This window comes from Cobetia sp. 5-25-4-2 (genome assembly GCF_013374075.1).
Lineage (GTDB): Bacteria > Pseudomonadota > Gammaproteobacteria > Pseudomonadales > Halomonadaceae > Cobetia > Cobetia marina.
Genome location: NZ_BLWK01000001.1, coordinates 114,986 through 171,549 on the forward strand (window position 1 = coordinate 114,986; position 56,564 = coordinate 171,549).

Consider the following 56,564-nt stretch of genomic DNA (forward strand, 5'->3'; position numbering starts at 1 on the left):
AAGTCTTCGGTGACAGCTGGTCACTGGAGTCCGCGCAGGGGGTGGTGGACTGGCAGGTGGATGATGCCGGCAGCCAGATCAGCGGGCGTGATCTGGATATCTCGCGTCATGGCGCCAGGGTGACGGGACGCTTCGGGTTGCAGATTCCCACGGATGATGCGGACCGCTTCCAGCTGGATCTGGACATGCAGGATGTGGATGCTCGCAGCATCCCGCTGGCGGACTGGTTGCCGCTCAAGGTACTGGACCCCTCCCTGCGTGAATGGCTGACGCGTGATGTGGCAGGTGTCGTGCCAGAGGGTTCTCTGCATCTGGAGCAGGTCTGGGATAAGGACAATGGCGAGAATGGCTACGGCCCCGGGGACGCGATGGATCTCGAGCTTGCCATCGAGAACGGGCGGCTCGGCTATGTCGAGGGCTGGCCCGCGCTTGACGGCGTGAAGGGCAATCTCGAGCTGCATGACAATGATCTCACGGCCAGCGTCGAGTCGGCGTACTCACGGCCGGTCGCGCTGGGTCGCGCGCAGCGTCTGTCGGTGGATCAGGCCAAAGTCGACATGCACGATGACACCCTGGATATCCAGGGGGATGTCACGGGCAGTGTCGAGGCGCTGTTCGATCTGCTCTCGCATGCACCGCTCGAGGACACCGCGGAGCTTTTGGCCGAGTGGCAGGGCAAGGGCTCCGTGGCGGCGGCCATGAAGATTCGCGTACCGCTTGAAGATGCCGAGCAGGCGCGGGTGGAGGTGACGGGTAAGGTCGGTGAGAAGCAGGCGGCAAGCCTGGCCTTCCCCGGGCCGGGCATCGAGATCGCCGGCATTCGCGGCCCGCTGGCATTCGTGCATGACCCCACGCGTCCTGAAGGACAGCGCGAGCAATTGACCGGCGACCTGTCAGGGCAGCTGTTCGGTGGCGCGGTCAAGGCGGCACTCACTATCGGTCAGGCGGATTCGGCCAGCAAGGGGGCGGTGACCTTCAGTGGCCAGGCGCCGCTGGCACCGGTGCTGAGCTGGCTGGGGGCTCCCGAGACGCTGCTCGGTGATGCGGCGCAGGATAGCCGTGCCGCACTGAATCAGGGAGATAGCCCGCGTGCGCTGGGCGGCACGTTCGATTATCAGGCGCGTCTGATGCTGCCCGAGGAGGGAGCCAGCCTGCAGCTGTCGAGTGATCTCAAGGGCGCGGCCATCAATCTGCCGGCCCCCTTCGGCAAGGCGCGTGATGAAACCGCGGCATTGTCGGTGGAGGTCGGGCTCGCCGAGGGCGGTGGCGATGTCGTGCTCGCCAATCGTGCCCGCGCTCGCTGGCAAGGCGGCAATACGCGTGATGATGGCAGCAAGGTGCCGATGACCGGCCAGCTGTGGCTGGAACGTTGGCCGAGCGACCCGCAATGGCCGTCCCGTACGGGGTGGGATATCGCCTGGCGGACGCCGACGCTGGCACCTGAGCTCTGGTCATCATGGGGCGGGGCGCTATCCGGCGCGAGTGGCGATGATGGAGCCAGTGGCAGCGGTGGCGATGCACTCAGCGAGCTGTCGCGGCTGCGCGTTGCCACCGATTGTCTGATGATCCAGGATCGGTGTACCGGCCCGATGACGCTTGAGGCAGCGCCTCGTCAGAGCTCTCAACAGCAAGCGCTGGGACTGGCGGCCACTCTGGAGGGCAGGCTCGCCAGTGGGGAGCTCGTCTGGCAGTCCGGGGCCGCGCGGCCGTTGATTCTGGATCTCGATCATCTTGATCTCGACGCGCTGTGGCCGCCACAGACCCGGGAAACCCCCGAGCCTGCGCCAAGCAACTTCACCGAGGCCGTGGCCACCGGGGTCGAGCCGACTCCCTACCCAGCGGCGCTGGCCGAGCTGCCGGCAGGCAGCCTGCGCCTGGCACGTCTCATCTGGCGCGAGCAGCAGCTGGGGCCCATCAGTGCAGAGTGGCAGTCGGATCAACAGCGGCTGGTGGTGTCCCCCCTCGCCATTACCGTGGGCGACATGACGGCCCAGGGCAACATCACCTGGGAGGATGCCGGTGCCAACAGTCTGACGCGCGCTCGTCTTTCCGCGGATGGCAGCGATCTGGGCGGGCTGCTGGAGCGGTTGTCCCAGCCACGCGGCATCGAGGCCGAGCGCGCACGCGCCGAGGCCAAGCTGGCCTGGCCGGGGGCGCCGCAGGACTTTGCGCTGTCGCGCTCCAACGGGCGGCTCGAGGTCAAGCTGGACGACGGACGTTTCCTGAATCTCGGCTCGGCGTCCGCGCGGCTATTGGGATTGGTCAACGTCGACAATCTGCTGCGTCGTCTGTCGCTGGATTTCTCGGATGTGACCGACAAGGGCACGGCCTTCGACAAGGTGCGGGGCGCCGCGACTCTCTTTGCGGGGCGTCTGGAAAGCGATGGCCCCTTGCGTATCGAGGCGCCGTCCACCACCGTGACGCTCAACGGGCAGGTTGACCTGCTTCGCGGTACCCTTGATCAACACATGGCCATCACGGTGCCGGTCAGTCAGAACCTGCCGTTGGCCGCCGTGCTGGCAGGCGCCCCCGCCGTGGGCGGTGCGCTGTTCGTGGCCGACAAGATCTTCGGTCGCTTCATCGACAAGGTGACGCAAATTCACTATCGGGTATCAGGCCCCTGGGGCGACCCGAACATTACTCTGGAAAGTGCCGAATGACGCAAAATGCGAGTTCCGGTCGCGTGCTCGACGATGCCGCGGCCCTGTTGCTGACCCCGGGCGGACTCAGCCTGGATGATCTGGATGCCGGCCTGGCACATGCCATGGGTCCGGGTACCGACTATGCCGACCTCTACTTCCAGCGTATCTGGCAGGAGAGCTGGGTGCTGGAAGATGGTGTCGTCAAGGACGCCAGCTACAACATCGATGGTGGCGTCGGCGTGCGCTCACTGGCGGGAGAGAAGACAGGCTTCGCCTATTCCAATCAGATCGATGCCGCCGCGCTTGCCGACACCGGTCGCACTGCCGCCGGCATCTCACGCAGTGGCAGCAATGGCACGGTCGTCCGTTCGATCATCACCGAGGCACCGTCCTTCTATTCCGGCATCGACCCGCTCAATGGCCTGAGTGCCGAGGACAAGGTCGCGTTGCTCAAGGAAGCGGACCGCATCGCCCGCGGCCTTGACCCTTCCATCAGTCAGGTCTCGGCCTCGCTGTCGGCGCTTTACGAGGTGGTGATGGTGCGTGCCAGTGATGGCACCCTGGCCGCGGACCTGCGTCCGCTGGTGCGCTTCAACATCAGCGTGATCGCGGTGCGCAATGGCCGTCGTGAGCGTGGCAGTGCCGGTGGCGGCGGACGCTTCCCGCTGACCCGTCTGCGTGACGACAACGTCGCCGAGCGCTACGCGCGGGAAGCCGTGCGTCAGGCACTGGTCAATCTCGAGGCCGTCGATGCGCCCGCCGGGCAGATGCCGGTGGTGCTGGGCAATGGCTGGCCGGGCGTGCTGCTGCACGAAGCGGTCGGGCATGGTCTGGAAGGGGATTTCAACCGCAAGGGCAGCTCCGCCTTCGCGGGGCGCATGGGCGAACAGGTCGCGGCGCGCGGCGTCACCGTGGTCGACGATGCGACGCTGGCGGACCGCCGTGGCTCGCTGTCAGTGGACGATGAAGGCACGCCGGGTCAGTACACGCCGCTGATCGAGGATGGCATCCTCACCGGTTACATGCAGGACAAGCTGAATGCCCGCCTGATGGGCATGGCGCCGACGGGCAATGCGCGTCGCGAGTCCTTTGCGCACCTGCCGATGCCCCGCATGACCAACACCTACATGCTGGGTGGCGATCGTGACCCGCAGGAGATCATCAAGAGCGTCAAGCGCGGCCTCTATGCGGTCAGCTTCGGCGGTGGCCAGGTGGACATCACCTCCGGGCGCTTCGTGTTCTCCGCAAGCGAAGCCTATCTGATCGAGGACGGCAAGGTGACCACACCGGTCAAGGGCGCGACCCTGATCGGCAACGGCCCGGAAGCCATGGGTCGCGTCTCGATGATCGGCAATGATCTCGAGCTGGATACCGGGGTCGGGGTCTGTGGCAAGGACGGTCAGTCGGTGCCGGTCGGAGTCGGCCAGCCGACGCTGAAGCTCGATGAGCTGACGGTCGGTGGCACCCAGTCATGAACCGGTGCGCTTGATCAGCAGAGAAGCGATATGACGACGCCGCCGTGGCAGGGCCGCGGCGGCGTCGATGAAGCGTGAGGTGTCAGAATTACAGATCGAGCTCGGCACGCAGCAGCCTGAAGAGCTTCTTGGCGCTGTTGGGCTGCTTGCCGGCATCACGCTCGGCGCGTGAATTGCGGATCAGCTGACGCAGTGCCTGGCGGTCCACCTCCGGGTAGTCCTCGACGAAGATCACGAAGGCTTCGTCGTCCTCGATCAGGCGATCGCGCCAGCGCTCCAGGCGCTGGAAGGAGGCATCCCGACGGATGCTCTGCTGCTCCATGCTCTGGAAGACGGCGTTGATGGCCTCGAGGTCTTCCTTGCGCATCAGCTTGCCGACGTACTGCATGTGACGGCGCAGGCCTTCATGACTGCGAATGCGTCCGCACTCATCGATGGCGGCCAGCATGTCATCGGAGAGCGGGAACTTGGCGCGCTGACCGGCCGGCATGTCGATGATCTTCTTGCCGAGGGCCTGAAGCTCGATCATTTCACGCTTCATCTGGGATTTGCTGGGACGCTCGACGAGCTCCTCAGGTCTTTCTTTACGCATGCCAATTCCAACGAGTCGGGGAAATTTGCGGCAGTATAGCACTGCCAGCGCCCCGTCTCCTCAGAAGGAGAACAACATGAGCCAGGCCTTTGATGCCGTTGCTCAGCAACAACTGCTGGAGCGCCGCGTCAGCGAAGCGCTCGAGCTGGCCCGCAGTCTGGGAGCCGATGCCTGTGAGGTGGGCGCCAGCGTCGATCAGGGCGTCAGCATCTCGGTGCGTGACGGAGAAGTCGAAACCGTCGAGCTGTCGCGTGACCAGGGGATCGGCGTGACCGTGTATCTGGGCAATCGCAAGGGCAGCGCGACCTCTTCCGACGCCGGTAGCGACTCGATTCGTGCCGCGGTCGAGAAAGCGGTCTCCATCGCTCATTACACCGGCGAGGACAGCTTTGCCGGATTGGCGCCGGCCGAACTGATGGCCACCGATTTCCCGGACCTTCAGGCGCATCACCCCTGGGCGATCAGCGTCGATGACGCGACGGATCTGGCGCTGGCGTGTGAGCGTGCCGGACTGGAAGTGGAAGGCATCGCGCAATCCGAAGGTGCCAGCTTCTCCAGTGGGGAAGGTGTGCAGGTCTACGGCAACAGCCACGGTTTCCTGGCCAGTCAGTGCGGCAGCCGACACTCGATGTCCTGCATGTTGATCGCCAGGGATGAACAGGGCATGCAGCGTGACTATGACTACACCAGCGTGCGCAACCCGGCCGACCTGCGCTCCCCGGAGGATGTGGGGCGTGAGGCTGCGCGCCGCACGCTGGCACGCCTCAACGCGCGCAAGGTGGCGACGGGGCGCATGCCGGTCATGTTCGACCCGCAGATGTCGGCAGGCCTGGTAGGGCACTATCTGTCCGCCATCGCGGGTGGCTCGCTGTATCGTGAGTCCAGCTTCCTGTGCGACAGCCTGGGTCAGCCGCTGTTCCCTGACTGGTTCACCCTCGGCGAGAAGCCGCGTGAGGTGGGTGGCATGTCGAGTGCCGCCTTCGACAACGACGGTGTCGCCACGCGTGACAATGTCTACTTTGCCGACGGCAAGGTGCAGAGTTACATGCTGAGCGCCTACAGTGCTCGTCGTCTGGGCATGCAGACCACCGGCAACGCGGGCGGTGCGCGCAACGTGCGCATCACCGCGCCGCTGACCTCACGTGACGAGATGCTCAAGCAGATGGGCACCGGCGTGCTGGTGACCGAGCTGATGGGGCAGGGCGTCAACGGCGTGACCGGTGACTACTCACGTGGCGCTTCGGGCTTCTGGGTCGAGAATGGCGAGATCCAGCACGCGGTCGAGGAGTTCACGATCGCCGGCAATCTGCGTGACATGGCCGCCAATCTGCTGGCGGTCGGTGATGATGTCGATACCCGGGGCAGCATCCACTCTGGCAGCTGGCTGATCGATGGCATGACCGTTGCCGGCATGTCCGAAGGTGAAGACGATGAGGTGGAAGGCTGATCGCTGACGCTTCTGTCTCTGCGCGAGAGTCCAGAAAACAACACGGCCGCTCCCTTGGGAGCGGCCGTGTTGTTTTCTGGAGCAGTCACTGGAATCCATCGGGCGTATTACAGATAGAGCCAGGTCGCCAGGCCCAGGAAGGCCATGAAGCCGATCACGTCGGTCACGGTGGTCAGGATCACGCTGCCGGAGAGGGCCGGGTCGATATTGAGCTTCTTGAGCAGTATCGGCAGCAATGTCCCGGTCACGGCCGCGATCAACAGATTGATCATGATGGCGGCACCGATGATGGCCCCCAGCTGGACATCACCGAACCAGACGATGGCGATCCCGGCGACCACCACCGCCCACAGCAGGCCATTGAGCCCCGCGACGATGATTTCGCGCTTGAGAAGCCAGCGCACGTTGCCACTCTTGACGTGTCCCAGTGCGATGCCGCGAATCAGTACCGTCAGTGCCTGTGAGCCGGCAATGCCGCCCATGCTGGCGACGATGGGCATCAGTACCGCCAGCGCGGTGATCTTCTGGATGGTGCCCTCGAACATCCCGATCACGGCGGACGCCATGAAGGCGGTCAGCAGGTTGATGCCAAGCCAGATGGCGCGACGCCAGGAGGTGCGCATCACCGGGGAGAAGGTATCTTCATCCTCGTCCATCCCCGCCATCGACATGACCTGGTGCTCGGCATCGCCGCGGATGACGTCGACCACGTCATCGATGGTGATGCGCCCGAGCAGATTGCCATCACCGCCGACGACAGGCGCCGAGATCAGGTCATGCTTCTCGAACAGCGAGGCGACCTCGCTCTCCGGCATCAATGCCGGAATCACCACGCTGTCGGTATCCATCACCTCGCGCACCGTGACACCGGGGTCAGAGACCAGCAGGCGGTTGATGGGCAGGGCGCCGATGAATTCATCGCGGCGCGAGACGACCAGCAGGGTGTCGGTGGAATCGGGAAGTCGCTCGTGACGGCGGATGTAACGCAACACGACATCCAGGGTGATGTCCGGACGGATGGTGATGGTGTCCGTGTTCATCAAGCCGCCGGCAGTGTCCTCGGGATAGGACAGCACCGTCTCGACCCGCTGGCGTTCCTGCGCCTCCATGGAGTCGAGGACTTCGAGAATCACGGCATTCGGAAGCCGCTGGAGGATGTCGGCGACATCATCCGGTTCCAGATTCTCGGTGGCGGCCAGGACGTCCTCGGCATCCATGTCCTTGAGGAAGTCGCTCTGGATATCCTCGCCAAGGTATTGGAGCACATCGCCCTGAAGTTCGGCGTCGACCAGCTCCCAGAGCAGGTTGCGCTCCTTGGGGGGGAGGATTCTAGCAAGTGGGCCACGTCCACCGGTGCCAGGCCGCGATTCAGCATGCGCCTTGCCTGATCCAGCTCGCCACTTTCCAGTGCCTGTGACAGGCGATCAAGTCTTGGCTTGAGTTTGCGTGACGTCTTGCTCATCTGTCGGCTTCCCCTGTCGACATGAAGGACAGCGTTGATTCTACCATTGGCGCAGGGGGGCGCGTCGACAAAAGAAAACACTGTTTCTTATCGATAGGGCAATCAGCGCGGAAAAAGTGGCAGAAAGCCGGCGGGCGGGGGATGTCAGACGGCGTGCGGCGGCGTCATTCTTCCTCTTCGAAGCGCGCCTCGAACAGGGACTCGATCGCAGACAGGGCCTCATCTGCCTGTTCGCCCTCGACATCGATGATCAGCGCCGTGCCACACGGGGCTGCCAGCATCAGCAGCGCCATGACGTTGGCCGCGTTGGCGCGTCGCTCACCGTGACTGACCATGACCGTGGCCTCGAAGGGCGCACAGCAGTTGACCAGCTTGGTGGCAGCGCGAGCATGCAGCCCGCGCTTGTTGGTCAGAACCAGTTCACGACTGGGCATCGTGTGACTCCTGACGGGTATCGCTGATCGCCAGGGCCGTATGTATCCCCAGTTCCCGGTGGCGTAGACGCACTTCCGGAAGCTGCTTGGCGAAATGTTCGGCCAGCTGCTCGCAGAGATAGACGCTGCGATGCTGGCCACCGGTACAGCCCACCGAAACGGTCAGGTAGCTGCGATTGCTGGCCTGATAGGCGGGCAGCCAGCGTTCCAGCCAGCCGGCGATGTCATCCTGCATTGCCTTGACGTCCGGGTAGCGCTGCAGGAATTCCGCCACGCTGTCATCACGACCGGTATCGCTGCGCAGATTGATGTCCCAGTAGGGGTTGGGCAGGCAGCGGGCATCGAACACCATGTCGGCATCGGTCGGCACGCCATGCTTGAAGCCGAAGGACTCGAAGGTGAGTGTCAGATGACGAGAGCTGTGCTGCGCGACCTGTTCGGTGATGCGCGAGCGCAGGTCATGCACGCTGAGGTTGGTCGAGTCGATGACCAGATCCGCCTTCTGACGAATCGGGGCCAGTGTCTGCTGCTCGATCTCGATGGCCTCGGCCAGCGTGCGGTCATTGTCACGGGTCAGAGGATGACGGCGGCGGGTCGCGGAATAGCGTTCGAGCAGGACACGGGAGTCCGTGGTCAGGTAGACGACCTGCACATCCATGCCGCTCTGACGAACGCTGTCGAGCAGTTCGGGGAAGCGACTCAGGGCATCGGGGAGGTTGCGCGCGTCAATGGAGACCGCGATGCGCCGGCGGGTGGGGCTGTCCTTTTCCAGCTGCTCGACCAATGGTGCCAGCAGCATGCCGGGCAAATTGTCGATGGCATAGTAGCCAATGTCTTCCAGCGCCTGGAGGGCAATCGATTTGCCGGAACCGGAGCGACCACTGATGATCACGATCTTCATGGAGTGCTCTCCCAGGGCGAGGTCAGCATGAGGTGAAAGCGGAGGGTGCCTGAGGCCAGTCAGCGACAAGCCCGGAGCGAGTCCGGGCTTGCAGGTTCAGCGCGCCGGCAATTCGGCGATGGCCGAGGTCAGGGCATCGAACAATGCTCGCTGACTGTCTGCCTGGCGCAATGCTGCCCGGTTGGTGGGCGAGTTGAGCAGTTCCGCCACCTGGCCGAGCAGAGTGAGATGGGTGTCATCTGCCTCCTCGGGGACCAGCAGCACGAACAGCAGATCGATGGGTTCGCCATCGATGGCATCAAAGTCGATGGGATCACCGAGCTTCATGAACGCCGCGATGGGGGTCTTGCAGTGTGGACTGCGTGCATGTGGCACGGCCACGCCGTGGCCGATGCCCGTCGAACCCAGTCTCTCGCGCCCGATCAGGCGCGAGAAGACTTCCTGGCTGTCCAGGCTGGGAATGTTCTGAGCAATGAAGGTGCTGAAGAATTCCAGCACCCGCTTCTTGCTCCCCCCGGGGACGCCGTAGAGCGTGCGCTCGGGGGGAAGGATCTGATCAAGTGTCATGGCAGAAGGTCAACGGGTCCCGGTGCCCTGAGAGCGAGCCTGGGACTTTTCCTTGTGTTTGACCAGCTGGCGGTCCAGCTTGTCGGCGAGCGCGTCGATGGCAGCGTACATGTTGGGGTCTTCTGCCAGGGCATGGAGGTCGGCGCCAGCGGCGTGCAGGGTGCAGGCAGCCTGTTGGCGTTCCTTCTCGATCGACAGTGTCACCTGAACATTGGTGATGTTGTCGTAATGCCGTTCGAGGCGAGCGAGCTTCTCGTTGACATAATCGCGGAGAGGATCGGTGAGTTCCACATGATGCCCGGTGATATTCACTTGCATGGACACGCTCCTTTATCCAGCGGGTTGCCTTTGAATTGTAACCCTTTTTGACTGCGAGCAAACCCTGATTGAACGCGCGGCCACTTTCTGACTCCGGCCATGGTCTCGTGGCGATCATCTGCTGGCGAGAGCGGCGGTGCCGGTGTACCGAGCGTCTACCCCGACAATGCCCAAGCTTTGAACAAAGATCAACGCTGCGCTGCATCGTGGGGCAAGGCTTGTCTTCAACCCAGCGAGGGATATCAGCAGGTTCTTCATGAGCATCGCCTCGCATCACGGACGGAATGGGGCTCGAGAAACCGGCCGTTTGTGGCCAATGTCAGCATTTACGTCGACGTTCGTGTGGCAGGAGTCGGTGGCGACCTCTGGCTATCTGTCCGTGGGATGTGAGGGAAAAAGAAAGCACTCTGGAGAAAAGTGGCTGGAAAAATAGGCAATTGGGGGCGTGAAGTCACTCACGCAGTCGCAAGGACAGGCATTGCCAACCGGTATTCAGACGACCGATTGGCAGATGATGCCAGGATGGCAGGTGCAAGGGGGCGAGCATCAGCGCTCCGACGTGTGGAGCCCACTGGCTTGCGGGTATCCGTTGTCGAGACTCACGCCAAGCGCTTGCGCTCGCTGGAGGAGGGGATGCCCATGGCCTCGCGATACTTGGCGACCGTCCGGCGCGCTACCTCGATGCCATCACTGGCCAGCAGATCCACCAGGCGTGAGTCGGACAATGGCTTGCGCGCCGGTTCTTCCGAGATCAGCTTGCGAATGCGCGCACGGATCGCGGTACTGGAGTGCGCGTCACCGTTGCCGCTGCCACCCACCTGACTCGAGAAGAAGAACTTGAGTTCGAACACGCCTCTCGGGGTGTGGATATATTTCTGGGTGGTCACCCGCGAGATGGTGGATTCGTGCATCTCGACCACTTCCGCGATGTTGGCGAGGATCAGCGGCTTCATGCCTTCTTCCCCCTGCTCGAGGAAGTCGATCTGGCGCGCCATGATCTCGCGGCCCACCTTGAGCAGGGTGTCATTGCGTGAGGACAGGCTCTTCATCAGCCAGCGGGCTTCCTGAAGATTGTCCTTGAGGAAGGTGTTGTCCGCGGACTTGTCGGCCCGCTTGATGAGGGCGGCATATTCCGGCTGGATACGCAGCTTGGGCAGCGCTTCCGGGTTGAGCTCGACCTGCCAGCCGTGACGCGTATGACGGACCAGCAGGTCCGGGATGACGTAATCACTGGCAGGCTCGCCCCAGGCGGACGCCGGGCGCGGGTCGAGCGCCCGTACCAGACGAATGACGTGATCCAGCTCATCATCATCCAGGCTCAGGCGACGCTTGAGCAGCTTGCGATCGTCATTGCCCAGTGCCTCGAGGAACTGCCGCACCAGACGGCGGGCCTGGGCCAGCAGCGGCAGATCGTCCGGCAGCAGGGCCAGCTGCAGCAGCAGGCATTCGCGCAGGTCTCGAGCGAACACACCGGTGGGATCGAACTGCTGAAGGCGCAGCAGGACCTGCTCGAGTTCCGACGCCTTGAGGCCGGGCAGTCCCTGACCTCGCAGGCCATCGACCAGTTCGTCCAGGCTCATGCTCAGGTAGCCGGCCCCATCCACCGCATCGATCAGACTCTCCGCCATCTGCCGTTCACGCGCATCGAGGTCCGTCATCGCCAGCTGCCAGCGCAGATGGTCCTGCAGGCTTTCGACACTGGTGTTGCGATCGAAGTCCGGTCCGTCCTCGCTCGAGCTTCCGCTGCCGGAACTGGTCAGGCTGCCTGCGTGATCCTGGTAGAGGTCCGACCAGTCACTGTCGAGAGGGTATTCTTCAGGAATCTCGCTGTTGGTCTCGGAGGTGGAGATCTCGCTCTTGTCCTGTGTCTCCGCGACATCCAGCGACTCGTATTCCTCGTCAAGCTCCAGCATGGGGTTTGACTCAAGCGCCTGCTGTATCTCCTGACGCAGGTCCAGCGTCGACAACTGCAGCAGCTGGATCGCTTGCTGAAGTTGCGGGGTCATGGTCAGGGAAGTGCCGAGTCGAAGCTGCAAGGTGGGTTTCATGGGGTCTGTCATTCACGGCAAAGGAACGTGCATCTACGCTATACCGTGGGTCGGGGCACTGACAAGGGGCAGTCGAGAATATTCAAGCAACTTGCATGCCATGTTGCCACCAAGGTGGTATGGACGTCATGCATTCGAGTGAGGTGTGGCAGAGCAGGAGGGTTCACGGGGAGATCACGCAAGCGCATGTCGAGGCGCTTGCGTGAGGGGGGCGGGGAATGAGACCCCGACAGTGAAGCAGGAAGTGGCGGTTGCTGGTGAGAGCAGGGGAGGTCGGACAGCTCTCGTCAGGCTGACGGCTCTTACCAGGCTGACGGCACTCTCGGGCTAGAGCTTGAACTCATGGCCCAGGTAGACATCACGCACCTGCTGGTTGGCGAGGATGGTGTCGGCGTCGCCATGCGCGATGATCTGGCCATCGCCCACGATGTAGGCGGTATCGCAGATGTCGAGTGTCTCGCGCACGTTGTGATCGGTGATCAGCACCCCGATGCCGCGGTCACGCAGCTGGCGCACGATGCTCTTGATCTCGCCCACCGAGATGGGGTCCACGCCGGCAAACGGCTCATCGAGCAGCACGAAGTCCGGCTCGGTGGCCAGTGCGCGAGCGATCTCCACGCGGCGGCGCTCCCCGCCGGAAAGGCTCATGCCGGCACTGTCACGAATATGCGTGATGCTGAACTCGTTGAGCAGCTCCTCCAGGCGTGCCTTGCGTCCGTTGCGATCCAGGTCCTTGCGCGTCTCGAGGATCGCCATGATGTTGTCGGACACCGAGAGCTTGCGGAAGATCGAGGCTTCCTGGGGCAGATAGCCGATGCCGGCGCGAGCCCGCTGATGCATGGCGGCGCCGGACAAGTCGTGGTCATCGATGGTCACGCTACCGGCATCCGAGCGCACGAGGCCGACGATCATGTAGAACGAGGTCGTCTTGCCGGCCCCGTTGGGGCCCAGCAGGCCTACGATGTCACCCTGGCGGATTTCCAGCGAGATGTCCTTGACGACCTTGCGACCCTTGTAGGCCTTGGCCAGATGACGAGCGCTGAGGGTACGTGGGCTGGCAGCAGTCATGCTCATTGGTCCTTGCTGGCATTGGCGCCACGTGGCGTCAGGGTCATGTGGACGCGTGACCCCTCGGAGGATGAGGCATCGGTGCCATTGCTGGCATTGACCTGGCGCTTGTCCAGGAAGTATTCCACGTAGCCGCCTTCGAAGGTGTCGTCGCCTTTCTCCAGACGGGCATCGCCGACCAGTTCCACCCGGCGCTCCAGCGCGTGGTAGCGAATGGTATTCGCCCAGCCCTTGACCAGTCGCTCGTCGGTATCGGGTTTCTGCTCCATGTAGGCGCGCTGGCCGGTGGCCTTGACCAGGGAAATCTCGCCGCTGTCGGCGCGACTGATGTCAACGCGCGCGGCATCCAGCTTCATGCTGCCCTGGCGCATTTCCACGCGACCGGTATAGGTGGCCGTGCCGGCCTTGTCATCCAGTGACAGTGAGTCGGCGGCAATGTTGATCGGCTGGTTGGCATCGCTGTCCAGCGCCAGTGCGGTCGGGGAAAGCGTCGTCATGCCAAGTGCCAGGCCAAGGGCCATGACACCGGGTCTGAGTGTCTGGCGCCAGACCGTCAAGGGCGTGAGAGTCGTTGAAGTCATGGAGTGCTCCTTGGCAGAACTGGTAAGGCTTCACGATCACTCAGGCCATCGTGAAGCGGAAATCGGGGAGAGAGGATTCGGCGCATGCAGGGGTGCGCTCACTGATCCTTGGCCGGCGCGGCATCGAAGGTGCTGGAGACGCGGCCATCATCGTCACGGGTGGTGTCATTGCCGGTGTCGAGAGTCTCGGCTTCCCGGGCGGCATCGCTCTTGCCCTTGCCGGGTTGCAGGGTACTGCGGACGCGGCCTTCCAGCTGGGCGGAATCCTGAGAGAGGTCAGCGCTGAAGCGGTCACTCTCGACGCGTTGACCATTCTGGGTGATCACCACCGGCACGTCACTCCAGGCACGGTTCTGCTCACGACTGTAATGCAGCACGTCGGTGTCCAGTGTCCAGGCATCCGAAGGCTGGCGCAGTCTGGCATTGCCCTCGAGGGTGAAGGTGTCGCCGCCGGCGCTCAACACGCCACTGTCACCCGTGGCGTACCAGCGACGGTCTTCGCTGTCGTTGGTCCGGATCTTCGGTGCCTGCGCACGCGTCACGTCATCGCCTGGCGTGTGTTCGATGTGCGGGGAGGTCATCGACTGGATCGACACTCCCCGCGCATCGAAGCGTGTCATGTCAGCCCCGTCGAGATAGTAATCCGGCTCATCACTGCTGGCGTCGACATTCACTGTCGACTCCAGACTGTTGCGCTGCTCGATCAGGGCCATGACGCCGCCGACCAGCAGGAGCAGCAGCATCAGCCACAGGCGCGGAGAGGGACGGGGCAGACGTGGCATCAGGCGCGCGACTCCTGCAGGTAGGTATCCAGCACCGAGGCCCAGTGGCCCTGTGCCTTGAGCAGCAGATCACAGATCTCGCGCACGGCACCATCACCGCCCTGACGCGTGGTCACCCAGTTGGCTTCGCTCATCACATAGGGCATGGCGTTGGGAACGCTGACCCCCAGGCCGACGCGACGGATGGCTTCGCGATCCGGCAGGTCATCTCCGCAGTAGGCCACCTCATCCAGCGCGATATCGTGCTCGCGACACAGGTTGGTCAGCGCGACCAGCTTGTCCTCGCGGCCCTGAATGACGTCCTGGATACCCAGCTCCTTGGCGCGACGTTCCACCATCGGCGAGCTGCGACCCGTGATCAAGGCGACCCGGATACCGCTGCGCAGGATCAGCTTGAGGCCGTGGCCATCCTGGACATGGAAGCTCTTGGTTTCCACGCCATTGGCATCGTACTGCAGCCGGTTGTCCGTCAGCACGCCGTCCACATCCAGCGCCAGCAGGCGCACGCGACGTGAGCGGTCGATGATGTCCTGGGGGTAGTCCTCCGCCAGGGAAGTGATGTCATTCATGGTCTTTCTCCTCGCATTCCGTGCATGCGTGACGCATTCCTGTAGGCGACGACCGCCAACGGCTGCGTGCTGCCCTCGCCAGACTCACGGGACTGTCGTGCAGAGACAGCAATCCCGCGGGGGAGTTCAGATCACGCCGCTGGCCAGCAGGCCGTGCATGTGGATGGCGCCGATCGGGTGCTCATCCTCGTCACAGACTACCAGAACGCTGATGCGGTTTTCTTCCATGATGCGCACCGCCTCGGCGGCCAGCATGCTTGAGCGGATGGTCTTGCCACCGCGCGTCATGACGTCATCGACCTTGAGCGCACGCAGATCGCCGTGCTGATCCAGGGTGCGGCGCAGATCCCCATCGGTATAGACGCCGACCAGATGCTCGTCCTCGTCGATCACGCAGGTGAAACCCATGCCCTGGCGGGTGATCTCGAGCAGCGCATCGCGCAGCGGGCTGCCCAGCGCCACGCGTGGCAGGGCATCGCCTTGATGCATGACGTCCTGCACGCGCAGCAGCAGTCGCCGCCCCAGACTGCCACCGGGATGAGAGAGTGCGAACTCCTCGGCGGTGAAGCCGCGGGCTTCCAGCAGTGCCACGGCCAGCGCATCCCCCATCACCAGTGCGGCGGTCGTGGAGGCCGTCGGTGCCAGGTTCAGCGGACAGGCCTCCTGGGCGACGCTGGTGTCCAGGTGTGCGTCTGCATCACGCGCGAGCGTCGAGCCGGGCTTGCCGGTCATCGAGACCAGCGGCGTCCCCATGCGCTTGAGCAGTGGCAGCAGGGCGGTGACTTCGGCGGTTTCACCGGAATTGGACAGTGCCAGCACCGTGTCCGACGAGGTGATCATGCCGAGATCCCCATGGCTGGCTTCGCCGGGATGCACGAAGAACGCCGGCGTGCCGGTGCTGGCCAGAGTCGCCGCGATCTTGCTGGCGATATGGCCGGATTTCCCCATGCCGGTGACGATCACCCGGCCCTTGGTCGCCATCATCAGCTGGCAGGCACGATCGAACTCTGCATCCAGCTGGTGCTCCAGTGCCGCGATGGCGGCGCCCTCGATCGCGAAGGTGCGTCGGGCGCTGGCGCGGAAATCCGCCTGCATGGCGGCGTGATCGCGGCCGCTGGAGGGCGAATCATCGGCAGTGGAAGACATGTCGGAGGTGGCGGGCTGGATTCTGGAGGACTTGGTCATGTTCAGATTGTTGCCTGTGTGTGGCCAGGACTCAAGGTACGTGAGAGAGGCGTCACTCACGCGCTGCAACGGCTCGGGCGTGATGCTGACACGGGGCGGATGGCCTGATCGTTCCGGCCTGTCCGCCCACAGGCGTCAGCGAGTCAGGCTGATGGCAAGCCAGGCCGTGTAGCCGAGGTAGCAGGCCAGCAGCACCAGCCCCGGACCACGGCCGATGCGGCCGCGACGCTGCCAGATGAGCAGGGCAGCCAGCATCAGGGTCAGGCCGAGCATCACCGGGTAGTCGCGACTGATGGCGCTGCCATCCACCGGCCCCGGTGCCAGCAGGCCCGGTACCGGCAGGACAGCCAGGATGTTGAAGAGGTTGGAGCCGATGACGTTGCCGATGGCGATGTCGTGATGGCGCTTGAGTGCGCTGGCCACGCTGGCCGCGAGCTCTGGCAGGCTGGTGCCGATGGCGATGACGGTCAGGCCGATGATCAGTTCGGGGACGCCGAGTGCCTGGGCGATATCGGTGGCGCCCCAGACCAGCGCGCGTGAGCTGGCGATCAACACCGCCAGACCGAAGAGCAGCCAGAAGATGGCGCGTCCGGCGCTCATCTCGGGGACGTCATCCTGACTCTCGGCGTCACTCGGCGAGTCGACCTTGAACAGCCAGACAAGCGTGAACACCAGCAGTGCCAGCAGCAGGAGGCCATCCAGACGCTCGAGCCCGCTGTTGGAGAGGGCATAGCCCCCCAGTGCCGTCGCGGCCAGCAGCAGCGGCAGTTCACGGCGCACCAGGCCGAAATGCACCGGGATGGGAGCGATGAGCGCCGTGACGCCCAGCACCAGACCGATGTTGGCGATGTTGGACCCCAGAGCATTGCCGGTGGCGATGTCGGGGGTGCCGTCAAGCGAGGCCATGATCGAGACCACGATCTCCGGCGCCGAAGTGCCGATGGAGACGATGGTCATCCCGATGAGCAGCTTGCTCATGCCAGCTCGCCATGCGGTAGCGGCGGCGCCTTCGACGAAGCGATCGGCGCTCCAGACAAGACCTATCAGGCCAAGGATGACAGCGAGGATGGGATATAGCATCGGAACTCTCGGGGCAGGAGGCAGGGCAGCGGCTTGTCGCCAGTGACCGCGCCATTAAACGCATCCCCCCAAGGCATTGCAAGGCAAGGGATCGCATCTGCGGGATGCGATGGACCCTGCAACGGACTGGTAGTGAGGGGGCGGGTTCGGATACGATGTTCGCTAACTAACTTGATTCCCGAATGACGTGATCCATGAACTCCAAGATTCGGACTCGCGGCACAGTGCCAGGCGACGGATTGCCCATGGCCAGTGTCGTGACTCCCTCACAGCGGATGCTTCTATGACTGAATTACCCGGTCAGGCTGCTACAGCGACCGCTACGGCCGGCGCTGATGCATCGCCATCCTCTCGCCGTGGCTCCGCTGACATCGACCTCGACGACGCATTGATTCGTGTCGAAGGCCTGCGCTTCACCCGTGGAGAGCGCGAGATCTTCTCCGGGATAGACCTGAAGATTCCGCGTGGCAAGATCACCGCCATCATGGGGCCCTCCGGTACCGGCAAGACGACGCTGCTCAAGCTGATCGGGGGGCAGTTGACCCCGTCCGCCGGGCGTGTGGATATCGCCGGTCACCATGTGCATGCCCTGTCGCGGCGCGAACTGTTCCGCATGCGTCGTCGCATGGGCATGCTGTTCCAGAGTGGTGCGCTGTTCTCGGATCTCAGCGTGTTCGAGAACGTGGCCTTCCCGTTGCGGGTCCATACCAATCTCCCCGAGGCGATGATCCGCGACATCGTGCTGATCAAGCTCGAGTCCGTCGGGCTGCGTGGGGCGCGTGAACTGATGCCCGCCGAGCTCTCCGGTGGCATGACGCGGCGTGTCGCGCTGGCACGCGCCATCGCACTGGATCCGGACCTGATCATGTACGACGAGCCCTTCGCCGGTCAGGACCCCATCTCGATGGGCGTGCTGGTCAATCTGATCCGTCGCCTCAACGATGCGCTGGGCATGACGGCGGTGGTGGTCTCTCACGATATCAAGGAGACGCTGACCATCGCCGATTACGTCTATGTGATCGCCGATGGCAAGGTCATGGCGCAGGGCACGCCACAAGCCCTGAACGCCGAGGCGGACCCGCGCGTGGCCCAGTTCATCCACGGCAAGCCGGATGGACCGGTGCCGTTCCACTATCCCGCGCCGGATTTCGCCGGCGACATTCTCGATGGCAGAGAAGCGGCCAGTGGCACTTCACAGAGAGGGCAATCAGCATGAGCGGTCTGAATCGTGGCCCGCTGGGGGCCATCACCTCGCTGGGGCGCAGCACCATCGAGGTGATCTCTGCCATCGGCCGCGCCGGCATGCTGCTGGCGCAGGCGGGCGTCGGCCTGCCATCCCGTGAGGGGTTCTCCCTCTGGGTGCGTCAGATGCACTTCGTCGGCGTACTGTCACTGGCGATCGTGCTGGTGTCGGGGTTGTTCATCGGCATGGTGCTGGCCCTGCAGGGCTATACCATTCTGGTCGGGTTCGGTGCTGAGGAGGCGCTTGGCCAGATGGTGTCGCTGTCGCTGCTGCGCGAGCTGGCCCCGGTCGTGGCGGCGCTGCTGTTCGCCGGGCGCGCCGGCTCTGCCCTGACGGCCGAGATCGGCCTGATGAAGGCGACCGAGCAGCTCACCAGCATGGAAATGATCGGCGTGGATCCCCTCAAGCGGATCGTCGCTCCGCGGCTGTGGGCCGGTTTCGTGTCCCTGCCGCTGTTGACCATCGGCTTCAGCGTCGTGGGGATTCTGGGTGGCAAGCTCGTGGGTGTCGATTGGCTCGGCATCTACGAAGGGGCCTACTGGAGCAGCATGCAATCGAATGTCGACTTCGTCGGGGATGTCATGAACGGCGTCGTCAAGTCACTGGTCTTCGGGCTGGTGGTGAGCTGGATCGCTGTCTTCCAGGGCTATGACCTGATCCCGACCTCGGAAGGCATTTCACGCGCGACCACACGTACTGTGGTTTATTCATCGCTGGCGGTGCTGGGACTCGATTTCGTCCTCACAGCCGTCATGTTTGGAGATATTGGATGAAACGTACCCGTATGGTCGAGTTCGGCGTGGGCCTGTTCGTACTTGCCGGTTTTCTGGGCATGGTGTTTCTCGGGCTGCGCGTCAGTGGCGTCACCTTCCAGCAGGCGGATGACACCTTCGTGCTCAATGCCAACTTTTCAGGGATAGGAAGCCTCAAGCCGCGGTCCAAGGTGACCATGGCGGGCGTGGCGATCGGCAGTGTCGAGAAGATCGAGCTGGATCCCAAGTGGTTTGACGCCCGTGTCACGATGAAGCTGGACAGCAGCCTCAAGGGCAAGTTGAGCAAGGACACCACGGCTGCCATCCTGACCTCCGGTCTGCTGGGCGAGCAATATGTCGGCCTGACCACCGGGGGGGATCCGGAAACGCTGGAGGATGGCGACACCATCCGGGATACCCAGTCGGCACTGGTACTGGAAGAGTTGATTCAGCAGTTCGTCTCCAATTTCTCGAAGAGCTGACGCAGGCCTGACTCGCCGTTGGCGCGATGCACATTTTCAAGGAGCAAATCCGATGACCCATATCCTCAAGCAGCTGATTCGTCCACTGAGCGTATTGAGCCTGTCTGCCATGATGGCGATGAGCCCGCTGGCCTCTGCCGCTTCCCAGGAACCGGACGTGCTGCTGCGTGATACCGTCGAAGGCCTGACCACCAAGATCGACAGCCGCGAAAGCTATTACAAGGATCACGTCGACGAGCTGGAAGCGCTGGTCGACAACTCCCTCGAGCCGGTCGTGGATTACCGCTACATCGCGGCAAGCGTGATGGGCAAGTACTTCAAGGGTGCCTCTCCTGAGCAGCGTACCGAATTCTCCAAGGTCTTCCATGACACCCTGATCGGTACCTACGCGAAGGGCCTGGTGAGCTTTGACTACGCCAAGCTCGAAGTGAAGGACAGTGAAGGCGAGCGTCGTTATGAAGATCAGGACACCGTCTACATGGACGTGATCGACACCAAGGGCAAGGTGTACCCGGTGGCCTATTCCATGCGTCTGCGCAATGACGAGTGGAAAGTGGTCAACGTGATCGTCAATGGCGTCAATCTGGGCCTGACCTTCCGCAATCAGTTCGACCAGGCCATGCGTGACAATGGCCGTGATATCGATGCCGTCATCAAGGGCTGGCAGCCGGATGTCGACCTGGAAAAGGACAGCGGGGAGAGCGCGGGCGACAGCGACAGCTGAGCCTGACCACTGGCGATATGACCATGAAAACACTCTTCGATGATGATGACGTGACCCTGAGCGCCGGCGATGGCTGCCTGACGCTGAGTGGTCAGCCGGATTTCGATCACGCCTCCGAGCTCGCTGAAGTGGGCTGCAAGTGGCTCGGGCAGCATGCAGAGGGTATCGAGATCGATCTCTGTGGCGTCGGTGGCGCAAGCACCGCCACGTTGAGTGTCCTGCTGGAGTGGCAGCGTCATCTGGCGCGCCATTCGGGTCATGTCACGCATCTGCGTCTATCGCCTGCGCTCAAGCGTCTGGCCTCCGTCTCTGGCCTCGATGTCCTGTTGCCGGGACTGGAGGTCACGGATCAGGCGTCGGATTCGGCGCCTCGCCCTGAGGTCGATGCTGTCTGATCGTGCTCCGGCCAGGCTGCCCAGCCGCTCGATCACCACCACTGCGCGCGGGAACGTGGGAGGCAGGAGGCTGCCGCCAATCGCGTTCCCGCGCGCTTTTGATTACCATGTGCGGTCATATCTCCCAGGTCGAAGCGCAGCGTAATGTGCCTGGCCCGGACATGTACCGCGAAGGAGTCATCGCCCGTCATGCAACCGAATGATGTCAAGGCCCTGCTCGAGGCTCGAATCGAGAACGTCGATTTTCATATCCAGGGTGAAGGATGCAACTTCCAGGTCGTCGCCGTGGGCGAGGTCTTCGCTGACCTCAGTCGCGTCAAGGCCCAGCAGTTGGTCTACGCCGCACTCAATGACGAGATTCGCTCTGGCGCGCTTCACGCCATCAGCATTCGTACCTATACCCCGGCGCAGTACGATGCTGCCGTCGGCAACGCCCAGAGCTGATCGGAACATTTCATGGACAAGCTGATTATCACCGGCAACGGGCCGGTCAACGGGGAAGTCTGGGCCAGTGGTGCCAAGAATTCGGCCCTGCCCATCCTGGCAGCGACACTGCTGTCCGAAGGTCCCGTGACCATCAGCAATCTGCCGCACCTGCAAGACATCACCACCAGCCTGGAATTGCTCGGGCGCATGGGAGTCGAGCCGGTGATGGGCGACAACATGACCGTGCAGCTGGACGGCTCCAAGGTCGAGCACTGTCATGCGCCCTACGAGCTGGTCAAGAAGATGCGCGCCTCGATCCTGGTGCTGGGCCCGCTACTGGCTCACTTCGGCAGTGCCGAAGTCTCGTTGCCGGGCGGTTGCGCCATCGGCTCGCGCCCGGTGGATCTGCACATCCGCGGCCTGGAAGCCATGGGCGCGGAGATCTCGGTCGAGAACGGCTACATCCGTGCCAAGGCGCCGGGTGGCCGCCTCAAGGGCGCTCGCATCGTCTTTGACGTGGTGACCGTCACGGGTACCGAGAATCTGCTGATGGCCGCGACGTTGGCCGATGGGCGCACCGTGCTGGAGAACGCGGCACGCGAGCCGGAAGTCGTCGATCTGGCCGAATGCCTGATCGCCATGGGCGCCAGGATCACCGGCCACGGCACCGATACCATCGTCATCGAAGGGGTCGAGAGACTGCACGGTTGCGAATACTCCGTGATGCCTGATCGCATCGAGACCGGTACCTTCCTGGTCGCGGCAGCGGCCTCGCGTGGCAAGGTGCGCGTCACCCGTACGCGCGCCGATACCCTCGATGCGGTGCTTGCCAAGCTGGAAGAAGCCGGTGCCACCATCACCACGGGGGATGACTGGATCGAGCTGGACATGCAGGGCAAGCGTCCGAAGGCGGTCAATATCCGCACGGCGCCGTATCCGGCATTCCCTACGGACATGCAGGCCCAGTTCGTGGCGCTGAATGCCGTGGCCGAAGGCACCGGTACCGTGATCGAGACCATCTTCGAGAACCGCTTCATGCACGTGCAGGAGCTCAACCGCATGGGCGCGCACATCGCCCTGGAAGGCAACACGGCGGTGGTGACCGGTACCGAGCGCCTGTCGGGCGCCCCGGTGATGGCCACGGACCTGCGTGCCTCGGCCTCGCTGGTGATCGCGGCCATCGTCGCCGATGGCGAAACCATGGTGGATCGCATCTACCACATCGATCGTGGTTATGAATGCATCGAGGAGAAGCTCTCCGGGCTGGGCGTGATCATCCGCCGCTCCGCCGGTTGAGCCGAGTCCTGCCTCCATGCGCTGCCGGCCATCGCAGGTCGGCAGCGTCTGCTGAATTCTTACGCACAAGCACGGGCGAATACCCCATGAGCAAGCAACTGGTCGTCGCCCTTTCCAAGGGGCGTATCCTCAAGGAAACCCTGCCGCTGCTGGCGGATGCCGGCATCGAACCGCTGGAAGATCTGGACAAGAGCCGCAAGCTGCTCTTCGATACCAATCTGCCTGACGTCAAGCTGGTCATCATTCGCGCCACCGATGTGCCGACCTATGTGCAGCTGGGAGCGGCTGATCTGGGCATCGCCGGCAAGGACGTGCTGCTCGAGCATGGCGCCGAAGGTCTCTATGAGCCTCTGGATCTGGAGATCGCGGCCTGTCGTCTGATGACGGCCGGGGTTGTCGGTCAGCAGCAGCAGGGCGCGCGTCGTCGCGTCGCCACCAAGTTCGTCGATGTCGCGCGTCGCTACTACGCGGAGCAGGGCATCCAGGCCGAAGTCATCAAGCTGTATGGCGCGATGGAGCTGGCCCCGTTGATGAATCTGGCCGATGAGATCGTCGATATCGTCGATACCGGCAATACCCTGCGTGCCAATGGCATGGAGCCGCGTGAGCTGATCACCGACATCAGCACGCGTCTGGTGGTCAACAAGGCCGCCATGACCATGAAGCATGATCGCCTCAAGCCGTTGATCGACCGCCTGCGTCAGGCGGTGGAAGCACGTCGCGACGCATGAATGACCAGGTCCCGGCCTCGTGTCACGCGGCGGGACTCGTCAGCAACGACATCACTCAAGATCGCAGAGACGATCTGGCAGCAGCGCCCGTCCGGCTCAGCCCTCACTGCCAATGACATGACAAGAGGTTCGCATGGATACCCTGATCAACCGGCTCGATAGCCGCGATACCGATTTCACTGCCCGCCTGGATGCATTGCTGGCCTGGGAGGGGGTGTCCGATGCCGAGGTACAGCATCGTGTCACCGACATCCTTTCGCGCGTCAAGCAGGAAGGCGATGCCGCGCTGGTGGAGTTTTCCAATCGCTTCGACCGTCTGAGTGTCTCCAGCATGTCGGAGCTGGTGATCGACGCCGAACGTCTGGCAAAGGCCTACGCCGATCTGCCGGCGGATCAGCGCGAGGCACTGGCGGTCGCGGCGGAGCGTGTGCGCGTCTATCACGAGCATCAGAAGCCGGAAAGCTGGTCCTTCAAGGACGAGCATGGCAGCTTGCTGGGGCAGAAGGTCACGCCGCTGGATCGCGCTGGCATCTATGTCCCGGGAGGCAAGGCCGCCTATCCCTCTTCCGTGCTGATGAACGCGATCCCCGCGCATGTCGCCGGTGTGCGCGAGATCATCATGGTCGTGCCGACCCCCGATGGCGTGGTCAATGAACTGGTGCTGGCCGCGGCTCACCTGGCGGGTATCGATCGGGTCTTCACCATCGGCGGCGCCCAGGCCGTCGCGGCACTGGCCTATGGCACCGAGACGGTGCCGCGCGTCGACAAGATCGTCGGTCCCGGCAACATCTATGTGGCCACTGCCAAGCGGGCGGTGTTCGGTCAGGTCGGCATCGACATGATCGCCGGACCGTCCGAGATTCTGGTGGTCAGCGATGGCGTGACCGATCCGGACTGGCTGGCGATGGACCTGTTCTCGCAGGCCGAGCATGACGAGGATGCCCAGGCGATCCTGATCAGTTGGGATGATGAGCACCTCGCTGCGGTCGAGGCATCAATCGAACGTCTCGCGCCGACCATGGAGCGTGCCGAGATCATCAAGACCTCGCTGCGCGAGCGTGGCGCCCTGATTCGCGTCAGCGGGCCGGAGCAGGCGCTGGAACTGACCAACCGTATCGCGCCGGAGCACCTGGAGCTGTCGGTGGCGGATCCGGAAGCGTGGGTCGAAGGTGTCCGCCATGCGGGCGCCATCTTCATGGGCTCCCACACCTCCGAGGCACTGGGCGATTACTGTGCCGGCCCGAATCACGTGCTGCCGACGTCCGGTACCGCGCGCTTCTCCTCGCCGCTGGGAGTCTATGACTTCCAGAAGCGCTCCTCGTTGATCCAGTGCTCGGCCGAAGGTGCCTCCATCCTCGGGCGTACCGCATCGGTGCTGGCGCGGGGTGAGTCGCTGACCGCTCACGCCCGTAGTGCCGAGAATCGCATCATCGAGTGAGCATGGTGAAGTTCATGAGCATGGTGTAGTTCATGAGCATGGTGTAGTTCATGAGCATGAAAAAGCCCGCCACGGTTTCCGTGGCGGGCTTTTCTGGTTCTGGTTCTGGTTCTGGTTCTGGTTCTGACTCTGGTTCTTGCGTGAAAGCCGTTGGCCAGTCCGGCGGCCATTGTCAGCCGGGGGATGAGACGCCCGGAGCTGCGGCGGCAGGAGAGGGCGTGCTATCGGGAATCGGCCGCTCACCGACCTTGACGCTGACCTCCATGGGCTTGCCATCCCGCAACAGATTGAGTTGCAGGGTGTCGCCCGGCTTGACCGCGGCGATGTCGGCCATGGCAAGGCGTGCATCGATCAGGCGCTTGCCGGCGACTGCCGTCAGGATGTCACCGGGACGCAGGCCGGCCTGCGCCGCGGGGCCATCCCGCAGCACGGCGGCGACCACCACGCCTTGCGGAGCGCTCAAGCCGAAGGAGTGCGCCAGCGACGGCGTCAGCTCCTGGACTTCCAGGCCCAGCCAGCCGCGAATCACCCGGCCGTGATCGACCAGTGATTCGAGGATGTCACGTGCCAGGTTGGCGGGGATGGCGAAACCGATGCCCTGCGAGCCACCGGAGCGGGAGTAGATGGCAGTATTGATGCCGACCAGTGAGCCATCGGTATTGATCAACGCTCCACCGGAGTTGCCGGGATTGATCGCGGCATCGGTCTGTATGAAGTCCTCGTAGGCATTCAGGCCAAGATGGTTGCGTCCGGTGGCCGAGATGATGCCCATGGTGACGGTCTGACCGACTCCGAAGGGGTTGCCGATGGCCAGCGAGACATCCCCGACGTGGACCTGGGTCGAGTCGGCGATCGCCACCGTCGGCAGATCTTCAAGATCGATCTTCAGCGCCGCGAGATCGGATTCGGGGTCGACCCCGACCACCTTGGCCAGTGTCTCGCGGCCATCACGCAGGGCGACCTGTATCTGGTCCGCGCCCTGAATGACATGGTTGTTGGTCAGGATATAGCCGTCGCTCGAGAGAATGACGCCGGAGCCCAGGCTCGACAGCATGCGCTGGCTGCGCAAGGCATTTTCCCCGTAGAACTGGTTGAAGAAGGGGTCGGACATCAGCGGGTGCTTGCTGTCGTCCTCGATCTTGCGCGAGGAGTAGATGTTGACGACGGCGGGGGCGGCGGCGTCCACGGCGGTCTGGTAGCTGGCCGGCCCGCTGTTGCGCTGCAGTGGCGGCGCTTCGCGCAGTACCGGATTGGCGGATTCCTCGCGCTGTTCGGCGGAGAGGGTCAAGGCGGGAGATGGCAACACCTGCTGATCTCGAGAGACGATCGCGCCGCCCTGTTGGCCGCCCTGTTGGCCAACCTCGGGCGCCGGCTCGGAATGTCCAAGTTCAGGGAAGCGATCCAGCACCACGATGGCAAGCAATACCCCGGTGACCACTGGCCAGAGAAGGGGGAGCAATGAACTGCGAAGGGGGCGTCGCGTCTGAGGCATCAGGAGTCCTGGTGAATGATCCATGGTCCTGCCGGGCCGTCAGCTTTCCTGAGGGCAACCGCCGTGGGGCGGTCGCCATCCGCAGGGTTGCTGCTGGCAGGCGGAGGGTGAAGAGGAAGATTGATGACGTGCTCAAGACGTGTCACCCATGTCTCGGTACCCGGCGAAGCTGCCATGCGCTTACATGGTGAGGCTTCGCCGTTACAATGGCAGCCAGTGTAACACTCGATGAATCTGACTGCTGGAGGCTCAATGGCTGATCGTGACGTGCTGGTCGAGGCGCTGGATGGCTGTCTGGAGGCGCAGGCCTTCAAGGATTACACCGTCAATGGACTTCAGGTCGAGGGGCGGCGCGAGGTCCGCAGAGTGCTGACGGGCGTTACCGCCAATCAGGCGCTGCTGGATGAAGCCGTGGCATGGCAGGCGGATATGGTGCTGGTGCATCACGGCTATTTCTGGAAGAACGAACCCGCTCGGATCACGGGCATGAAGCGCCGTCGTCTCAAGACACTGCTGGCGAACGACATCAATCTGGCGGCGTATCACCTGCCGCTGGATGCCCATCCGACGCTGGGCAACAATGTCCAGCTGGCCGAGCGCCTGGGGTTGGTCAGTGAAGGATGCCTGGATGGCGTCCCCGGGCGTGGACTGGTGCATGTCGGGCGTCTCGCAGATGAGCTTGCGGCAGGCGGTGAGCTGGACAGTGCCGCGTTGGGGGCCGAGTTCAGTCGCCGTCTGGGGCGAGAGGTGCTCGTGATCGCCGGGCATGATCGGCCGATCAAGCGCATTGCCTGGTGCACGGGAGGGGCGCAGGACTATATCGGTCTGGCCATCGAGGCGGGAGTCGATGCCTTCCTCTCCGGTGAGATCTCGGAGCGGACCACGCACAGTGCGCGCGAAGAGGGGGTGACCTACCTGGCGGCAGGGCATCATGCGACCGAGCGCGATGGGGTTCGGGCGCTGGGCGAGTGGCTGGCGGCCGAGCATGGCGTCGAGCATCGCTTCGTGGATATCGACAACCCTGCTTGAGTCAGCTCATGGTCGCCCTGTGACGGCCTGAGTGATCCTTGCCAACGACAACGGCCACCCCTGGAAGGTGGCCGTTGTCGTGTCCAATGGCCGTGAGGGAACTCACGGCAGGCGGAGGTTGCTCAGATGCGCGGCGGGTTGGCGCTCTGCGCTTCGCCTTCCGCGGGTTGTGGCTTGAGACCGAAATCCTCTGACAGCGTGCCGCGATTGTCGGCATAGTCACGTGGCAGGTCGACCTTCTCGCCCATGTCTTCTTCAAGCGTGGTGTCAGTATCCAGCAGGCGGCGCTTGAGCTGGCTGTCATCGCACAGTGAAGAGGCACCGCTGGCCAGGTGCTGGCGCAGCTCGTTGCCGGCACGTTGGATCTGATCCGTCAGATCACTGGCCTTGGAGAAATGATCATTCAGGGCGTCACGGAACTGGGTCAGTTCCAGCTCACGCTCCGCCAGCTTCTGGCGGGTCTTCTGATTGCGGGCCACGTTGGCATTCAGGAGGTGGTAGCACAAGGCGCCGATACCGATGCCAGCCAGAAAACAGGCGATGGCCAGGATCCAGTCAATATTGCTCTCGTTCACGTCGCTCTCCTTGTGTCACGACTGCGGTGATCTTCACCGCCGGGGCAGGCCATCACGATGATGTGCTGCCAATGTCCAGACTCTTGCAGTGTGTCCAGCGACGCTGGCCATGAGGCAAAGAGTGCCTGTATTTCAAAAGCGTACGCACTCCATTATATCGATGGGTTGGCGCGTCACGTCAATTCGTCATGAGAGAGACCTTGGTCGCCCCGAAGCAAGGGCGCCATTCGCCATCGAGGCGCGTCATGGCACTGAAGGGCCTGGGAAGCAGGACTTCCCGTCGGGTGTGGTGGGTAAAGTTGCACTCAGGGCGTATAATGCCGCGCAATTTCGTTCTTGCCTGATTGTCAGCCATGCTGGCGCAGGCGTGACCTCGTTTCACTTCGCGCCAGATGCAGCCCAGTGCTGAATCTGGCCTGCACCGGGTTTCTCCATGCCAGCACCTACGCCCCTCGAGAAGTACCAGGCAGACCTCAAGCGTGATGACTTTGCCTACGATGCCGCCCAGGAAGATGCCGTTCGTCACCTGCAGCGCCTTTATGACGATCTGGTGCGTACTCCGCGCCAGACGCCTGACAAGGTCGAAGATGTCACGGGCAATGGCGGGCTTGGCTCCAAGGTGCGTCGATTGTTCGGCAAGCCGTCGCGGCCGGCCGCCGTCGACAGGACCCCGGACATCATGGGGCTGTATTTCTGGGGTGGCGTGGGGCGCGGCAAGACCTATCTCGTCGATACCTTCTACGAGAGTCTGCCCTTCGCGGACAAGATGCGGACGCACTTCCACCGCTTCATGCAGCGCGTCCACAACGAGCTTGGCCATTACAAGGGCGAGAAGAACCCGCTGACGCTGGTGGCGGCCAAGTTTGCCGTGGAAGCGCGCGTGATCTGCTTTGACGAATTCTTCGTCAAGGACATCACCGATGCCATGATTCTCGCCACCCTGTTCGAGGAGTTGTTCAAGCAGGGCGTGGTACTGGTCGCGACCTCCAACATCGTGCCGGATGATCTCTACAAGGATGGCCTGCAGCGTGCGCGCTTCCTGCCGGCTATCGACCTGGTCAAGCGCCATTGCACCGTAGTCAATGTGGATTCGGGGATCGATTATCGCCTGCGCGCTCTGGAGCATGCCGAGCTGTTCCACAGTCCGCTGGGTGACGAGAGCGGTGCCAGACTAGCGCGTGAGTTCCGCTCCATTGCCGGAGCCGAAGGTCATGCCGATGAAGGCTTGAGCATCAATCACCGCGTGCTGCATGCCTTGCGTCGCCACGAGGATGTGGTGTGGTTCCATTTCGATGAGCTGTGCGATGGCCCGCGCAGCCAGAATGACTACATCGAGCTTGCGCGCGAGTTCCACACCGTGCTGGTGTCGGAGGTGCCGCAGATGGGGCGTGATAGCGATGATCAGGTGCGCCGCTTCATCAACATGGTCGATGAGTTCTATGACCGTGGCGTCAAGCTGCTGATGAGTGCCGAGACACCGGTCGAGCAGCTCTACACCGGCGGCAACCTCGACTTCGAATTCGAGCGCACCCTGTCACGCCTGCAGGAAATGCAGTCGCGTGAATACCTGGCGCTGCCTCACAAGCCATGAGGCGATGTCGGAAGACGAAATAGCCTTTGTGGTGCGGGCGTCTGGCATGTACAATGCGCGCTCGCTCGAATTGTTGTCCGGTCCACGAGTCGTCCTGGGTCAATCACCCTTGATGGGCGTGGGCAGTCTGGGGTCGAGTCGGCGGTGACCGCGCAAGCGGCCTGCCACTGACTGCCAAGCGTCGGACAACCAAGAAAAATAGGGATTGGTCGCGCACTCAAGTGCAAGACCCGACTATAGGTGATTCATCCATGAAGACGTTTACTGCCAAGCCGCAGTCCGTCCAGCGTGACTGGTTCGTCGTCGACGCAGCCGGCAAGACGCTGGGCCGTATGGCTACCGAAATTGCTCGTCGCCTGCGCGGCAAGCATAAAGCCGAGTACACTCCGCACGTTGACACTGGCGACTACATCGTCGTCATCAACGCCGAGAAAGTCGCTGTGACTGGTCGCAAGGCAGAAGCCAAGACCTACTACCGTCACACCGGTTACCCGGGCGGCCTGCGCTCCATGAACTTCAACCAGATGATCGAGCACAAGCCTGAGCGCGTGATCGAGCTGGCGGTGAAGGGCATGCTGCCGAAGGGCCCGCTGGGTCGTGCCATGCAGTCCAAGCTGAAAGTCTATGCTGGCGCCGAGCATCCGCACGCTGCGCAGCAGCCGCAAGAACTGAACATCTGAGGGAAGCATCGCCATGACACAGCAGCACTACGGTACCGGGCGCCGCAAGACTTCTACCGCGCGCGTCTTCCTGAAGCCGGGCACCGGCAAAATCACCGTCAACCAGCGTGACCTGAACGACTACTTCGGTCGTGTGACAGGTCGCATGGTTGTTCGCCAGCCGCTCGAGCTGACCGAAACTACCGAACAGTTCGACGTCTACGTCACTGTCGCCGGTGGTGGTGGTTCCGCTCAAGCTGGCGCCATCCGTCACGGCATTACTCGTGCCCTGATGGCTTACAACGAGGACTTCCGTCCGGCACTGCGTGCCGCCGGCTACGTCACTCGTGATGCTCGTGAAGTCGAGCGTAAGAAAGTCGGCCTGCGCAAGGCCCGTCGTCGTCCGCAGTTCTCCAAGCGTTAAGAGAACAGGCGTCGACCACAAGAACGTCCAGTACCCGAAAGGGTACTGGGCGTTTTTTTTGCGATCTTGATAGGGGCGTCAAGCGCATGGTGCGAGCGCAATTGAAGAAAGCCGCTTCTGGTAAAGTGATTTTCTTGAGTTGTGAGCGGTGGGTTCTTGCCCTTTAATACAGTCAAGCGTCAAGTGCCCGGCAAGGGAATGGTCTGGCAGCATGCGGTGGTGTTCGGGAGACAATAACAATATGGCTAATCGAGGTGTGAATCGAGGGCGGCGCCGCTTCCTCGTCAGTGCGACCAGTGTCGTGGGGGCGATAGGCGCCGTTGGCATCGCGACGCCCTTTCTGGCTTCCTGGCAGCCGAGCGCACGGGCAAGAGCGGCAGGTGCACCTGTCACGGCGGATATCTCGCGCCTGGCACCGGGTCAGCAGATGACCATCGAGTGGCGCGGCAAGCCGGTATGGGTGGTGCGTCGCACCCCCGAGATGATTGATGACATCCGGGCCATCCCGCACGCCGAGTTGCAGGACCCCGAATCACGCCGTCCCCAGCAGCCAGCCTATGTGGATGCTGTCCTGCGCTCCATCAAGCCTGAGTACGTGGTACTGGTGGGAATCTGCACCCATCTGGGCTGCTCGCCGGGTTATCGACCCGAGATGGGGGCCGCGGATCTTGGCGCTGACTGGCCGGGTGGCTATCTGTGTGCCTGTCATGGCTCGAAATTCGACCTCGCGGGTCGCGTGTTCACCGGAGTGCCGGCGCCCTCGAATCTCGAGGTGCCGCCGCATCATTATGAAAGCGAGCAGGTGCTGGTGATCGGCGTCGATGAGGAGACTGTGTGATGGGGAATCCAGAACGTGCCAAGGCGTCGCGAGGCATCATGCGCTGGATCGATGATCGCTTTCCGGCCACCCAGATGCTGCAGGACCATCTGACAGGCTACTACGCGCCCAGAAACTTCAATTTCTTCTATTTCTTCGGCTCGCTGGCGCTGCTGGTGCTGGTCAATCAGATCATTACCGGTATCTGGTTGACCATGAGCTATACCCCGACCGCCGAAGGGGCCTTCGCCTCGATCGAATACATCATGCGCGATGTGGAATATGGCTGGCTGATCCGTTACATGCATTCCACGGGGGCGTCCGCATTCTTCGTCGTCATCTATCTGCACATGTTCCGGGGGCTGATCTACGGCTCCTACCGAGCGCCGCGTGAGCTGGTGTGGATCTTCGGCATGTGCATCTATCTGGCGTTGATGGCCGAGGCCTTCATGGGGTATCTGCTGCCCTGGGGGCAGATGTCCTACTGGGGGGCGCAGGTGATCATCTCGCTGTTCACGGCGATCCCGGTCATCGGAGCGGATCTGGCGCAGATGATCCGTGGCGACTACCTGGTGTCCGGCATTACCTTGAATCGCTTCTTTGCCCTGCATGTCATCGCCTTGCCACTGGTCATCGTCGGGCTGGTGGTGCTGCATCTGGTGGCGCTGCATGAGGTGGGGTCGAACAATCCGGATGGCATCGAGATCAAGGACAGGAAGGATGAGGCGGGCCAGCCGTTGGATGGCATTCCGTTCCATCCCTACTACACGGTGAAGGACCTGGTGGGTGTCGGTGTGTTCCTGTTCGTGTTCTGTGCCGTGATCTTCTACTTCCCGGAAGGGGGCGGCTACTTCCTCGAGACGCCCAATTTCGAACCGGCCAACTCGTTGAAGACACCTGAGCATATTGCCCCTGTCTGGTATTTCACGCCGTTCTACGCGATGTTGCGGGCCGTGAACTATCCCTTGTTCGGGGTCGATGCCAAGTTCTGGGGCGTGGTGGTGATGGGGTTGGCGATCGCCATCCTGTTCGTGTTGCCATGGCTTGATCGTTCTCCTGTGCGCTCCATCCGTTACAAGGGCTGGCTATCGCGTATCGCGATACTCGTGTTCGTGGTCAGCTTCGTGACCTTGGGGGTGCTTGGCGTGATGCCGCCGACGTTCGAGCGCACGATCATCGCGCAGATCGCGACGGTGGCGTACTTCGCCTTCTTCATACTGATGCCGCTGTATACGCGATTCGAGAAGACGCGAGCGGTGCCGGACAGGGTGACAGGCCGATGAGCGGGCAAAAGGGTGGGTCAAGGGACTGGCTGAGGCATGTACTGGCTGCAGGCGTGGTGGTGGCCGGCCTGCTGGGGGCGGGAGCTGTCAGCGCGGCAGGGGGCGAGGCAGTGCGTGAGTCGATGCAGCCGGATCTGCATGACAAGCCCTCGTTGCAGCGCGGCATGCAGCTCTACACCAATTATTGCCTCGGCTGTCACAGCCTGCAGTATCAGCGCTATTCGCGTGCCGCAGAGGACCTGGAGATGCCCGAGGATCTGGTCGAGCGATATCTGATTTTCTCGCCAGAACTCAAGATCAATGACACCATGCGCATCGGGATGAAGACTGAGGACGCCGCGAGCTGGTTCGGTACGCCGCCACCGGATCTGTCTCTCGAGGCGCGTCTGCGCGGGACGGACTGGATCTACTCCTACCTGAAGAGCTTCTATCGCGATCCCGAGCGCCCCTGGGGTGTCAACAATGCTGTCTATCCGCTGGTGGCGATGCCCAATGTGCTGGAGACATTGCAGGGCGTTCAGGAAAAGGTCTGCGCCCAGAGCGACCTGGTGCCTCCGGGAGCGGAGCTGAACCCGGCAACGGGGCACTATGACTCCTGCGACGTGCTGGAGATCACCTCGCCGGGCAGCATGACAGCAGAGGAATTCGACCAGGCCGTGTGGGATCTGACCAACTTTCTGGCCTATGTGGGCGAACCATCGCGACTCAAGGCTGAGAGCATGGCCCCCAAGGTGTTAATATTCATCCTGATCTTTACTCTGCTGGCATATCTTCTCAAGAAGGAATACTGGCGCGACATTCATTGATGGCTCCCGGAGTGGCGCTCATTGATAATGGCGTGCAGGCAGTGACGGGCGCACGGCTGATCGGTCGTGCGCCCGCTTGCGTCGCTTGCGGGTGACGCAAGGTTGACCCTCTGGGCGCGTCACGCAGTTGATGAGGCGCCCAGAGGAAACTTATTCCCGTTCGTCAGGCCAAAAGCTGACGCGGGCATGGCTCGAACAGATGCGAGGACAGTTTCATGGGTGTTGTGGCCAAGCGTTCATCGATGACCTTCTACTCCGGTGGTGACGACCACTTCAGCCACCGTGTACGGATCGTGCTGGCCGAGAAGGGTGTAGCAGTCGATGTCATTGATGTAGATGATGACAACCGTCCGGCCGAGCTGGCTGATCTGAACCCGTACAACAGTGTGCCGACGTTGCTGGACCGTGACCTGGTCCTCTACGAGTCCAAGGTGATGATGGAGTACCTGGACGAGCGCTTCCCGCATCCGCCGCTGTTGCCGGTGTATCCGGTGGCGCGCGCCCAGAGCCGTCTGTGGATGCACCGCATCGAGCGCGAGTGGGTGCCGATGATGGAAACCATCCAGAATGGCACCAAGAAGGAAGCCGACAAGGCACGCAAGGAATTGCGCGAGAGCCTGATCGGAATCGCGCCGATCTTCGATGACATGCCGTTCTTCATGAGCGACGAGTTCTCTCTGGTCGACACGTGCATCGCCCCGATTCTGTGGCGTCTGCCGACATTGAACATCGAGCTGCCGGAGAAGCAGGTCAAGCCGCTGCTGAACTACATGGAGCGTCTGTTCGATCGTGATGCCTTTAAGGCGTCTCTCTCCGAGGCAGAGCGCGAGATGCGTATCTGATTCGCTTGAGCAATCCCGAAAGGGGTGCTTGAGTCGCTGGAACCCACCCCGGGGTGGGTTCCGGGCTCGGATCACGAGGCGGGGAGGGGCCGAGGTCAGGTGTCTCGACCGTCACGTGGTGTCAGTGCCCGCAAGCTGTAGCTCGGCGTCGCAGGACGTCGGTCATCGTGACATCCATTGCAGTTCAAGAGGTTCTCTCATGCTTTCCAGTCGCCCTTATCTGGCACGTGCGCTCTACGAGTGGCTGCTGGATAACGACAATACGCCGTACATCGTGGTGGATGCCGAGCAGGATGGCGTTCAGGTGCCGCGTCAACACGTGCAGAATGGCCAGATCGTGCTGAACATCGCGCCGGGTGCCGTGCGTGATCTGCTCATCGCCAATGAGGGTGTCAGCTTCAATGCCCGTTTCGGTGGTCAGCCGATGCACGTCAGCGTGCCGACGCCGGCGCTGGTGGCGCTGTACTCTCGCGAGAATGGCGTTGGCATGGTGTTCGGGCATGAGCCTGTCATGCCGGGTGCGGATGACCTGGCCTTCGGTGAGGCAGCCTCGGATGAGGCGACCTCCGGTGAGGAGGCTCAGGCGCCTTCACGTCCGACTCTGGCCAGTGTCGGTGGTGCCAGCAGCGCTGCTGATGATGAGCAGGGTGAGGAGGCGTCACGGGGTGATGCGGCGGCCGATGAGGTCGCGAGTGCCGAGGAGCAGGAGGGCGGCAGCATCTCCTCCTCCGATGAGGAAGGCGGCGATGATCAGCCGAAGCCTCCCCGCAAGGGGCGTCCGTCGCTGCGAGTCATCAAGTAAGCGGACACTCCTCTTCAGTCCTCTTGGGCTGATAACGACGACGCCCCACAGGCCAGGCCTGTGGGGCGTCGTCGTTTTCACCCATACGTCAGGGAGTGCGGTCTACGTCAATCAAGATACTCGAAGACCTTGGCGATACGCTGGATGCCACCGACTTCCGAGACCTTGCTGACGATCTGGTCGGCCTCCGAGCGGGTCACGATGCCCATCAGGTAGACGCTGGCATTCTCGGTCAGCACCATGATGCGCCCGGAATCGATGTTGGCATCGGCCGCGAGAGTCGCCTTGACGCGGGTGGTCAGCCAGGTGTCCTGGACGCGCTGGCTGGTAGGCGCATTGGCGCTGACTTCCAGGGCGTTGTGTACCTGGCGTACGCGACGGACATCCTTGGCGACTTCCGCGGCGCGTTGCTTGAGCTCATCGCTGGGCACTTGCCCGGTCAGCAGGACCATGCCGTTGTAGGCATTCACGTTGACATGGGCGTCATTGAAGCGCGCATCGATCTTGCCGAGATTGACTTCGATCTTGGTCTCGATGCTCTCGTCTTCCACTTGAGCGCCCAGAGTGCGATCACCGTAGTCCTCGTCAATGGGACCACTGTGAGTCAGGTCGGCCACGGTGGTACAGCCCGCAAGGGATAGAAAGCCGGCGGTGGCCATGAGGGAAAGCAGGTACTTTGGCGTCATGCCTTAATCTCCTGGTGAGCGCCGTGTGTCGCAAGGCGTTATTCGTTGCTGCCGAACAGCTGGTGATCGATCAGATCACACAGGCAATGAATGGCCAGCAGATGGACTTCTTGAATGCGCGCGGTGGAGGTCGCCGGTACGCGGATCTCGCAATCTTCGCTGCCCAGCAGGGATGCCATGTCGCCACCGTCGCGACCGGTCAGTGCCACCACGCGCATGTCGCGGTCATGGGCCGCCTGGATGGCCTGTACCACGTTGGCGGAGTTGCCGCTGGTGGAAATGGCCAGCAGGATGTCGCCGGGCTGGCCCAGGGCGCGAATCTGCTTGGAGAACACCTCGTTGTAGCTGTAATCGTTGGCGATGGACGTCAACGTCGAGGTGTCGGTGGTCAGGGCGATGGCCGGCAGGCTCGGGCGTTCACGCTCGAAGCGATTGAGCAGCTCTGACGAGAAGTGCTGGCTGTCACCGGCGCTGCCGCCGTTGCCGCAGGCCAGAATCTTGCCGTCATTGACCAGGCTCTGGACCATCATCTGACTCGCCGCTTCGATGAAGGGCGGCAGCACTTCACTGGCGTATGTCTTGGTGTCGATGCTGGCGTTGAAGTGGCCGAGAATACGAGATTGGAAATCCATGATGGCTCTTGGTCGTTGGCTTCAGAACGCTTCGAATGCGTGGCGTATCCAGTGAATGGCGAGAGGGGGAGGACCCTCCACGCCGACCACGTCGAAGCGGCAGGAACATAATAGCCCGTGATGGGCCAGATAAAAACGCGCGGCCTTGATCAGCCGGCGTTGCTTGGTGGCGGTCACGCTTTCCAGTGCGCTGCCGAACCGGGAGCTGGCGCGGTAACGCACTTCGATGAACACCAGGGTGTCACCATCACGCATGATCAAGTCGATCTCGCCGCCCTTGGCATGCGAATTGCGCGTGACAGGCACGAGACCTCTGGCTGACAGCCATTTCTCGACCTCGGCTTCGATCACGGCACCGCGCGCTCTCGCGCGACGCTGTGGTGGCTCCTGCCCGGTCGTTCCAGGGCGCGCCATGTCAGGGCGTGTAGGCTTCGACGGTGCGGCTGCTGGCGCCTTTCAGCGGCGGGCGTGGTACGCCGCCTCTGAACTCCGCCCACGGCAGCGTGCGTTCGATGCGTCCATCATGACGCGGGAATAGACTGCCGGTCGCTCCGAAGAGTTCCCCGCCGGCACCGGCCAGCATCAGCGGAACGCGCTGTGCCAGGCGATAGGCATCGACGCCCATGGCATTGAGCTTGAGCATGCGCGGAGAGGCATCCGACAGGGCGCGATAGGTATCGGCTTCCGGCAGAGTGGCCTTGCCGCCGGAGGAGGCCTGCGGCACTTCCCAGGGGATGTCGACGAAATTGACGCCATTGAGGTCGCCATCCTGAGCGGGCTGGGGGGAGCCTTCATAAAGGTGTGAGGTGCCGTAGATCGGCAGGTTGCCCGCGTAGTAGAAGTCCAGCATCGGCGGCACCTGACGAGCGTAGCTTGGCAGTGCCAGCAGGAAGATCATGTCGATGTTGCCGGAGTGGGCGCGGCCATACTTGCTGCCGGATTTCTTGGCGGATTTCATGCGCGCCTGATCCTGGCTGGAGACGGAAAGCAGATCCTTGACCGCTTCACTGACCGGGCCCTTGGGGTTGTAGCGCTCGATGGAAACGATGTCGCCACCTTCCTGCTCGAAGCGATCACGGAAGGCGCTGTAGACGCGCTGACCCCAGGCATTGTCGGGAATCATGGCCGCGGCACCACGATGACCGTCAAGTGAGGCGCGCAGTGCGACCTGGCGCGCTTCGTCTTCGGCGGACAGGCCGTACTGGAAGAGATTGTCGGCCTGATTGCGCTCATGGGTGCCGTAATTGAGGGCCAGGGTCGGCAGCGGCAGACTGCTCTGGGTCTCGAGCTGGCTGACCAGCTGCTTGTCCAGCGGGCCGAGCACGACCTGAGCCCCCTCCATGGTCGCGCGGGCATACAATGTCTTGAGATCGGCGCTTGAGGTATCGAAGAAGCTCAGCTGTGGCGTGGCTTCGGCATTGTCGATGGCGCTGCGATGGCGTGCCTCGATGCCTTCACGAATTGCCTGCGCGATACGCTTGAGTGGGCCGGACTGCGGAAGGAAGACCGCGATCTTGCGAACTTCCTGGCCGGAGAGCTCGCGCAGATCGAGGATGCCCTGCGGCATCTGGCGTGCGGCCGGATGCTGCGGATTGGCATCCGCCCAGTCGTTGATGGCGGAAAACATCTGGTCGATGTTGCCGCCGAAGCGCCGCTGCAGACGCAGCAGGTCCGTCCAGCCGCTGGCAATGGCGTTGGCGCTGGCCAGCTCGCCGAGCTGGCTGGGAGACAGGCGCGTGAGCTGTTCCCACAGGGTGTCATTGATGCTGAGGTCATCAGTGTCCGCCTGCAGGGCAATCAGCGTCTGGGCACTGGCCAGAGGTTCGCCGACCATGCCGAGCGCCAGTCCGCGACGCTTGCGCAGCGTGCGCTGATCGTCGCTGGACATCGTGATGTCGTCTTCCAGCACGGACGTGGCGAGTATCGTGTTCCAGCCATCCTGCTGCTCGAGGGCGATGCGCGACAGCAACAGGGCCCATTGCACGCGTTGCTGGGGTTCCAGACTCGCGGGGTCGATGTCCGAGGTGATGGTGATCGCCTGCGCGTTGTCGCCACTGCGTGCTAGGATATCGGCGGCCTGCAGTCGGGTGCCGGCGGCCTGTTGGCCCTGTTGTTGCTCCGCTTGAGCCAGCAGCGCGTCCGCCCCCGGTCCGCTGGGACGGGAGGACTGCCCGGCACACCCGGCCAGCAGCAGTGCCGCGATGGCCATGCCGGCCAGTCCGCGCAGGCTGGTGCGTGGGAGGCGCAAGCTCTTGTGCCGAATGGTTGACGCAGTGCGCAGCACGTTGTCAGGCGCACGATTCCATGTCTGGCCCATGTACGACGGTCCCTTGGCTGATGGGCGAGGAGGCCGTGGCCCGCGTCGCCGCTGCTGTAATGACGGATGAATACTGCAATGTCGAATGAGACGGGTCTCGGAGTGGCTGCTCGTGCGGGCATGTCTGCCGCAGGTGGTCAGGCCACTCGGCTGTCTCTGACGTCCATATCTACCACTGAGTTCAACGAGTCGAAGCATTGAATGTCTGAGTCTTCTGAAGGCGTATTGTACGTGGTCGCCACGCCGATTGGTAACCTCGATGACCTCAGCCCACGTGCCGCGCGGGTGCTGGGCGAAGTGGACCTGATCGCGGCTGAGGACACCCGCCACAGTGCCCGTCTGCTGCGCCATCTGGGGCTGGAAGTCCCCATGATGTCACTGCATGACCACAATGAGCGCGGGCGGGTCGATCAGCTGTGCCAGGCCCTGGAGGCGGGGCGGCGTGTCGCGCTGGTCTCCGACGCCGGGACGCCGCTGATCTCTGATCCCGGCTTCATCGTGGTGCGGGCGCTGCGGGAGCGCGGATTCAAGGTAGTCCCGCTTCCCGGCCCCTGCGCGTTGATTACCGCGCTCAGCGCTGCTGGCCTGCCGACGGATCGCTTCACTTTCGAGGGGTTTCTCGCTCACAAGGGTGGACCACGTCAGGCGCGCCTCACGGCACTGCGTGAGGATGGCGCGACGCATGTGCTTTATGAGTCGCCTCACCGTATCCAGGCGTTGTTGAGGGATATCCACGACGTTCTCGGGGCGCGCCGAGTCGTGTTGGCACGTGAGCTGACCAAGACCTTCGAGACCTTCCTGGACGGGACGGCTGCTGAGCTGCTGGCGATGATGGAGGCGGATGGCGATCAGACGCGCGGTGAATTCGTGGTCATGATCGAAGGGGCTCCGGCACGTGAGGGCGACGAGGCTGCCAGCGTCGAGGGTGATGCGCTTCTCAAGGTGCTGTGGGAAGAGGGGGTCGGCGTCAAGCAGATGGCGGCGATCGCCACTCGTCTGGTCGGCGGGCGCAAGAAGGCCTGGTATGCCAAGGCACAAGCCCTGAAGGATGCGGCGGAACCACGAGAAGCGTAAGCGAGAGGTGTTTTCCAAGTGCTTGGCGTATCTGGCTTTTCGGCGTTCCTCCGGGCCAGGTGCACTGCAGCGCCAGCTTGTGGAAACGATGTGACACTGATAGTCTTGCGCGCTTGGGAGATGGCCAGACAGTCGCCGCCAGCGTGAGCTGGGGGAGGAAAGTCCGGGCTCCATAGGGCAAGGTGCCAGATAACGTCTGGGCGGCGTGAGCCGACGGCAAGTGCAGCAGAGAGAAGACCGCCTACGTCAGCTTCGGCTGGCCGGTAAGGGTGAAAGGGTGCGGTAAGAGCGCACCGCGCGTCTGGTAACAGTTCGCGGCGAGGTAAACCCCACCTGGAGCAAGACCAAATAGGCCCCCTATGCTGCTGCCCGCAGTGGGGGCGGGTTGGTTGCTTGAGCCCTGAAGTGATTCAGGGCCTAGATGAATGACTGTCCACGACAAGACCCGGCTTATCGGCCGTCTCCCGCCTAATATTGAAGATGTCAGCCCTGTGATGCGAAACGCGCAGTTCAGGGCTGACATGTGACACCGCATGACCGGCGCCGTCCGCTCCGTGCTCCGTGGCTGGCCATTTGCAATGGCGGCGGACATGAAGTCGTGACCGGCGCCGGTTGTCGATTGTGCCATCGATAATCATGCGAATGTCTCTGCTTTCCTGCGGTCTACCGCCAGACGACTGGCGTCCGCCTTTACTGCCCGCAACGCGTGCCAAGGTCCCGAATTTCGTCATGTCCAAGCCCAGCGCTCCCTCCGTTCCCGAATCAGCCGCTGCCATGTCAGCCGCCGAATCCGAAGCTGCGGATCGCTTCGCGCATGTCAGTGTCATGCTCGATGGCGCGGTGGATGGGCTGATTCAGGACGTCTCCGGTGTCTATTTCGACGGTACTTTCGGGCGCGGCGGTCACTCACGCCTGATCCTGTCGCGTCTCGATGACGGTGGACGTCTGATCGCCTGTGATCGCGACCCCCAGGCATTGGCGGAAGCCGCCACCATCGAGGATTCTCGTTTTTCCATTCACGCCGGTGAATTTGCCCGCCTGGGCGAATATGCCGAGCGGGAAGGCGTGCATGGTCAGCTCGATGGCATTCTGCTGGATATCGGCGTGTCCTCGCCGCAGCTGGACGATGCCGAGCGTGGCTTCAGCTTCATGAATGATGGTCCGCTGGACATGCGCATGGACCCCACCAGTGGCGAGAGTGCCGCTGAGTGGTTGTCACGTGCCAGTGCCGAGGACATGGCGTGGGTCTTCAAGACCTACGGTGAGGAGCGCTATGCCAAGCGTCTCGCACGTGCGGTGGTCGAGCGTCGCGCCGAGCGTCCCATCACGCGGACCGGTGACTTCGCCAGCCTGATCAAGGACGCGCATCCCAACTGGGAGAAGCACAAGCACCCGGCGACGCGTGTCTTCCAGGCGATCCGCATCCATGTCAACGGCGAGCTGGATGAGTTGACCCGCGCCCTGGATGCTGGCCTGGAAGCCCTGAAACCAGGGGGAAGGCTGGTGGTGATCAGCTTCCATTCGCTGGAAGACCGTATCGTCAAACGCTTCATGCGCGACAAGGCGCGTGGCGATCAGGCGCCGCGTGGCATGCCCATTCGCGAAGATCAGCTCAACAAGCGCCTCAAGCTGGTCGGCAAGGCTCAGAAGGCCTCCGAAAGCGAGGTGCAGGCGAACGTACGCTCACGCAGCGCCGTGATGCGCATCGCCGAGAAGCTGAAATAACGCCCGGTTCGTGGCGTGTATCGTGGTCATCCCAGCGCCTGCCTTTTGGCAGGCGCGTTCGCAAGGGGACGCAGCGTTGTGCGACATGTGTGTCGGTGCCTCGCAACGCTTAACGACCAACGCCACAAGCTGACATAATGCGCCGGTCGTCGCCTGATGGTACCGCTGGTCATCACGAGTGATGTGTGGCCGGCATGTTGCGGCGATGAACAGGACAAGCCGTCAGCCATCGGGTGTTGCATGCCTGACATGCATGGATTGACGGGTCATCCCGCAGGGATAAATCGTGGTGCAGATCACCGCGTTCAGAGTGATAAGGGAGTCAGCATGGCGGGACGCAAGCAGCAGGGCAGCTGGAGAGGGAACTGGCCGATCAGGTTCCAGATGCGTTGGCGTCATCTGTGCTTCGTGGTGCTGATGATCTGCCTGCTGGGATCCGCCGCTGCTGTCGTCGTAAGCTCCCATCTCTCGCGCGGCCAATACGCGCAACTCCAGAAGCTCGAGGCGGCGCGTGATGATGCGCGTGCTCGCTGGGGGCGTCTGCTGCTTGAGGAAAGTGCCTGGTCCGCCCCTGCGCGTATCGAGAGCATCAGTACCGAGCGTCTCGAGATGCGCGTACCGGATGTCCATGATGTCGAGGTCATTCGCTGATGGCCACACGTCGACCTCCTTCCTCGGACCCCAAGGCCCCTCGCTCCCGCGGCGCACGCACTGCGCCACCCGGCGCGGCCAGTCGCGGCAAGACGGCTGGTTCTGCCGCCGCCGGGGCGCGCAAGAGTGCGCGTGGGCCCATGGGGTCCGCCCGCTATCGCATCATGCTGGGTATCGTGTTCGCAGGGCTCCTGGCCCTGGTGGGGCGTATCGGCTATCTGCAGCTCTTCGATCAGCAGTTCCTTCAGGATCAAGGGGATGCGCGCACCCTGCGCGTCGACAGCATCAACGCGCACCGTGGCATGATCACCGATCGCAGTGGCGAGCCGCTGGCCATCTCGACGCCGGTCATCACGCTGTGGGCGGACCCGCGTCTGGTGCCGGATGATCCGGTGCGCCTGTCACTGCTGGCACGCGCGCTCGGCCAGCAGCCTGACGACCTGATCCGCCGTGTGCGCCAATATCGTGATGCCGGCAAGGGCTTCATGTACATCAAGCGTCAGATGACCCCTCCTCAGGCGCAACCCGCCATCGACCTGGATGTTCCGGGTGTCCACCACAAGCAGGAATACAAGCGTTACTACCCCTCGGGCGAGGTCTCCGCACAGCTGGTCGGCGTGACCAATGTCGATGACAAGGGCCAGGAGGGGCTTGAGCTTGCCTACAATTCCTACCTCTCCGGTACGCCGGGCAAGCGTCGCGTGCTCAAGGACCGCAAGGGGCGCCTGGTGCGTGACCTGCACCTGATCAGCGAAGCCAAGCCTGGTGGTGATTTGACCCTCTCCATCGACCTGCGTCTTCAGTACATGGCCTACCGTGAGCTGAAGGCCGCCGTGGCCGAGCACCGTGCCGACGGTGGCACCCTGGTGATGATGGACGCTCGCACGGGAGAAGTGCTGGCGATGGTCAATCAGAAGTCCTACAACCCCAACAATCGTGCGGGGCTTGACCCTGCCGGTCTACGCAACCGTGCGATCACCGATGCCTTCGAGCCGGGCTCGGTCATGAAGCCTCTGGCGATGAGTGCAGGTCTGGCCTCCGGCAAGTATCAGCCGGACTCGGTGATCGACACTACGCCGGGTTACATGCGGGTCGACCGCTTCACGATTCGCGATTTCCGCAATTACGGCAAGCTCGACATGGCCGGCATTCTCTATCACTCCTCCAACATCGGCATGAGCCGCATGGCGCTGAGCCTCGAGGATGACGCGGTATGGAATCGCTATTATGAGCTGGGTCTGGGGCAGGCGCCGGGTACCGGCTTCCCGGGCGAGACGACGGGCGTTCTGCCGGCCCCGACCAACTGGTCGCGCAGCAAGCGGGCCTCCATGTCCTACGGGTACGGGATCAGTGTCTCGGCCTTGCAGCTGGCCAGCGCCTATACCGCGCTGGCCAATGATGGTCGCCGGCTGGCGCCGTCGCTGCTCAAGGTGAATACCCCGCCGGTGGGGGATCAGATCATCTCGCCCGAGAATTCCCATGCCCTGCTCGGGATGATGGAGAAGATCGTCCAGCCCAATGGTCCCGCCAAGCGTGCCGTGGTCGAGGGCTACCGTATCGCGGGCAAGACGGGTACGGTGCGTAAGGTGACCTCCGGTGGCTATCAGAAGACGGCCTATCGCTCCTTGTTCGCCGGCATTGCGCCGGTGTCCGACCCGCGCATCGTGACCGTGGTGATGATCGAGAATCCCAAGGGCGAGGAATACTACGGGGGCCTAGTCGCGGCGCCGGTGTTCGGTCGCGTGGTCGGCAAGGCGCTGCGCCTTCTGGATGTGCCACCTGACAGCGCCGTCGGCGAGTGAGCGGTGACATCTGCCACCATGCATGCCGGACACGGCGCGTGACATCCATTTCTTTCGTGTAGCGAATACGTCCCAGCTTCAGCAACAAGGAAGGTCTTCCAGCATGACTTCATCGCAAGATCTGGCCGAGCAGGCCTCGGCAGAGCCGCTGGGCGAATTTCTGGCACGGCCACTGGCGACAGCCAGCGAGCTGCTTGGCGCGCTCATGGCGCTGTGGCCCGGCGTGTTCAGCGATAGTCGCCTGACCGCACTCGTGATGGCGCAAGACGACTGGCATCTGACGATCGACAGTCGCCACGTGACGCCGGGGTCGCTGTTCATCGCGGTACCCGGTATCGGCAGCGATGGTCGCGATTACATTGCCTCCGCCCTCGAGAAGGGCGCGGCGCTGGTAGTGGCACAGCAGTCTTCCGAGGGGGAAGCCTCGCCTGAGTCTCACGCAGACGAGCGTGTCGTCTGGCTCGAGGGGCTCGGCGCGCAGCTCGGCGAGCTGGGACGACAGGCCTTTGGCGTGCCGGAGTCACTGACGCTGGTCGGCGTGACCGGCACCAACGGCAAGTCCTCCGTGACCCATTACATTGCCGAGTTTGCCGAGGCGCTCGGCATCCCCTCCGGCATGATCGGCACGCTGGGGATCGGCCGCCCTGGCGCGCTGGTCGCCGGTGAGCGCACCACGCCGGATGCACTCGCCGTCCAGGCGGCGCTCAAGGGCCTGAGCATGGCCGGTGCGGAACTGGTCGCGATGGAAGTCTCTTCCCATGCGCTGGACCAGGACCGTGTCAACGGCTGCCGCTTCACGGTGGCGGGCTATACCAATCTGTCGCGTGATCATCTGGATTACCACGGCAGCATGGCGGCATATGCCGCGGCCAAGGCCAAGCTCTTCAAGCGACCGGAACTTAAGCTTGCGGTGCTCAATGCCGATGATGCGCTGGCGCGTCTGATGCTGGCCGGCATGCAGCGCGGTGTGCGCGTGTTGGCGATGGGGCGTGACGAGGTGGCCACCCTGCGCGTGCTGGACGTCTTCCCCGAGCCGCTGGGGCAGGTGGCCGTGATCGCGACGCCTGACGGTGAGCGTGAGCTCGGCCTCAATCTGATGGGGCGCTTCAACCTCGACAATGCCCTGCTGGCGATGCTGATCCTGCATGGTCTCGGCCATTCGCTGGCGGACCTGTTCGCGGCGGCACCGCGTCTGACGCCGGTGCCGGGACGCATGCAGCGCCTGACCCGCGAGGGCGCGCCCGTGGTGGTGGTGGACTATGCCCACACCCCGGAGGCGGTCGAGACCGCGCTGACGGCACTGCGTGCCCATCTGCCGGCGCGTGATGATGCGCGCCTGTGGTGCGTGCTCGGCTGTGGCGGTGATCGCGACACCGGCAAGCGCCCGCTGATGGCGACGGCCGCCGAGCAGGGCGCCGATCGCGTCGTCATCACCGATGACAACCCGCGCAGTGAAGAGGCCGCTGTCATTCGCCAGCAGATGATGGATGGCATCCAGGCCCGGGAGCGCGCCCGGGAAATCGCCGGGCGCGCCGAGGCCATCGCCCAGGTCATCCGTGATGCAGGCGAACATGACGTGATTCTCATCGCCGGCAAGGGCCATGAGGATTACCAGGAAGTGGCGGGGGAGCGTCTGCCGTTCTCGGATGTCGCACATGCGGTGGCGGCGCTCGAGCGTCGTGCGCTCTCCACTCAGGAAGGTCTGGAGAGCGACGCATGAGTGCGTCAGTGCAGTCTCCTGGCCTGGAGTGCTTCGATGAGGTGGCTCAGCTGCTCTCGGCTCGGCTGCCTTCGGCGCTGGTCGGCCGGTCGTTGGGGGCCATCGAGACGGATACCCGCAAGCTGTCCAGCCAGCGGTCGCCGCTTTTCGTGGCGCTGAAGGGCGAGCGTTTCGATGCCCATGACTTCCTGGCTCAGGCTCGTGACAATGGCGCGATCGCGGCGCTGGTCGAGCATCCGGTGGATGACCCGTTGCCGCAGATCGTGGTGCCTGACACGCGGCTCGCCTTCGGTCTGCTGGCGGCGGCACGTCGACGAGCCTGGGGGCGGCCGTTGATCGCCGTGACCGGCAACAGCGGCAAGACCAGCGTCAAGGGACTGGTGCATGCCATCCTGGTGCGTGATGCCGCGCGCTTGGACGCCGAGAGCCTTGCCACACAGGGCAACCTCAACAATGACTATGGTCTGCCGATGACGCTGCTGCGCCTGAACGATGCGCATCAGCATGGCGTCGTCGAGCTGGGCGCCAATCATCTCGGTGAGATCGCCTGGACCACCGCGCTGGCACGTCCACAGGTGGCGGTCATCACCAATGTCACCGGTGCTCACGTCGGGGAATTCGGTGGCATGGGGCAGATCGCCCAGGCCAAGGGCGAGATTCTTGCCGGACTCAGTCCGCTGGGGGGGCGCCGTCCGGTGGCGGTACTCAATCGTGATGATGTCTATTTCACGCTCTGGCAGGCGCTGGCAGTGACGGGGCAGGCGGTGGATATCATCGACTTCAGCGTCGCGGACCTGGCGGAGAGTTCGGCACGCCTGCAGGCACGCAAGCTAGGCGCGGATGAGCTCGGGCGTTATGCTTTCGAACTGACGTTTGACGGCCACTCGCTGGGGCGGGTCCAGCTTGCCCTGCTGGGACGGCACAATGTCGCCAATGCGTTGGCGGCAGCCGCTGCCTGTCTGGCGCTGGGCGTGGACAGCCAGCTGGTCATCGAGGGGCTCGAGAGCGCCGAGAGCGTTCCGGGTCGCCTGGGGGTCGTGGAAGGACACAATGGGGCTCGTCTGCTCGATGACAGCTACAACGCCAACCCTGGGGCCATGCTGGCCGCGCTGGAGCTGTTGGCGAGCCTTCCTGCTCCGCGCTGGTGCCTGATGGGCGCCATGGGCGAGCTGGGCGAGGACGCCGAGCGGCTGCACGCCGAGGTGGGCGCCTACGCCCGCAAGCTCGGTATCGATTTCGTTGCCACCTGTGGTGAAAAGGCCAGAGCGACTGCCGAGGCCTTCGGCGCAGGTGGCATGCATTTCAAGGAGCGGGCGGAGCTTGAAGCTTACGCCCGTACCCATCTACCCACCGGGGCCAGTGTTCTGGTCAAGGGGTCTCGTAGCGCAGGCATGGAACATGTCGTTGCCGCGCTCAAGGTCGACGCATCAAGGTGAATGTGAGTCATGCTGCTGCTGCTTGCTGAGTTTCTGGCCCAATTCAATGGCGCCTTTACGGTTTTCAATTATCTGACCCTGCGTGTGGTGCTGGCCACGCTGACGGCCTTGTTGCTGTGCCTGTGGCTCGGCCCCTGGGTCATCCGCAAGCTGGTGGATGGCCAGATCGGCCAGGCCGTGCGTGATGATGGCCCTCAGTCCCACCTGTCCAAGGCCGGTACGCCGACCATGGGCGGCGTGATGATCCTGCTGTCGATGGCCGTCTCGACCCTGCTGTGGGGCGACCTGACCAATCTGTATGTCTGGGTGGTGCTGGCGGTCACATTGGGCTTCGGTGCGGTCGGCTGGGTGGATGACTACCGCAAGGTGGTGGAGAAGAATCCCCGTGGCCTGCCGGCGCGCTGGAAGTATTTCTGGCAGTCGGTGGTGGGCATCGGGGCGGCCGTGGTGCTGTACCTGACGGCTTCCACGCCTGCCGAGACAGCACTGCTGGTGCCGTTCTTCAAGGATGTCGTCATCCCGCTGGGCATCTTCTACATGGTGCTGACCTATTTCGTGATCGTCGGCAGCTCCAATGCCGTCAATCTGACCGATGGCCTCGATGGGCTGGCGATCATGCCGACCGTGCTGGTGGCCATGGGGCTTGCGATCTTCGCCTACGCCTCGGGCAACCTGAAGTTCGCGGAGTATCTGCACATTCCGTTCATTGCCGGTTCCGGCGAGCTGGCGGTGTTCTGTGCCACCATCGCGGGCGCCGGCCTGGGCTTTCTGTGGTTCAACACCTATCCCGCCCAGGTCTTCATGGGCGATGTGGGCGCCTTGGCTCTCGGTGCGGCACTGGGCGTGGTCGCGGTCATCGTGCGTCAGGAAATCGTGCTGTTCATCATGGGGGGCGTCTTCGTGATGGAGACCGTCTCGGTCATCCTGCAGGTCGGCTCCTACAAGCTGACCGGACGACGCATCTTCCGCATGGCGCCGCTGCATCACCACTTCGAACTCAAGGGCTGGCCGGAGCCGCGCGTCATCGTGCGCTTCTGGATCATCACCGTCGTGCTGGTGCTGCTTGGCCTGGCCACACTCAAGGTTCGCTGAGGACGCTTTCGCGATGACCCTCTCTGTCACCTCCCACGCACCGGCCTCGCCGGTGCCTGCCGAAGGACCGACCCTGGTGGTCGGTCTTGGTGTCTCCGGACAGGCGATCGCTCGCCATCTGAGTGATCGTGGCATCGATTTTGCCGTCGCCGATACCCGCAGTGCACCGCCGGGGCTCGAGAATCTGCGCGAGCATGCACCGCAGGCCGAGGTCCATCTCGGGCCGCTGGAAGCGCTGGATCTGTCACGCTTTGGTGAGGTGGTGCTCAGTCCGGGCATCGACCCGCGTCAGGCCGTATTTGACCCGGTACGCGAGCGCCTGATCGGCGAGATCGCGCTGTTCGTGCGGGCACTCGATGAACGCCAGGCCCGGGATGCGCAGGGCAGGCGGCCGACGCTGATCGCCATCACCGGTTCAAACGCCAAGTCCACTGTCACCACGCTGGTGGCGAGGATGGCCGAGCGGGCAGGCCGTGACGTGGCGGTCGGTGGCAATCTGGGCACCGCCGCGCTGACGCTGCTGCGTGAGCAGCCCGATGCCGAACTGTATGTGCTGGAACTGTCATCCTTTCAGCTCGAGACCACGCCCGAGCTCAAGGCAGATGTCGCCTGCTTCCTGAACCTCTCCGAAGACCATCTCGATCGCCATGACGGCATGCGCGGCTATCAGGCCGCCAAGCGTGCCATCTTCCGCGGGGCGGGCCTGGCGGTCATCAATGCCGACGATGCCTGGAGCTGGCCGGCCGAGGAGGATGCAGTGGCGCGCGCAAGCTTCAGCGTATGCCTGGATGAGGGCGACTCTGGTGATGACAGCGAGGAGTTGAGTGAAGGGGCTGAATGGCGTCTGGCGGAGCAGGACGGCACGCTCATGCTGTGTCACGTGGCATCCGAAGGCCTGCATGGCGTGATGCCTGCCGCGCAGGTGCGTCTGGCCGGGCGTCACAATCAGGCCAACGCGCTGGCGGCGCTGGCGATGGGCACGGCGATCGGTCTCGCGCAGGAGGCCATGGTGGCCGAACTCGAGCACTTCGCGGGGCTGCCGCACCGGGGCGAGCTGATCGCTGACGTGGCAGGTGTGCGCTGGATCAACGATTCCAAGGGCACCAACGTCGGCGCGACGCTGGCGGCGATCGCCGGTCTCGGTCCGACACTCGATGGCAAGCTGATTCTGCTGGCCGGTGGCCAGGGCAAGGGCGCGGACTTCACGCCGTTGGCCGCGCCGCTGGCACGCTTTGCGCGTGAGGCGGTGCTTTTCGGACAGGATGCAGAGCGCCTGTCGCTGGCACTGGAGGATAGCCTTCGCGTCAGCCGGGTCGCGACGCTGGCGGAAGGCATGGCCCATGCTCAGCGAGTCGCTCGGCCGGGAGATTGCGTGCTGCTGTCACCTGCCTGCGCCAGTCTCGATCAGTTCCCCAATTACATGGTGCGCGGCGATGCGTTTCGTGACTGGGTGTCGGAGCATGTGATGGACGCGGGCAACGAGGGCGAAGCGGATGGGTGACAAGGCCAGTCGAGTGCGTCAGGCGATGAGTACCGAGCAGCAGCCAGTGGATGGCTGGCTGGTCTTCGCGGCATTGGCGATTCTGTGTATCGGCTGGGTGATGGTCACCTCGGCTTCCAGCGAGATCTCCAGCGAGCGCTTTGACGGCAACGCCTTCTACTACAGCATGCGTCACGGCATCTTCATTCTGATCGGACTGGTGGCGGCCTATTGCACGCTGCGCATACCGATGTCGGCCTGGCAGCAACGCAGTTTCGCGATGCTGATGCTGGGGTTCGTGTTGCTGGTGGTCGTGCTGGTGGTCGGGCGTGAGATCAACGGCGCCAAGCGCTGGATTCCCTTGCCGGTGATCGGCGGGGTGCAGGCCTCCGAGGTCGCCAAGTTGTGCCTGATGATGTGGCTGGCGGGGTATCTGGATCGGCGTCTCGACAAGGTGCGCGCCAGTGTCGTCAATGGTCTCGTGCTGCCCTGCATGCCCTTGATGCTGATGATTCTCTTGCTGGCACTGGAGCCTGACTTCGGGTCCATCGTGGTGATGGGCGGTGCGGTGATGGGCATGCTGCTGCTGGCGGGGGTCGCCTGGTGGGGCTTCATCGTCCTGCTGGCAGCGGCCATCGGCGGTGGTTGGTCGCTGGCGATCGCCGAACCCTATCGCTGGGAGCGCCTGACCACCTATACCGACCCGTGGGCGAACATGTACGACAGCGGCTATCAGCTGACCCAGGCCCTGATCGCCTTCGGGCGAGGACACCTGAGCGGCATGGGGCTGGGCAACAGCGTGCAGAAACTCTTCTATCTGCCCGAAGCGCATACCGATTTCGTGTTCGCGGTACTGGCCGAGGAACTGGGATTGATCGGTGCCACGGCGGTCGTCGGGCTGTTCGCGCTCCTGATCTATCGGGCCTTCAAGATCGCCCGACGTGCCGAGCTTGCCGGCTTGCCGTTCAGCGCCTACCTCGGCTACGGTATCGCCCTCGTGCTGGGGGCCCAGGCCTTCATCAACATCGGGGTCGCCAGTGGATTGCTGCCGACGAAGGGGCTGACGCTGCCGCTGATGAGCTATGGGGGCTCCAGCTTGATCGTCAGCTGCATACAGATTGCCATTCTGATGCGAATCGATACGGAAGTTCGTCTGCTGACGCGCGGCAAGAGTCCCGCGCGGCGCAAGACCGGCAAGTCGCCCGAGACCACGCAAGGAGCCAAGGCATGACGTCATCTTCTTCTGCAGTGCCTGCGGCTGATGCCTCGCGCCCCGAGACCTCTGACGCCCCTGCTGACACGCCCTCTGCCGGCATCGTGCTGATGATGGCAGGAGGGACGGGGGGGCATGTGATACCGGCGTTGTCGCTGGCGCGTGCTCTCGCCAGCCAGGGTCATGAAATCCACTGGCTGGGCAGTCCGCGTGGCATCGAGAACCGACTGGTTCCGGAGGCGGGGTATCCGCTGCATCGAGTGGAAGTGGCTGGACTGCGTGGCAAGGGGCTTGCCGGCTATGCGGCGATCCCGTTTCGCCTGACCCGCGCCGTTCTGCAGGCGCGACGCATCATCCGTGAACTCAAGCCGGTGCTGGTCGTCGGGCTGGGAGGCTTTGCCAGCGGTCCTGGCGGACTGGCGGCACGCCTGGAGGGCATTCCGCTGGTGATCCATGAGCAGAATGCCATCGCCGGACTGACCAACAAGGTGTTGGCCCGGATGGCAACGCGGGTCTACGCCGCCTTTCCCGGCGCCTTCCCTGCCGCCATCGCTGCGCAGGTGGTGGGCAATCCGGTGCGCGACGAGATCGCCGCCGTCGGTCAGACGGCAGACACCGAGGGCGCTTCCCGGGAGCAGGCCATGCGCGCGCGACCGCTTCACCTGCTGGTGATGGGGGGCTCGCTGGGTGCCCAGTCGCTCAACGAGCAGCTGGCGCCGGCGCTGGCACTGTTGCCGGCGTCCTCGCGCCCCCTGGTGCGCCATCAGGCCGGGCGTGACAAAGAGGAGGCGACCGTTGCCGCCTATCAGGCCGCCAGTGTCACGGCCGAGGTCAGCGAGTTCATCACCGACATGGCCGAAGCCTATGCCTGGGCGGATCTGGTGGTGTGTCGCTCGGGTGCCTTGACGGTCGCTGAGCTTGCCGCCGCCGGACGACCCGCCATCTTCGTGCCGTTCCCGCATGCCGTGGATGATCACCAGACCGTCAATGCGGCGGTGATGGTCACGGCCGACGCGGCGCGTCTGATTCCCCAGAATACGCTGAATGCCCAGCGTCTCGCCGAGACGCTGGGGGAATTGCTGGATCCCAAGATACTCACTGGCATGGCCGCTCGCGCCCGCGAAAGTGCGGAACTCGACGCGGTAGCGACCATGCTGGCAGGCTGCATGGAGACTCGCCTTGAACGCTAGGAATTCTGATCGTGGTGTCGGCATGCGCCGCATCCGTCGCATCCACTTCGTCGGCATCGGCGGCGTGGGCATGTGTGGTATCGCTGAAGTACTGAGCAACATGGGGTATGAGGTCAGCGGCAGTGACCTCAAGGAGTCCACCGTGACGGCGCACCTGCGGGATTGTGGTGTGCGCGTGGCGATCGGTCATGCGGCTGTCAACGCGGAAGGCAGCGATGTGGTGGTGGTCTCGACGGCAGTGGATACCAGCAACCCGGAAGTGGCCTGGGCGCGTGACCATCGGGTGCCGGTGGTACGTCGTGCCGAGATGCTGGCGGAGCTGATGCGATTCCGTCAGGGGATCGCCATTGCCGGCACGCATGGCAAGACCACCACGACCAGCCTGACGGCCACGCTGCTCGCGGAGGGCGGCATGGACCCGACCTTCGTCATCGGTGGCAAGTTGACCAGCGCCGGCACGAATGCACGCCTGGGGGAAGGGGAATACCTCGTGGCCGAGGCGGATGAGTCCGACGCCTCCTTCCTGCACCTGCAGCCGCTGATCTCGGTGGTCACCAACATCGATGCCGACCACATGGCGACCTATGAGGGTGACTTCAATCGCCTCAAGGACACCTTCATCGAGTTCCTGCACAACCTGCCGTTCTACGGCCTGGCGGTGCTGTGTCTCGATGACGCCAATGTCCGCGAGCTGCTGCCGCGCGTGCAGCGCCAGTTCGTGACCTATGGCTTCAGTGAGGATGCCGATTATCGCATCAGCGACTTCCGCCAGGGCGGCGGTCAGCTGAGCTTCACTGCGCTGCGTCCGGAGGGGCATGCGCCACTGGAGATCACGCTGGCCATGCCGGGTGAGCACAACGCGCTCAACGCTCTGGCGGCCATCGCGATCGCCACCGATGTCGGCGTGAGCGATGACGCGATAGCGCGTGCGCTGGCCAGCTTCGCCGGTGTGGGTCGCCGCTTCCAGGTGCATGGTGAATTCGCGGCACCCAATGGCGAGCAGAGCGTGATGCTGGTCGATGACTATGGCCATCACCCGCGAGAAGTGGAAATGGTGATCCGTGCCGTGCGTGCCGGCTGGCCGGAGCGTCGGTTGGTGATGGCCTATCAGCCTCACCGTTACTCGCGCACCCATGATCTCTACGAGGATTTCGTGCGGGTACTGTCCGAGGTCGATACCCTGCTGCTGCTGGATGTCTACAGCGCAGGAGAGGCGATGATTCCGGGAGCCGACGGCCGCTCTCTGGCCGGCTCGATCCGTCAGCGTGGGCAGGTGGATCCGCTGTTCGTCGAGCACAAGCGTGCGTTGCCAAGTCTGCTCAACAATGTGCTGCGCCCGGGCGATATTCTGATCACCCAGGGGGCGGGTGATGTCGGCGGCATCGCCCTGTCACTGGCCGGTGCGGATCTCAAGCTTTCCGAGGTGGCGCTATGACCGCGGTGAAGCCGGAAATGGCGACACGCTATGGTCGCGTCGTGGTGCTGTTCGGTGGAGTGAGTGCCGAGCGTGAGGTATCGCTGAAGAGTGGTGCGGCGGTGCTCGCGGCCCTGGAAGGGGCCGGCCTCGATGTGCAGGGGTACGACATGGCCCATGGCCTGGCCGGTCTGGAGGCGCTGCGCGCAGACCGCGTCTTCATCGCCATGCATGGACGTGGTGGCGAGGATGGCACTCTGCAGGGGGCGCTTGAGCTTCTGGGCATTCCCTATACGGGGAGTGGCGTGCTGGCCTCCGCGCTGGGGATGGACAAGCTGCGCACCAAGAAGCTCTGGGATGTCGAAGGCTTGCCGACGCCACGCTCCTGTCGCCTGGCGGCGGACACTGACTGGCAGAATGTGCTCGAGACGCTCGGTACGCCGGTAGTGGTCAAGCCGGTGCACGAAGGCTCGACGCTGGGCATCCATATCGTCGAGGAGGCTGGCGCTCTCAAGGCCGCCTGGCAGGATGCCTGTCGTTTCGATGGTGTCGTCATGGCCGAGCAGTTCATCAAGGGGCCGGAATATACGGTCTCGGTGCTGGACGGCGAGGTGTTGCCGGCCATTCGCATCGAAGCGGACAGCGGTTTCTACGATTACGATGCCAAGTACCTCACCGATACCACTCGCTACCTGCTGCCCTGCGGTCTGGAGGCTGCGCGCGAAGCCGAACTGGCGACTCTCTCGCTCAAGGCATTCAACGTGCTGGGCTGCGAGGGCTGGGGGCGTGTCGATGTGATGGAAGATGCGGACGGCGCCTTCTGGCTGCTGGAAGTCAACACCTCGCCGGGCATGACCGATCACAGCCTCGTGCCACAGGCAGCCGCGCATGTGGGGCTGGATTTCACGGCGCTGGTACTGCAGATTCTCGACACGACGCTGACCGAGCGTCATGACGTCGCCGCGTCCGCCTGCCCACAGAGCGAACACTGACCCATGGCGGCGCGTAGCTCTGCAGGTGCACTGTTCGGTCTGGTGCTGGGAGCGGCACTGATGGTGGCGGGTGGCCAGGCATTGTGGACCTGGCTGGACCGCCCCATCGAGCGAGTCACCATCAAGGGTGACTTCGAACACGTGAGCGCCGCCTATCTCCAGCGCCATATCGCGCCGTTGATTCGCGGACAAAGCTGGCTCTCTGTCCCGCTGGGGGAAGTTCGGCGTCGCGCTCTGGCGATCGACTGGCTGAGTGAGGTGAGCATTTCGCGTCGCTGGCCGGATACACTCGAATTCGAGCTGTTCGAGCAGCAGCCGGTGGCCTACTGGAATGACGGTGAGTTGATCAACGTGAGAGGCGAGGCCTTCAAGGCAGCCCCTGTCACCCAGCTGGGAAATCTGCCGAATCTGGCAGGCCCCAAGGGTAGCGGTTCCGAGGTGCTGGCCGAGCTGGACGCGCTGCAGAGCCAGTTGGGCGGTCTGGGGCTCAATGTCTCCCAGTTGCGTCTCGAGCCACGTGGCGCCTGGCGTTTTCAGGTCAATGACAGCGTCTGGGTCATGCTGGGTCGCAATGACAGGGAGGCCCGTCTGGCTCGCTTCATGGCAGCCTGGCAGCGTCAATTGGGTGGTCAGGCGTCGCAGATTCGCTACATTGACCTCCGCTATCCCAACGGCGTAGCCGTGGCGTGGCATGGCGAGACGACAGCACTGGAAGAAAGCAACGGTTGAGGGAGAATCGGCGACACTTCAGAACGAAGGTCTTGAGGCGCTGATATTAGTGAAATGGAGTTATCTCCAGTTTCATTTCGGGACAATCCCGCCTATTCTAGCGGGGATTTGCGCCTCCTGGTATTTTCAGGCTGGTGTGCCGTTAGTGGTGACTTCTATACTATGAAGGCAAATTCATCTTCGGGTTAAACGGAGCGTTAACCTGACTGGGTGGTTTCTGGCATTCTTGCCGCCGCCGATCGCGCTATTTTTTTCATGACGAACCAGAATCAAGGAGCTGGCCCGACCTATGGCAGGACATTCCAAATCACAGGATATGGTGGTCGGGCTGGACATCGGAACCTCCAAGGTGGTCGCGATCGTGGGGCAACCGACCGACGATGGTGGCATCGAAATTGCGGGTATCGGTTCACACCCTTCACGCGGCATGAAGAAGGGTGTCGTCATCAATATCGAGTCGACCGTGCAATCGATCCAGCGCGCGGTGGAGGAAGCTGAATTGATGGCGGGCTGCGATATCCACTCGGTATACGTGGGGATTGCCGGCAGTCATATCAGCTCGATGAACTCCGATGGTGTGGTCGCGATCAAGGATCGTGAAGTGACACCGTCCGATATCGAACGAGTCATCGATTCGGCGCGTGCACGGGCAATCTCCGAGGGGCAGCGGATTCTACATGTGCTGCCGCAGGAATATGCCATTGATCGTCAGGAAGGTATTCGTGAACCGCTCGGGATGTCCGGTGTGCGCCTTGAAGCGCGGGTGCATCTGGTCACGGCGGCGTTGAATGCCGTACAGAATATCGAGAAATGCGTTCGTCGTTGTGGTCTTGAAGTCGACGATATCATTCTCGAACAGCTCGCCTCGAGTCATGCGGTATTGACCGAGGATGAGCGCGAGCTGGGAGTCTGCATGGTGGATATCGGTGGCGGGACGACCGACATCGCGGTGTTCACCGAAGGTGCTATTCGTCATACGGCCGTGATTCCCATCGCGGGAGATCAGGTAACGAATGATATCGCGATGGCACTCCGTACGCCGACCCAGTACGCTGAAGAAATAAAGGTCAAGTATGCCTGTGCTCTGACACAGCTGGCGTCCAGCGACGAGACGATCAAGGTGCCCAGTGTCGGTGATCGACCGGCCCGTGATCTGTCCCGCCAGGCGTTGGCGGAAGTGGTCGAGCCCAGGTATGAGGAACTCTTCACCCTGGTCCGCGATGAGCTGCGTCGCAGTGGTTATGAAGATCTCGTGGCAGCGGGTGTGGTACTGACGGGCGGTACATCACGCATGGAAGGTGTGGTGGAACTGGCGGAGGAGATCTTCCACATGCCGGTTCGCATTGCCTGCCCGCAGAATGTGCGTGGACTGGCAGATGTGGTCCGTAATCCGATTTATTCCACGGGTGTGGGTTTGCTACATTACGGGATGAAACAGGAGCGGCATACGCCA

At 63.2% G+C, this 56,564-nt stretch carries 52 protein-coding genes, 1 other RNA gene and 2 pseudogenes (1 of these 55 cut by a window edge); 36 read left to right on the forward strand and 19 right to left on the reverse strand.

Annotation, left to right across the window (positions count from 1 at the left end; translation table 11 throughout):
* Both HXS65_RS00515 and tldD read left to right on the forward strand, forming a co-directional pair.
* On the forward strand, positions 1–2,660 hold the 3' portion of the coding sequence (locus HXS65_RS00515) for a YhdP family protein (protein WP_176492878.1). Its footprint begins 1,456 nt before the window's first position; 2,660 of the gene's 4,116 nt are visible here — the last part of the coding sequence; its start codon lies beyond the left edge, outside the window; the stop codon is at positions 2,658–2,660.
* Positions 2,657–4,117 (forward strand): metalloprotease TldD, encoded by a 1,461-nt coding sequence (tldD, locus tag HXS65_RS00520; protein ID WP_176492879.1) that lies wholly within the window; start codon positions 2,657–2,659, stop codon positions 4,115–4,117. The genes HXS65_RS00515 and tldD overlap by 4 nt, the downstream gene beginning before the upstream one ends.
* Positions 4,118–4,205: 88 nt before the next feature.
* Here tldD and yjgA read toward each other — a convergent pair whose 3' ends face one another.
* Entirely contained in the window at positions 4,206–4,709 is a 504-nt protein-coding gene (gene yjgA / locus HXS65_RS00525) for a ribosome biogenesis factor YjgA (protein WP_077371567.1), read from the reverse strand.
* Positions 4,710–4,785: 76 nt separating this feature from the next.
* Here yjgA and pmbA point away from each other — a divergent pair, with 76 nt between their 5' ends.
* The gene (gene pmbA / locus HXS65_RS00530; RefSeq protein ID WP_176492880.1) at positions 4,786–6,156 is read left to right on the forward strand and encodes a metalloprotease PmbA; all 1,371 of its coding nucleotides are present in this window, start codon (positions 4,786–4,788) and stop codon (positions 6,154–6,156) included.
* A gap of 107 nt (positions 6,157–6,263) precedes the next feature.
* On the opposite strand, the pseudogene mgtE reads toward pmbA, so the two are convergent.
* The 12 genes and pseudogenes from mgtE to HXS65_RS00590 all read right to left on the reverse strand — a co-directional run bounded on the left by mgtE (position 6,264) and on the right by HXS65_RS00590 (position 17,151).
* Positions 6,264–7,618 (reverse strand): annotated as a pseudogene (gene mgtE / locus HXS65_RS00535) (magnesium transporter).
* A gap of 164 nt (positions 7,619–7,782) precedes the next feature.
* Positions 7,783–8,052: an HPr family phosphocarrier protein gene (locus HXS65_RS00540; protein ID WP_077371575.1), complete on the reverse strand. Its 270-nt coding sequence runs from the start codon at positions 8,050–8,052 to the stop codon at positions 7,783–7,785.
* On the reverse strand, positions 8,039–8,953 hold the full coding sequence (gene rapZ / locus HXS65_RS00545) for an RNase adapter RapZ (protein ID WP_077371578.1): 915 nt from the start codon (positions 8,951–8,953) through the stop codon (positions 8,039–8,041). The genes HXS65_RS00540 and rapZ overlap by 14 nt, the downstream gene beginning before the upstream one ends.
* 96 nt (positions 8,954–9,049) lie before the next feature.
* A complete protein-coding gene (locus HXS65_RS00550; protein ID WP_084209227.1) occupies positions 9,050–9,520 on the reverse strand; it encodes a PTS sugar transporter subunit IIA in 471 nt (156 codons plus the stop codon).
* Positions 9,521–9,529: 9 nt separating this feature from the next.
* On the reverse strand, positions 9,530–9,838 hold the full coding sequence (hpf, locus tag HXS65_RS00555) for a ribosome hibernation-promoting factor, HPF/YfiA family (RefSeq protein ID WP_043332555.1): 309 nt from the start codon (positions 9,836–9,838) through the stop codon (positions 9,530–9,532).
* Between the two features lie 599 nt (positions 9,839–10,437).
* Positions 10,438–11,886, reverse strand: coding sequence for an RNA polymerase factor sigma-54 (locus tag HXS65_RS00560; RefSeq protein ID WP_077371583.1), 1,449 nt, complete (start codon positions 11,884–11,886; stop codon positions 10,438–10,440).
* Between the two features lie 327 nt (positions 11,887–12,213).
* Entirely contained in the window at positions 12,214–12,954 is a 741-nt protein-coding gene (lptB, locus tag HXS65_RS00565) for an LPS export ABC transporter ATP-binding protein (protein WP_103751363.1), read from the reverse strand.
* Positions 12,955–12,956: 2 nt separating this feature from the next.
* Positions 12,957–13,535, reverse strand: a complete 579-nt coding sequence (gene lptA / locus HXS65_RS00570; protein WP_240499585.1) for a lipopolysaccharide transport periplasmic protein LptA — start codon at positions 13,533–13,535, stop codon at positions 12,957–12,959.
* 98 nt (positions 13,536–13,633) lie between these two features.
* Positions 13,634–14,317 carry an LPS export ABC transporter periplasmic protein LptC gene (gene lptC / locus HXS65_RS00575; RefSeq protein ID WP_176492881.1) on the reverse strand — a complete coding sequence of 228 codons (684 nt, stop codon included), beginning with the start codon at positions 14,315–14,317 and terminating at the stop codon, positions 13,634–13,636.
* Positions 14,317–14,886, reverse strand: coding sequence for an HAD family hydrolase (locus HXS65_RS00580; protein ID WP_176492882.1), 570 nt, complete (start codon positions 14,884–14,886; stop codon positions 14,317–14,319). Before HXS65_RS00580 ends, lptC begins: the two co-directional genes overlap by 1 nt.
* 126 nt (positions 14,887–15,012) lie before the next feature.
* Positions 15,013–15,981 carry a KpsF/GutQ family sugar-phosphate isomerase gene (locus HXS65_RS00585; protein ID WP_218015045.1) on the reverse strand — a complete coding sequence of 323 codons (969 nt, stop codon included), beginning with the start codon at positions 15,979–15,981 and terminating at the stop codon, positions 15,013–15,015.
* Between the two features lie 225 nt (positions 15,982–16,206).
* Entirely contained in the window at positions 16,207–17,151 is a 945-nt protein-coding gene (locus HXS65_RS00590) for a calcium/sodium antiporter (protein ID WP_176492883.1), read from the reverse strand.
* Between the two features lie 283 nt (positions 17,152–17,434).
* Between HXS65_RS00590 and HXS65_RS00595 the strand changes: the two genes are divergently transcribed.
* From HXS65_RS00595 to hisD, 9 genes are all read left to right on the forward strand, one after another.
* Positions 17,435–18,367 (forward strand): ABC transporter ATP-binding protein, encoded by a 933-nt coding sequence (locus tag HXS65_RS00595; RefSeq protein ID WP_176492884.1) that lies wholly within the window; start codon positions 17,435–17,437, stop codon positions 18,365–18,367.
* Entirely contained in the window at positions 18,364–19,167 is an 804-nt protein-coding gene (gene mlaE / locus HXS65_RS00600) for a lipid asymmetry maintenance ABC transporter permease subunit MlaE (RefSeq protein ID WP_077371600.1), read from the forward strand. The genes HXS65_RS00595 and mlaE overlap by 4 nt, the downstream gene beginning before the upstream one ends.
* Positions 19,164–19,628, forward strand: coding sequence for an outer membrane lipid asymmetry maintenance protein MlaD (gene mlaD / locus HXS65_RS00605; RefSeq protein ID WP_077371603.1), 465 nt, complete (start codon positions 19,164–19,166; stop codon positions 19,626–19,628). Before mlaE ends, mlaD begins: the two co-directional genes overlap by 4 nt.
* A 52-nt stretch (positions 19,629–19,680) precedes the next feature.
* On the forward strand, positions 19,681–20,352 hold the full coding sequence (locus tag HXS65_RS00610; protein WP_084209223.1) for a phospholipid-binding protein MlaC: 672 nt from the start codon (positions 19,681–19,683) through the stop codon (positions 20,350–20,352).
* 23 nt (positions 20,353–20,375) lie between these two features.
* Positions 20,376–20,747 (forward strand): lipid asymmetry maintenance protein MlaB, encoded by a 372-nt coding sequence (locus HXS65_RS00615; protein WP_065392617.1) that lies wholly within the window; start codon positions 20,376–20,378, stop codon positions 20,745–20,747.
* A gap of 189 nt (positions 20,748–20,936) precedes the next feature.
* Positions 20,937–21,191 (forward strand): BolA family protein, encoded by a 255-nt coding sequence (locus HXS65_RS00620; RefSeq protein WP_077371613.1) that lies wholly within the window; start codon positions 20,937–20,939, stop codon positions 21,189–21,191.
* 12 nt (positions 21,192–21,203) lie between these two features.
* Positions 21,204–22,469: a UDP-N-acetylglucosamine 1-carboxyvinyltransferase gene (gene murA / locus HXS65_RS00625; protein WP_077371616.1), complete on the forward strand. Its 1,266-nt coding sequence runs from the start codon at positions 21,204–21,206 to the stop codon at positions 22,467–22,469.
* Positions 22,470–22,555: 86 nt separating this feature from the next.
* Positions 22,556–23,200: an ATP phosphoribosyltransferase gene (gene hisG / locus HXS65_RS00630; RefSeq protein WP_077371619.1), complete on the forward strand. Its 645-nt coding sequence runs from the start codon at positions 22,556–22,558 to the stop codon at positions 23,198–23,200.
* Positions 23,201–23,333: 133 nt separating this feature from the next.
* Entirely contained in the window at positions 23,334–24,638 is a 1,305-nt protein-coding gene (gene hisD, locus HXS65_RS00635) for a histidinol dehydrogenase (protein WP_077371622.1), read from the forward strand.
* Positions 24,639–24,810: 172 nt separating this feature from the next.
* Here hisD and HXS65_RS00640 read toward each other — a convergent pair whose 3' ends face one another.
* Positions 24,811–26,130 (reverse strand): S1C family serine protease, encoded by a 1,320-nt coding sequence (locus HXS65_RS00640; RefSeq protein ID WP_084209221.1) that lies wholly within the window; start codon positions 26,128–26,130, stop codon positions 24,811–24,813.
* 252 nt (positions 26,131–26,382) lie between these two features.
* Here HXS65_RS00640 and HXS65_RS00645 point away from each other — a divergent pair, with 252 nt between their 5' ends.
* Positions 26,383–27,159 carry a Nif3-like dinuclear metal center hexameric protein gene (locus HXS65_RS00645; protein ID WP_084209220.1) on the forward strand — a complete coding sequence of 259 codons (777 nt, stop codon included), beginning with the start codon at positions 26,383–26,385 and terminating at the stop codon, positions 27,157–27,159.
* 122 nt (positions 27,160–27,281) lie between these two features.
* Here HXS65_RS00645 and HXS65_RS00650 read toward each other — a convergent pair whose 3' ends face one another.
* Positions 27,282–27,734 carry a YhcB family protein gene (locus HXS65_RS00650; protein WP_077371632.1) on the reverse strand — a complete coding sequence of 151 codons (453 nt, stop codon included), beginning with the start codon at positions 27,732–27,734 and terminating at the stop codon, positions 27,282–27,284.
* A 433-nt stretch (positions 27,735–28,167) separates the two neighbouring features.
* Here HXS65_RS00650 and zapE point away from each other — a divergent pair, with 433 nt between their 5' ends.
* From zapE to HXS65_RS00690, 8 genes are all read left to right on the forward strand, one after another.
* The gene (gene zapE / locus HXS65_RS00655; protein WP_077371635.1) at positions 28,168–29,325 is read left to right on the forward strand and encodes a cell division protein ZapE; all 1,158 of its coding nucleotides are present in this window, start codon (positions 28,168–28,170) and stop codon (positions 29,323–29,325) included.
* A gap of 251 nt (positions 29,326–29,576) precedes the next feature.
* Complete coding sequence (rplM, locus tag HXS65_RS00660; protein ID WP_065392477.1) at positions 29,577–30,005, forward strand: 50S ribosomal protein L13; 429 nt, start codon at positions 29,577–29,579, stop codon at positions 30,003–30,005.
* 13 nt (positions 30,006–30,018) lie between these two features.
* Positions 30,019–30,408, forward strand: coding sequence for a 30S ribosomal protein S9 (gene rpsI / locus HXS65_RS00665; protein WP_043332522.1), 390 nt, complete (start codon positions 30,019–30,021; stop codon positions 30,406–30,408).
* Positions 30,409–30,649: 241 nt separating this feature from the next.
* Entirely contained in the window at positions 30,650–31,246 is a 597-nt protein-coding gene (gene petA / locus HXS65_RS00670) for a ubiquinol-cytochrome c reductase iron-sulfur subunit (RefSeq protein WP_176492885.1), read from the forward strand.
* Positions 31,246–32,508 (forward strand): cytochrome bc complex cytochrome b subunit, encoded by a 1,263-nt coding sequence (locus HXS65_RS00675; protein WP_077371641.1) that lies wholly within the window; start codon positions 31,246–31,248, stop codon positions 32,506–32,508. The genes petA and HXS65_RS00675 overlap by 1 nt, the downstream gene beginning before the upstream one ends.
* Positions 32,505–33,314, forward strand: a complete 810-nt coding sequence (locus tag HXS65_RS00680; protein ID WP_176492886.1) for a cytochrome c1 — start codon at positions 32,505–32,507, stop codon at positions 33,312–33,314. Before HXS65_RS00675 ends, HXS65_RS00680 begins: the two co-directional genes overlap by 4 nt.
* Before the next feature lie 215 nt (positions 33,315–33,529).
* Positions 33,530–34,156, forward strand: coding sequence for a stringent starvation protein SspA (gene sspA / locus HXS65_RS00685; RefSeq protein ID WP_077371647.1), 627 nt, complete (start codon positions 33,530–33,532; stop codon positions 34,154–34,156).
* 199 nt (positions 34,157–34,355) lie between these two features.
* Positions 34,356–34,958: a ClpXP protease specificity-enhancing factor gene (locus HXS65_RS00690; RefSeq protein WP_141392248.1), complete on the forward strand. Its 603-nt coding sequence runs from the start codon at positions 34,356–34,358 to the stop codon at positions 34,956–34,958.
* Between the two features lie 107 nt (positions 34,959–35,065).
* On the opposite strand, the gene HXS65_RS00695 is transcribed toward HXS65_RS00690, so the two are convergent.
* The 4 genes from HXS65_RS00695 to HXS65_RS00710 are packed head-to-tail and all read right to left on the reverse strand — an operon-like array spanning position 35,066 to position 38,593.
* Entirely contained in the window at positions 35,066–35,644 is a 579-nt protein-coding gene (locus HXS65_RS00695) for a BON domain-containing protein (RefSeq protein WP_077371653.1), read from the reverse strand.
* Positions 35,645–35,682: 38 nt separating this feature from the next.
* Positions 35,683–36,276 (reverse strand): phosphoheptose isomerase, encoded by a 594-nt coding sequence (locus tag HXS65_RS00700; RefSeq protein WP_043332512.1) that lies wholly within the window; start codon positions 36,274–36,276, stop codon positions 35,683–35,685.
* A 21-nt stretch (positions 36,277–36,297) separates the two neighbouring features.
* The gene (locus HXS65_RS00705; protein ID WP_176492887.1) at positions 36,298–36,690 is read right to left on the reverse strand and encodes a YraN family protein; all 393 of its coding nucleotides are present in this window, start codon (positions 36,688–36,690) and stop codon (positions 36,298–36,300) included.
* A gap of 1 nt (position 36,691) precedes the next feature.
* The gene (locus HXS65_RS00710; RefSeq protein WP_077371659.1) at positions 36,692–38,593 is read right to left on the reverse strand and encodes a penicillin-binding protein activator; all 1,902 of its coding nucleotides are present in this window, start codon (positions 38,591–38,593) and stop codon (positions 36,692–36,694) included.
* Positions 38,594–38,794: 201 nt separating this feature from the next.
* On the opposite strand from HXS65_RS00710, the gene rsmI reads away from it, so the two are divergent.
* The 15 genes and pseudogenes from rsmI to ftsA form a co-directional block, all read left to right on the forward strand.
* Positions 38,795–39,667: a 16S rRNA (cytidine(1402)-2'-O)-methyltransferase gene (gene rsmI, locus HXS65_RS00715; protein WP_176492888.1), complete on the forward strand. Its 873-nt coding sequence runs from the start codon at positions 38,795–38,797 to the stop codon at positions 39,665–39,667.
* 116 nt (positions 39,668–39,783) lie between these two features.
* Positions 39,784–40,136: RNase P RNA component class A (rnpB, locus tag HXS65_RS00720), an RNA gene on the forward strand.
* Positions 40,137–40,441: 305 nt separating this feature from the next.
* Positions 40,442–41,392: a 16S rRNA (cytosine(1402)-N(4))-methyltransferase RsmH gene (rsmH, locus tag HXS65_RS00725; RefSeq protein WP_077371665.1), complete on the forward strand. Its 951-nt coding sequence runs from the start codon at positions 40,442–40,444 to the stop codon at positions 41,390–41,392.
* Between the two features lie 327 nt (positions 41,393–41,719).
* The gene (gene ftsL / locus HXS65_RS00730) at positions 41,720–42,043 is read left to right on the forward strand and encodes a cell division protein FtsL (protein WP_077371668.1); all 324 of its coding nucleotides are present in this window, start codon (positions 41,720–41,722) and stop codon (positions 42,041–42,043) included.
* 140 nt (positions 42,044–42,183) lie between these two features.
* A complete protein-coding gene (locus tag HXS65_RS00735; RefSeq protein ID WP_077371671.1) occupies positions 42,184–43,845 on the forward strand; it encodes a penicillin-binding protein 2 in 1,662 nt (553 codons plus the stop codon).
* A gap of 205 nt (positions 43,846–44,050) precedes the next feature.
* Positions 44,051–45,565 (forward strand): UDP-N-acetylmuramoyl-L-alanyl-D-glutamate--2,6-diaminopimelate ligase, encoded by a 1,515-nt coding sequence (locus HXS65_RS00740; RefSeq protein WP_136938488.1) that lies wholly within the window; start codon positions 44,051–44,053, stop codon positions 45,563–45,565.
* Positions 45,562–47,001 (forward strand): UDP-N-acetylmuramoyl-tripeptide--D-alanyl-D-alanine ligase, encoded by a 1,440-nt coding sequence (murF, locus tag HXS65_RS00745; RefSeq protein ID WP_176492889.1) that lies wholly within the window; start codon positions 45,562–45,564, stop codon positions 46,999–47,001. The genes HXS65_RS00740 and murF overlap by 4 nt, the downstream gene beginning before the upstream one ends.
* 9 nt (positions 47,002–47,010) lie before the next feature.
* Positions 47,011–48,093, forward strand: coding sequence for a phospho-N-acetylmuramoyl-pentapeptide-transferase (gene mraY / locus HXS65_RS00750; RefSeq protein WP_077371680.1), 1,083 nt, complete (start codon positions 47,011–47,013; stop codon positions 48,091–48,093).
* Positions 48,094–48,106: 13 nt separating this feature from the next.
* Complete coding sequence (gene murD / locus HXS65_RS00755) at positions 48,107–49,594, forward strand: UDP-N-acetylmuramoyl-L-alanine--D-glutamate ligase (RefSeq protein WP_176492890.1); 1,488 nt, start codon at positions 48,107–48,109, stop codon at positions 49,592–49,594.
* Positions 49,587–50,804, forward strand: a complete 1,218-nt coding sequence (gene ftsW / locus HXS65_RS00760; RefSeq protein WP_077371685.1) for a putative lipid II flippase FtsW — start codon at positions 49,587–49,589, stop codon at positions 50,802–50,804. Before murD ends, ftsW begins: the two co-directional genes overlap by 8 nt.
* A gap of 95 nt (positions 50,805–50,899) precedes the next feature.
* Positions 50,900–51,976 (forward strand): undecaprenyldiphospho-muramoylpentapeptide beta-N-acetylglucosaminyltransferase, encoded by a 1,077-nt coding sequence (gene murG / locus HXS65_RS00765; protein ID WP_176493274.1) that lies wholly within the window; start codon positions 50,900–50,902, stop codon positions 51,974–51,976.
* 22 nt (positions 51,977–51,998) lie between these two features.
* A complete protein-coding gene (gene murC, locus HXS65_RS00770) occupies positions 51,999–53,411 on the forward strand; it encodes a UDP-N-acetylmuramate--L-alanine ligase (RefSeq protein WP_084209210.1) in 1,413 nt (470 codons plus the stop codon).
* Positions 53,408–54,382, forward strand: coding sequence for a D-alanine--D-alanine ligase (locus HXS65_RS00775; RefSeq protein ID WP_255304381.1), 975 nt, complete (start codon positions 53,408–53,410; stop codon positions 54,380–54,382). The genes murC and HXS65_RS00775 overlap by 4 nt, the downstream gene beginning before the upstream one ends.
* A 3-nt stretch (positions 54,383–54,385) precedes the next feature.
* The gene (locus HXS65_RS00780) at positions 54,386–55,111 is read left to right on the forward strand and encodes a cell division protein FtsQ/DivIB (RefSeq protein WP_077371691.1); all 726 of its coding nucleotides are present in this window, start codon (positions 54,386–54,388) and stop codon (positions 55,109–55,111) included.
* Between the two features lie 289 nt (positions 55,112–55,400).
* Positions 55,401–56,541, forward strand: a pseudogene (gene ftsA / locus HXS65_RS00785) (cell division protein FtsA); the annotation flags it as partial.
* Between the last annotated feature and the right edge of the window lie 23 nt (positions 56,542–56,564).

Coding starts and splice junctions, on each gene's coding strand:
- tldD (WP_176492879.1), top strand. CDS start 2,657: ATGACGCAAAATGCGAGTTCCGGTCGCGTGCTCGACGATGCCGCGGCC.
- yjgA (WP_077371567.1), bottom strand. CDS start 4,709: ATGCGTAAAGAAAGACCTGAGGAGCTCGTCGAGCGTCCCAGCAAATCC.
- pmbA (WP_176492880.1), top strand. CDS start 4,786: ATGAGCCAGGCCTTTGATGCCGTTGCTCAGCAACAACTGCTGGAGCGC.
- HXS65_RS00540 (WP_077371575.1), bottom strand. CDS start 8,052: ATGCCCAGTCGTGAACTGGTTCTGACCAACAAGCGCGGGCTGCATGCT.
- rapZ (WP_077371578.1), bottom strand. CDS start 8,953: ATGAAGATCGTGATCATCAGTGGTCGCTCCGGTTCCGGCAAATCGATT.
- HXS65_RS00550 (WP_084209227.1), bottom strand. CDS start 9,520: ATGACACTTGATCAGATCCTTCCCCCCGAGCGCACGCTCTACGGCGTC.
- hpf (WP_043332555.1), bottom strand. CDS start 9,838: ATGCAAGTGAATATCACCGGGCATCATGTGGAACTCACCGATCCTCTC.
- HXS65_RS00560 (WP_077371583.1), bottom strand. CDS start 11,886: ATGAAACCCACCTTGCAGCTTCGACTCGGCACTTCCCTGACCATGACC.
- lptB (WP_103751363.1), bottom strand. CDS start 12,954: ATGACTGCTGCCAGCCCACGTACCCTCAGCGCTCGTCATCTGGCCAAG.
- lptA (WP_240499585.1), bottom strand. CDS start 13,535: ATGACTTCAACGACTCTCACGCCCTTGACGGTCTGGCGCCAGACACTC.
- lptC (WP_176492881.1), bottom strand. CDS start 14,317: ATGCCACGTCTGCCCCGTCCCTCTCCGCGCCTGTGGCTGATGCTGCTG.
- HXS65_RS00580 (WP_176492882.1), bottom strand. CDS start 14,886: ATGAATGACATCACTTCCCTGGCGGAGGACTACCCCCAGGACATCATC.
- HXS65_RS00585 (WP_218015045.1), bottom strand. CDS start 15,981: ATGCAGGCGGATTTCCGCGCCAGCGCCCGACGCACCTTCGCGATCGAG.
- HXS65_RS00590 (WP_176492883.1), bottom strand. CDS start 17,151: ATGCTATATCCCATCCTCGCTGTCATCCTTGGCCTGATAGGTCTTGTC.
- HXS65_RS00595 (WP_176492884.1), top strand. CDS start 17,435: ATGACTGAATTACCCGGTCAGGCTGCTACAGCGACCGCTACGGCCGGC.
- mlaE (WP_077371600.1), top strand. CDS start 18,364: ATGAGCGGTCTGAATCGTGGCCCGCTGGGGGCCATCACCTCGCTGGGG.
- mlaD (WP_077371603.1), top strand. CDS start 19,164: ATGAAACGTACCCGTATGGTCGAGTTCGGCGTGGGCCTGTTCGTACTT.
- HXS65_RS00610 (WP_084209223.1), top strand. CDS start 19,681: ATGACCCATATCCTCAAGCAGCTGATTCGTCCACTGAGCGTATTGAGC.
- HXS65_RS00615 (WP_065392617.1), top strand. CDS start 20,376: ATGAAAACACTCTTCGATGATGATGACGTGACCCTGAGCGCCGGCGAT.
- HXS65_RS00620 (WP_077371613.1), top strand. CDS start 20,937: ATGCAACCGAATGATGTCAAGGCCCTGCTCGAGGCTCGAATCGAGAAC.
- murA (WP_077371616.1), top strand. CDS start 21,204: ATGGACAAGCTGATTATCACCGGCAACGGGCCGGTCAACGGGGAAGTC.
- hisG (WP_077371619.1), top strand. CDS start 22,556: ATGAGCAAGCAACTGGTCGTCGCCCTTTCCAAGGGGCGTATCCTCAAG.
- hisD (WP_077371622.1), top strand. CDS start 23,334: ATGGATACCCTGATCAACCGGCTCGATAGCCGCGATACCGATTTCACT.
- HXS65_RS00640 (WP_084209221.1), bottom strand. CDS start 26,130: ATGCCTCAGACGCGACGCCCCCTTCGCAGTTCATTGCTCCCCCTTCTC.
- HXS65_RS00645 (WP_084209220.1), top strand. CDS start 26,383: ATGGCTGATCGTGACGTGCTGGTCGAGGCGCTGGATGGCTGTCTGGAG.
- zapE (WP_077371635.1), top strand. CDS start 28,168: ATGCCAGCACCTACGCCCCTCGAGAAGTACCAGGCAGACCTCAAGCGT.
- rplM (WP_065392477.1), top strand. CDS start 29,577: ATGAAGACGTTTACTGCCAAGCCGCAGTCCGTCCAGCGTGACTGGTTC.
- rpsI (WP_043332522.1), top strand. CDS start 30,019: ATGACACAGCAGCACTACGGTACCGGGCGCCGCAAGACTTCTACCGCG.
- petA (WP_176492885.1), top strand. CDS start 30,650: ATGGCTAATCGAGGTGTGAATCGAGGGCGGCGCCGCTTCCTCGTCAGT.
- HXS65_RS00675 (WP_077371641.1), top strand. CDS start 31,246: ATGGGGAATCCAGAACGTGCCAAGGCGTCGCGAGGCATCATGCGCTGG.
- HXS65_RS00680 (WP_176492886.1), top strand. CDS start 32,505: ATGAGCGGGCAAAAGGGTGGGTCAAGGGACTGGCTGAGGCATGTACTG.
- sspA (WP_077371647.1), top strand. CDS start 33,530: ATGGGTGTTGTGGCCAAGCGTTCATCGATGACCTTCTACTCCGGTGGT.
- HXS65_RS00690 (WP_141392248.1), top strand. CDS start 34,356: ATGCTTTCCAGTCGCCCTTATCTGGCACGTGCGCTCTACGAGTGGCTG.
- HXS65_RS00695 (WP_077371653.1), bottom strand. CDS start 35,644: ATGACGCCAAAGTACCTGCTTTCCCTCATGGCCACCGCCGGCTTTCTA.
- HXS65_RS00700 (WP_043332512.1), bottom strand. CDS start 36,276: ATGGATTTCCAATCTCGTATTCTCGGCCACTTCAACGCCAGCATCGAC.
- HXS65_RS00705 (WP_176492887.1), bottom strand. CDS start 36,690: ATGGCGCGCCCTGGAACGACCGGGCAGGAGCCACCACAGCGTCGCGCG.
- HXS65_RS00710 (WP_077371659.1), bottom strand. CDS start 38,593: ATGGGCCAGACATGGAATCGTGCGCCTGACAACGTGCTGCGCACTGCG.
- rsmI (WP_176492888.1), top strand. CDS start 38,795: ATGTCTGAGTCTTCTGAAGGCGTATTGTACGTGGTCGCCACGCCGATT.
- rsmH (WP_077371665.1), top strand. CDS start 40,442: ATGTCAGCCGCCGAATCCGAAGCTGCGGATCGCTTCGCGCATGTCAGT.
- ftsL (WP_077371668.1), top strand. CDS start 41,720: ATGGCGGGACGCAAGCAGCAGGGCAGCTGGAGAGGGAACTGGCCGATC.
- HXS65_RS00735 (WP_077371671.1), top strand. CDS start 42,184: ATGGGGTCCGCCCGCTATCGCATCATGCTGGGTATCGTGTTCGCAGGG.
- HXS65_RS00740 (WP_136938488.1), top strand. CDS start 44,051: ATGGCGCTGTGGCCCGGCGTGTTCAGCGATAGTCGCCTGACCGCACTC.
- murF (WP_176492889.1), top strand. CDS start 45,562: ATGAGTGCGTCAGTGCAGTCTCCTGGCCTGGAGTGCTTCGATGAGGTG.
- mraY (WP_077371680.1), top strand. CDS start 47,011: ATGCTGCTGCTGCTTGCTGAGTTTCTGGCCCAATTCAATGGCGCCTTT.
- murD (WP_176492890.1), top strand. CDS start 48,107: ATGACCCTCTCTGTCACCTCCCACGCACCGGCCTCGCCGGTGCCTGCC.
- ftsW (WP_077371685.1), top strand. CDS start 49,587: ATGGGTGACAAGGCCAGTCGAGTGCGTCAGGCGATGAGTACCGAGCAG.
- murG (WP_176493274.1), top strand. CDS start 50,900: ATGGCAGGAGGGACGGGGGGGCATGTGATACCGGCGTTGTCGCTGGCG.
- murC (WP_084209210.1), top strand. CDS start 51,999: ATGCGCCGCATCCGTCGCATCCACTTCGTCGGCATCGGCGGCGTGGGC.
- HXS65_RS00775 (WP_255304381.1), top strand. CDS start 53,408: ATGACCGCGGTGAAGCCGGAAATGGCGACACGCTATGGTCGCGTCGTG.
- HXS65_RS00780 (WP_077371691.1), top strand. CDS start 54,386: ATGGCGGCGCGTAGCTCTGCAGGTGCACTGTTCGGTCTGGTGCTGGGA.